This window comes from Rhizobium sp. BK060 (genome assembly GCF_014193145.1).
GTDB lineage: Bacteria > Pseudomonadota > Alphaproteobacteria > Rhizobiales > Rhizobiaceae > Rhizobium.
Window position 1 is genome coordinate 108,879 of record NZ_JACHYW010000014.1, and the last position, 53,445, is coordinate 162,323.

Below are 53,445 nucleotides of genomic sequence, written 5' to 3' on the forward strand. Positions count from 1 at the left end.
AAATCACCGTCTACGCGGGCAGCAAAGAAGCATTTTACGCGATGTGGGTGGAGTTTGGCACCGAAGCGCATACTGCCGGCGGCAAGTTCGAAGGGGCGAAAATCCCTAATCAGCCAGCGCACCCATTTTTCTTTCCGGCCTATCGATCGCTGAAGAAACGCATCCAGTCGCGCATTAAGCGGCAGACGAAAGCCGCGATGAAGTTTCAGGGGCCGCCGACCTCGGCAGACGTTTAAGTTTAGGAGCCGTGAATGGGGCCTTCGGTAGAACTTCAAAAGCTGCTCTATGACACGCTGCGAGCGACGCCAGAAATCATGGCGGTCGTCGGCGGCGTCTATGATCGGGTGCCACCTTCGCCTTATGGGACGAAGAATGCGTACATCAGTTTCGGGCCATCTGATGTGGTGGACGACAGCGCCGATTGCTCGATCAGCGGCGCGCACACTTTCCAGATCGATGTCTGGAGTAAAGAGGTTGGCCAAGTCGAAGCGAAGGCCATCGTCGATCTGGTTTTCCGGGCATTGCATGAGCAGGAACTGACGATGACGGACAACGCGCTCGCTGAGATCCGCGTCGACTTCCGTCGCGTCTTCACAGATCGGGACGGGCTGACGACACACGGCGTGGTGAGCGTCACGGCCAGCATTGAAGAGCCTGAAGAATGAGCGGTGAGATCATGGCCTGGATGATTGTTCATCTCGAAGTCAATTGGAGCCGGCCTCGTTCGAAGTTCAGCTTCAACGCTAAGCCTAAGAAAGAGCCGCAGAGCTTTCCGCATGACTTTGTCGACTACGCCGTCTCGATCTGTCGAGCGACGAAGGTGAAGCCGCCGAACCGGCGATCAACCATATCCCGCCAACCATAGCCGCTCGTCAGCGGCATTTTCACGGAGCATCCCATGACGCGCGCCACTACTGCGAACTTTCATCAGCTTGTCCTTGAGGTCGAAACGGCCTCAGGCAGCGGTGTTTATTCCCGCCTCTGCGGCCTTACCTCTCGCGGCATCAATCGCCAGAGCAACATGTCGACGTCCGAAGTTCCGGACTGCGACGACGAATCCCTGCCGGCCGCCGTAGAGCGCGCTGTCCAGTCGCAGGAAGTCACGATTTCCGGCTCAGGTGTCTGGGCTGCTCAGGCGCACGAAACCATGCTCGACTGGTGGTATTCCGGCGCGACGAAAAGTGTTCGCGTTCAGCACGTCAATGCCGCTGTTGGCGATACCGAGTACGAAACCGGCAATGCCTACCTCGTCTCGATTAACAACCAGGCGGAACGCGGCACGAAGGTTACCGCCGAGATCGAAGTCCAGTTCGACGGCATCCCGACCCGGACGGCAAAAGCCTGATGCGTGGCGCTGAAGAGGTGACGTGGCCAGGCGGAGAGCATTCTTTCCGCCTCGGCATTGGCGAGCTGCGTGCGATCGAGCAGCGCAGCGATGCTGGCTGCGCTGTCGTCATGATGCGACTGTTGTCGTCACAGTTCAAAATTGACGACGTTATCCAGCCGATCCGGCTTGGGTTGATCGGTGGCGGGATGGATGAGCGGGCCGCTCAGAAAGTCATTGAATCGGCTCTTGATGTGGCCAGCCCCTATGCGCTGGCAGTGACTGCCGCCGATATCATGCGGCGCTTCATCATGTGGGAAATGGATGATCAGCCGGGGGAGGCAAAAGCGGGGACGGAGTAGCCGATCCGAACCCGCTTCCCAACGGACGGACCAAGTGGTCCGCCTATTATGCCACGGGCGCTGCCATCGGTTTTCCACCGCGAGATGTCGACGACATGACGTTGTGGGAGTTCGCCTGCTGTGTCGAAGGCTACCGGAAAGCAAACCAGGCCGAAGAAGATCCGGCCCCGCCCATGAGCGACGATGACTTGGTCAAGTTTGGAATCGAAGGGTTTTAAAGATGGCTGCGACAGCTGAAGATCTGGCACGCTTGCTCGTTTCGATCGAGTTTACGCAGAAGCAGAGCGAGAAGCAGCTCGCCGCCATTGCCAAGGCTGCGGAGCGCGCCGCAAAGCAGACCGAGGATCGCTTCACGCAGGCTAACGACAACGTCGGCAAAAGCTTCCAGAACGGCGGCAAGAAGGTGGAAGCGTCGATTGGCGCACAGCGCGCCGCGATTTCCAACCTTTCTTTCCAGCTCAACGATATCGCAACCTCTTTGGCGGGAGGCGCGTCGCCATTTACGGTCATGGCCCAGCAGGGCAGCCAGGTGGCGCAAGCGCTGAGCAGCACCGGGGGCGGTCTCGGAAGCGTTGTGAAGACGATCGGTGGCGCATTTGCTCAGATGGCCAATCCCGTATCACTTGCGTCGTTCGCGCTTATCGGCTTGGCAGGCGCGGCAGTGCAGTATTTTTCGACCTTGAAGGGTGATGTTCCGGACGCCGAAAAGCTTCTGAAGGCTCACGCCGAACTCATCAAGTCGTTTGACGAAGCTTGGGGCATCGCAAAGAAGGCGGTCGATGGTTACTCGGATTCTGTAAACAAGATCGAACTGCAGAAGCTTCGCGACGAATTCGGTAGCCTCCAGAAGGCTATTGAATCCGCAGGGGCCGATCTAAAGGGGCAAATCGTTAGCGGCCTGCGGGGTCTGAGCAATACTGGCGGCACCGCGGCTCTTTCAGATATGACCAACGCCATCCAACTCTTGAACAAAGAGGTCCCGGATTTCCGTGGCCTGTCACTGGAGATGGAGAAGATCGAGGGCATGAAAGGTATCCCTGAGAACATCAGGGAGCTTGCGAAACAGCTGCGCCTTTCGGCGAACGAATCCCTTCCACTCCAAGAGGCTGTGGAGGGCACGCAGAAGCGCCTGAAGGATGTCTATCTGACTGGTGAGCAGGCGAAGGCTACCTTTGCGGCTTTGACTGCCTCTGCATTGGGCCTCGGCAACCAGGGCGGTGGCGCCATTAGCTCGATTGCCGGCAAGATTAGAAGTGAACTCATCCCGGCGATGGAGCAGGCGCTTTCGCAAGTCGGGGAGTACGCCAAGAACCTGACCACCCTGCAGGACCAAATCAACAAGTCGCCGCTTGGCACGCTGTCACCGCTCTATTCAGGCGGTGGCCGTTTCATGAACTCTATGGAGGCGAGCAACTTCGATTTCAACGAGGCGCAACTCGACGAGGTAGGCAAGTCTGCCGCGGCGAAGCTGATCCGTTCTTTCGAGGGGTTCATCACCAATGCCAAGTGGGACGTAAACGCGTTCCGAGTGGGCTTCGGTAGCGATACCGCGACGCGCGCCAATGGCGTGATTGAGAAGGTCACGAAAGACACCGTCGTCACGCTGGATGAGGCGCAACGCGATCTCTCTCGGCGCATCCTTGAGTTCCAAGACGGAATTCAAAATGCGATCGGGATTGAGACGTGGAAGAGCCTGTCGGAAGGCCAAAAGGCCGCGCTAACGTCGATCGCTTACAATTACGGTTCGCTGCCGGATGCGATCGTCAAAGCCATTCAGGATGGGGGCGGCCCGGCGAAGGTTGCGCAAGCAATCGCCAACCTAACGGCAAACCCAAGCCGTCGTAAGGAAGAGGCCCAGAACTACCTGTCTGGCACTGGTATCTCGCTCTCTGATGCGGGCATTGTGTCCAGCAACAAGAAAACGCCGTCCGAACTATTTCAGGGCGACGTAGCCGAGATCCAGAAGCGTATTGACGTGATGAATGCCGCCTACGCGGCACAAGCTCGTCTCAACCCGCTTGTGAATGACTACGGCTATGCAGTCGAAAAGGCGAAGATCCAACAGCAGTTGCTGTCAGAGGCGCAAAAGGCTGGCCTGGCAGTCACGCCGGAATTGGCAGCTAGTATTGACGCTCTCGCTGAAAATTATGCCAAGGCGTCATCCGCAAGTGAGGTCATGAAGACTTCGCAGGAGCGGCTGCGCAAGTCTGCCGAAGAGTTTCGTGACCTCGGTCGCGACGTTGTCGGCGGCTTCATCTCGGATCTTCGCGAAGGCAAGTCCGCCACGGAAGCGTTGGCGAACGCTCTCGACAAGGTGACAGAGAAGCTGATCGACATGGCGCTTAACGCTGCGTTCGATGGGCTCTTCGGCGGTAATAGCGGAGGCGGCTTCCTCAGTGGTCTCTTGAGTGGCGGCAGTAGCTTCAACGCGTCGACTGCCTCACCAGGACTCTGGTCGGACGGCGGCTATACCGGTAACGGCGGCAAGTATGAGCCAGCCGGTATCGTCCACAAGGGCGAGTACGTCATGGACGCGGAGAGCACGAAGCGCATCGGCGTTAGCAACCTGCGGCGCCTACAGGGATATGCCAATGGCGGTCTCGTCGGCGCACCAAGCCTGCCGGCACTCGGCGGCAAGAGGCCAGCTGGCGGAGGTGTTGTGGTGAATATCCAGAACAACTCGTCAGCACAGATCAAGCAGCAGTCGAAGCAAACGGCCGGCGGCACGCAGATCGACGTCCTGGTTGATGAAATGGTGGCTGATAAGATGTCGACGCCTGGCTCCCGCTCGCGTGGAGCAATGCAGTCGCAATTCGGGCTGAAGGGGGGGCTGGCAAGACGATGACTGTTCCCATCTGGCCGGAAAGCTTACCGCAATACTTTACGACGACCTCCTACGACGAAGAGGGCGCAGACAATGTGCTGCGCTCTGAAACCTCCGTAGGGCCTGCAAAGACCAGGCGGCGCACTACCGCGAACGTCTGGAAACAGAGCGGCCAGATGGTGATGAGTGCAGCTCAGTTTCGCACTTTCCTATCATTCGTCGAGAACGACATTCTCGACGGCGCTAAGGCGTTCAGCTTCCCGGCGCAGCTCCTGGGTGCGAATAACCTTGTTCGGATGACTTCATCCTATAAGGCCAGCCGCGTGGGTGCCCAGTGGTATGTGTCGCTGGCGCTCGAAGTCCTTCCATGATCTGGGAGACCGTATGAGCCGCAACCTATCTCCCGGCTTCCTAGCTGGGCTCTATTCGCAGGAATCGGAAGAGGTCGTTATTTGCCTCCTGACGGTGACGCACGAAGACATTGGTGGGCCTATCTACCTGTCAAGTGATCCGACAACGCGTCTCTCTGACGATCCGCTTGTGTACGGTACGATCAGCAGAAGCAACGAATACCTTTATCTGCCCTTCGAGTTCACATTGCCTGACGACAAGAGCGACAGCCCGCCACGTGTTCAGCTCAGCATGGACAACACGGATCGCAGCCTCGTCACGCTTCTCCGAAGCATTGCTACGCCTGCAAACGTGATGGTCGAACTTATTCTAGCGTCCGACCTCAACAGCGTGGAAATCCAGATACCGGCACTTCAGCTTTCGGATGTCACCATGGATGACAGTAAGATCTCTGCGACACTGGTGGCGGACGCGCTCATCAACGAGCCGCACCCGGCCCAGCTGTTCACGCCTGGCAGTTTCCCGGGTCTGTTCTGATGGAGAAATTCATCGGTATTCCTTACGTGCCCCACGGGCGCGAATATAAAGGAGCTGACTGCTGGGGCATTCTGTTCCTCTATTACCGCGACGTGCTTGGCACTCCGGTGCCTGCCTACTCCTCGGAGATGGAGGCGCGGGAGTTCAATCGCTGCGGCATCGCGCCGCTGATCGGCGAGGAACGCGAACGGCGCTGGCATCAGGTTGAGACGCCACAGGCTGGAGATTGCGTGCTCATGCGGGCAGGGAGGCACGATAGCCACGTCGGCGTCTACCTCGGCCAAGGCCGCATGCTCCATAGCGAAGGTCCGCACCCTTCGGTCATAGACCGCATCAGCGACATGCGCTGGCGGAACCGAATTTCTGGATTTTACAGGCTCAATGAATGCTCGCAATCGTAGAAGATCGACGCGCGGAATTGTTTGCACCGGGAGATGACGTGGATGTTTACCTGCGTCGTTCTCCGCTTCGCCAGCAACGCGAGCATCTGCGGGTTCCTGCTGGTTTGTCGATCGCTGAGATCCTGGATGTCTGCGAAGTCGAGCCCAGCCGGCTCTACGTCACGATCAATGGTCATTCGATCGAGTTCCGCAACTGGGCTCGCGTCCGCGTCAAGTCCGGCGCGACAATCTCGATTGTAAAGGTCCCCGGAAAGGGCGCCCTGCGCAGCATCCTCGGCGCTGTAATCGCAATCGCCGCTGCGATCTTTGCGCCATATCTGCTTCCAGCCGCCTTAGCCGGTACAGCCGTCGGCACCGCAGTTACCGGCCTGATTGCGGCTGGGATCACCATTGCCGGCTCATTGGCAATTAATGCGCTGTTTCCGGTAGCAAAGCCGCAGCAACAAGCCGCCGACAATACCAAGACACTTTACTCGATCGGCGGTGCGCAGAATGAAGCCGCACAGTACAATGCCGTGCCTGAAATCTTCGGCACACATCGCATCTCCCCGCCCTATGCGGCCGGATCCTACACCGAAATCGTGGGCGACGATCAGTATCTTCGGATGCTGTTCTGCGCTGGCTACGGGCCGGTTTCGATCACTGATCTCAAGATCGCTGAAACTTCTATCAGCACGTATGAAGGCGCCACCTACGAGATCATCAGCAACCACCTTACGCAGTCGCCGACGCTTTACACCAAGCCGGTATACGAGGAATCGGTCAGCGTCCTTCTCGACTACGCGAGCAGCTGGGTACAGCGCACCACGGCGGAGAATGTCGATGAAATATCGGTCGATGTCAGTTTTCCAAATGGCGTCTATCGCTATCAGAAATCAAACGGAAACCGCGTCAACTACCCCGTCCTATTGGAGGCTCAATACTCCGTAGCCGGCGCCAACATATGGAACCCGTTCGGGGCGGTGGACATTAACGCCGCTTCAGCGCAGGCAATCAGGCGCTCCGTATCAAAGACCGTCCCTCGCGGCCAGTATGACATTAGGCTTCGGAAGCAGTCGCCGGACTACGTTGGCGATGACACCGTTTCGGAGACTGCATACTGGACCGCAGTTCGCGGCCGGCGAAATGAATCAGTCATCAAGTTCGATAAGCCGCTGACACTGATCGCGCTACGCATCAAGGCGACGAATGAACTTAACGGCACGGTCAACCAGCTTAACTGCATCGCGAGACCGCTGATCAGGTCTTGGAACGGCACGTCCTGGGTGGCAAATCAGGTCACCCGTAACCCGGCTGATCACTTCCGACAGGTTCTACAGGGCAACGCAAATGCTCGGCCGGCGGCTGACGCCTCGATCGATCTGGAGAGCATTCAGGACTGGCACGAGTACTGCAAGGCGCAAGGGTTCACTTTCGATCTTGTGGCGACGGATCAGGTATCTGTCTACGACCGCCTCACGCAAATTGCTGCTGCTGGCCGCGCTTCCGTATCGTTCCGCGATGGCAAGTGGGGCGTTGTATGGGACGTTGAGGGATCGGACATTGTTCAGCACTTCACGCCACGCAACTCGTCCGGTTTCTCGTCGACGCGCGCCTATGCGGACTTGCCACATGGCTTCCGTGTCAACTTCATCAATCGTGACAACAACTACCTCAACGACGAGCGTGTTGTTTACGACGATGGCTACTCCGCGGCGAATGCCACGAAGTTCGAGGGGATCGACTTCCCCGGCGTTACTGATCCGAAACTGATCTATCGCCACGGCCGATACCACATCGCGCAGCTTCGTCTTCAGCGCGAAAACTATTCGTTGACGACCGACTTTGAGCACCTGGTTTGCACCAGAGGCGACAGGGTGCGCGTCAACCATGATGTGGTGCTGTGGGGCCTCGGGGCGGCTCGTGTGAAGGCAGTGTCGGCTGGCGGGGTGACGCTCGACGACACCATGTCGATGGAGGCTGGCAAGACCTACTCGCTGCGCTTCAGGTTGGCAGATGGCTCATCGCTTGTTCGCACCGTCGACGGCATAGACGGCGAGTTCACGGACTTCACGTTCTCTGACACTGGTGCGTTGCCCTCGGTCGGAGATCTGGCCCAGTTCGGCGAGAACGGCATGGAGAGCGTCGTGTTGCGCGTCAAGAGCATCACGCCGCAGGCTGATCTGTCGGCAAAGCTTGAACTGGTTGACGATGCGCCAGCCATTCTTCAGGCGGATAAGGGAACGATTCCGGACTTCGAAACCGGCATTCCGCCGTTGGTGGACTATCGTTCGTACACTCCGACTGCGTTCTCGGCAGTCGAGGCTATATGGACAACCACGCCACCGACCTCTGTCCTTCGCCTGTCGTGGGCGGCGCCGGATATCGGCAAGGTCACTGGCTACATTGTGCAGCATGCCGTCAAAGCCACTGGCAACTGGTCGCCGTCCGTTACGGTGTCGGCTCCAGAGGCGGAACTCCGTGGGCTAGATCCTGGCGCCTATAACGTCAGAATTCGCGCGATCTTTGACAACGGCCTTCTATCCGGATGGCTGAATGAAGTCGTTAACGCGAGTATCTTCGCAACGGCTCCGGCCGACGTGACAGGCTTCGCTATCGCAGTAACTGGCGACTTGGCGACGCTGCAATGGGAACAGATTGCGGAAGAGACTGGCGTCTCGCACTACGAAATACGCTACTCGCCAGCACCATCCGCCTTCGTGACGTGGCAATCGGCAACGCTGCTGCGCTCGCCGGTTATGGGTGCGCAGGCACAGGTGCCGCCGTTGCGTGGAACCTATCTCATCAAGGCGGTGAGCTATTCCGGCCTGCAGTCGCTAAACCCGGCAATCATCGTCAATACGATCGACGGCCTGACTGCATTCAATGCTGTGGAGGCGCTGGAAGAAGAAGCGCCGTTCTCCGGCGTGAAGGACGGCACGTTCTTTGATGGTGCGGCGCTCCGCTTGGAGGGGGCGACGGACTTCTTCGCCTTAAGTGATGTCTTCGACCCGGCTGACTTCTTCCTGTCTTCGGATGGGTATCTGCCAGTTGGCTACTACTACTTCGCTGACATCATCGACCTGTCGGATGTGTACACGTCTCGCGTCACAGCGAAGATTGACGCACACGGTCAATGGTCTAGCGATGACTTCTTCGCCTTAAGTGATGTCTTTGGGCGCGTCGATTTCTTCGGTGACATCGGCAGCAAGTGGAACGTTGGCGTCGAGATATCGACAACCAATGATGATCCAAGTGGTTCACCGGCGTGGTCCGACTATTCAGATCTCGTAACGGGAGACGTGTCCGCTCGGGCCTATCGCTTTAGGGCGCGTCTTGAGAGCAGCCAGGCGGACATCACGCCAATCGTTGAAGGCATAGACGTCACCGTCGACATGCCGGATCGCGTTGTCGCAGGAAACGATATCGCCGTCCCAGGTGGCGGCTTGCTAGTTTCCTTCTCGCCTGCCTTCAAGCACCTGCAGGGCGTATCTATCGCCGCGCAGGGGCTCGCCACGGGTGATTACTACCTGATCACGTCCAAGGATGAGGCGGGCTTCCACATAGCATTCAAGAACTCCGCCAACGCGGACATCACCAGAACCTTCGATTATGTCGCAAAGGGATACGGGACGATTCAATGACACAAGCACCAACGTGGAGCGTTCCGCTCTCTGGTCCGGTTTCTCCGGACGTCTTCGCACAGCGCATCGATGAAAGCCTTGACGCGCTGTTGTCCGCTCACTCTGGATCTGCTCGCCCTGACTATGCGGTGGCGGGCACGATCTGGATTTCCACCGCAACGGCAGGGAAGCTCAAGAAGTACCTATTCGACGGCACGAACGATCGGCTTCTTGAGACGATCGATATTGCGACAGGTGCGATCAGCTACGAGCCCGGGACCATGACCGGTCCCGTCAACTACGCCAACTTCGCCATCACCAACCCAGCCGGAAAGTGGCTTCGCGGGTATATCTCGCCAGGCTTCAATCTGGCGAACAATGCAACCGACGCCACCAACGACATCGACTTCCCGGCCGGCGTTGTTGCCAGCGACGAAACGACGCCGATCCTTATGGATCACGCTGCTGGCACGGCTCAGCTTGATGTGGTCTACGGCACGGGCAACGGTGGACGGTTCAGCAGCGCAGCCATCTCTGATGGTTGGTGGCACTGCTTTGTCATATCAAACGGCACGACGGTATCGCGAGGCTTCTCCAAGAACCTCGATCCTACTGCGGACTCAAACTATCCGGCAGGCTATACGCACTATCGGCGAGTGGCATCATGGTCTCGTGAAAGTGGTGTGCTTGTCCAGTTGTCGCAGGTTGGTGACGTATTCCGACGCAAGACAGCAATCGTGATTGCATCCTCTGTGACGACCATCGCTGATCAGCTTGTTTCGACGGGTACGCCGCTAGGGATTGTTTGTGCGCCTCTCATCAACTGGGCTGTCATCCCGGCGGCTAACTCCGCATATCAGGGGAGTCTCGGTTCAGCTGCAGACGGCGCCTCAAACGTTGGCGTCATATTCTGCGGCTCGACCACCAGCCCTTCAAATCGCTATATCTCCAATCCTCCTCCGATGTTCTTTACCAACACATCCGGGCAGCTGTGGATGAACAGATCTGTCATTGCTGGCACGATAAACAGCAGTGACGTGTCCTGCGCCGGTTGGGTAGACACGAGGGGGCGTATCTGATGGGCACTGTCAACGCTTCAGATTATGGCTACGTCGCAGATTACGACTCATCCACAGGTATAGGAACCGACAACGGCCCAATTCTCTCCGCCATTTTGGCCGACCCTGACATTGATAGAGTAATTTGTCCCTCAGGATTAGCATTGCTGGATAATCTTGAGATCCCCATCGGCAAGACGGTTGAAGGCTCGCGACCAACGCTGCAAACCTTTCTGAATGGAACATATAAGCCAGACGGTATACAGGGAACAGTATGGTGTACTCGCGCCACTGGAAACATGGTTTCAGGAAGGCCAACGAATGAGCAGGTTCGCCTAAACCGTGGAAGCCTGCTAAAAAACCTAATGCTCTTCCACGACGGACAGCCGACGCCGGCAACAGGGTGGACGCCTATCGATACGCCTTGGGCGGTGAGAGCCGGACGGTTCGAGGATAATTCGCGCGATGTCAGGGCTGAGAATGCAAGAATGGAAGGCGTTTACGCGCTTGGATACTCGCACGGAATAGAGTTTCAGAAGGGCGGCGAGGGTGGTTATATCCGCGATTGTGCTTGGCAGGCGTTTAAGATCGGTCTTTCCCTTGACAACATCCACCACATCATTCTGCTCGATAATGTGCAGGCGTTCCCGTACTGGAGCTGCCAAGCCGATGTGAACACCTACGCTCTCAACAACTACGTTGCGTATGAGTTCGGCCGCATAGACGGGCTTCGCGTCAAGGGCGGGCTGTTTTCGATCTTTACGAACGTCGGCGTTAATTTCATCCCGTCTCGCTCGACAGACTTCCCAGGCCAGCCTGCCTACTTCTTCGACATCGACGCCATTTACTCTGATAGCTGCCTCCACGGCCTGATGGTGTCACCTTATATTTCCGGGGCGATGCTGACTGGTTCAATTGGGCAATTGATCGTCCAGCGGACTGGAAATACCACGGTTGTCGTTGATCCGGCATCAGACTATGGCGTCAGGTTGCGAGGGCGGTGTGATATTAGCGTGGAGAAGTTTGAGGGATCTGGGCCAGGGTTTGTTCGTCCAGGAGGACACATAACTGCAACCAATTCGGGATCCTATATCAATATTGACAAGGCCCGAATTTGCCAGTGGGGTAGCATACCGGCATTCAACTTTGGCGTTTCCGGTTCGAAATGTAGGATCAATTCTCCGGTGAATGTCGCTACGGCGACGACCGCATGGAGTTCCTACACAGGAACGATAGTGGCGGGTAACGTTACGATTGCGCCATAAGCAATTGCCCTGAGCGGGACGGCAATCTATAAGCGGCTCACTATAGCTAGGGGGTTGCATTGGCAGATCAGGGATCGCAGGGGCTATTTTCGCCTCTCTTACGGAAAGCTCGCACGCAAGCAGCGCAAAAGTGGTTGAATGGCAAGGTGCTGGATATCGGCTGCGGCAGTGGTGTCCTCGCGTCGTTCGTCGCCCCAGAGAAATATGTCGGGTTTGACAGGGACGAAGGCAGCATCGAGTCGGCGCGCCAGTCTCATCCGAAGCACCGTTTCATGAAGGAATTTCCCGATGGCGAGAGCTTCGATACTATCGTTGCATTGGCCCTTATTGAGCACCTTCCAAATCCAAAAGAAGAGCTTGCGCGGTGGGCGTCCGCTCTCGTGCAGGGCGGGAAGATCGTTGTCACCACGCCTCACAAGGCGTTTCGCACAGTTCACGATATCGGCGCCAAAATCGGGATATTCAGTGCTGATGCGGCTGACGAGCATGAAGAGATGTTCGACCGCTCAAGCCTCGTTGCGCTGGCCGAGAGTGTCGGGCTGAAAGTGGCCGTTTACGAGCGGTTTCTTTTCGGCGCCAATCAGTTGTGCGTCATTTCAAAGTAGACGATGCGTCGGGTATTTAAAGCGGCGGGGGCTGCAGTTGCCATCGCGTCGGTTGCATTCGTCGTCCGTTCGATCTGGCGTTCGTACTCCACCCTTCCGGAGGCCATGTTCTCTGGCAGTTTCATCGCTCTGCTTGTTGTCCTGGCGGCTGGCTATGCTGGCGTGAACCAGCTTCTCGGGTCTGCGTGGTATTCGCTGCTATCGGGGTTCGATCGTGGCGAACTCGGTCTTTCGGGCGCGTTGGCAATATTTAACAGAACGCAGATCTACAAATACCTTCCCGGCAACGTGTTCCATATGGTCGGGCGATACAGCATGGCCAAGAAGGAAGGCGTTAGTCATGGCGCGCTTTCGGTGGCCCAATTCGGCGAACTGGCGCTGGTTTGCATCGCCGCTGTTCTGGTGGCTGGTGTCTCGTCGCTGGATATCCTGACATCTGCCGCACAAAGATACGGTTTCTACCGGCCTATTTACGCAGTAGCTTTCATTTTGGCGATGGGGTTAGCCTCGCTCGTGGCGGTCAAGGTCGCCCCACGACGGTTGTTCCGTGGTGAGGTGGTGCGGTCTTCAGCGCTCGCACTGTCGCTCTATCTGCTGTTCGTGCTCGGCAATAGCCTGATGGCGGTAGCTGTCGCTCTATGGATAGGGGCTGGTGACGCAACCGTGGTGCAGATCATTGCTGTTGCTTCTACGGCTTGGTTGTTCGGCTTCATCGTCCCCGGCGCCCCTGGCGGGCTAGGGGCGCGGGAGGCGGTCACGATCGCGGGGTTGACGGCGCTAGGCGTTCCTGTGGCAAACGCCACGGCCATAGCAATAAGCCATCGGCTCGTGACGCTGGCTGGCGACAGTATAGCGGCGCTTTCCGCTTTTGTCGTTCGGGTAACTAGAAGGTAACTTACTGCTTTTGGTTCGGCGGTCGAGGCATGTCGAGATCTGCCACGGCCTCGGCGTATGGGCCTGTTTCCAGCAGCAATGCGGACTGCTCAATAACCGACGCCAAGGTCTCGTCGCGTTCCCAACCTGCAGCCGTTGCGGCCTCTAGAACCGCCAGCAGCGCTGGAACGATAGCTTCGGCGCAGTCTTCATCGCGAGCGATGTCCTTAACGTCGACGTTCGGCGGTCTGATGTCCATTTCTATCTCCTTGAGCTCTTGGAAATGACCAAATTCCTAATGTGATACGATGTCTGTAAATAGGCGCTCTGCGACGTAGTAGCTGCCGTCGACGCTCAAGTGGTCGGAGTCTGCATATAGCAGCTTACCAGATTGGAGCACACTGCAGATGTCGTTCTTGCATAGGATCGGCAATGGATCGATGATCTTTGCTTCGGCTATCGCAGACACGCGCTTGCGATAGGCAGCCTGCCGCTCCAACACCGCGCTCAACGGTGCGTCACAAGCGGCGCTCTTGTTCCTGCGTAGATAAAGCACATTCCCGACGCAGTCTTGAGGGTTAACGTCCATCTCTGGATTCTCTAGGAAGTAAGAGACTGACTTCCCATGCTGCCGAAGGGAGGCGATCGTCTTTTGCAAACCGTCAATGAAGACATTTGCTGGGTCTTCTACCCCTTCATTGCCGCTAGATGGAAGAGCTGGAAGGTGGAGCTGAGTTTGAAATCGGCCGAATCCATGCCCGGTCATATACAGGGTGCCTCGAGTGGAAATGATCACGGTCTTTATATCAGGGCGGGATGTGAGGTAATTGATGACATTGGCCGAACGCTTCCCGCAAAGCTCGACATTCGCAGCGTTGATGCCGGATTTCACATCAACCAGAGACGGGCATGCGCTATTCGCGAGCAGAAGCGTGTTCTTGCCTGCTCTGGAAGCTAGTGCCGAAATACCGGGGAAGAGTGTATGGGCGTGTGAATCACCCATGATGGCAACGGTCTCATTACCTCCAGCATTAGCAAATCGGCAGTAGGCGTAGTCGCCTGGCTTAGCGCCAACAAGCTGTTCGCATTCCTTGTCTATCGCAGGCGTACGAACACTTTGGGCCTGCATCTCTGACATGGAGCCTACGCGTGCTGGGAACCCGCCCATGTGATGAATTGCAAGTCCCAAGATCGAAAGAAAAGCGACTGCAGTCGACAGAGTTACCACCTTTGACGCTTCGCTCCTGACACGGCCGAAACGGATCGGCTTCTCTATAAGGAGGTATGTCAGTATGGCCATGGCGAAACTGGCAACAATCGCGAGTACAATGTGCAGTCGAGAAAGGTCATTTGCCAATACGATTTTTGAGAAAACGATGATCGGCCAGTGCCACAAATACAGCGGGTAGCTGATCAGTCCGACCGCAACCACAAAGCGAATTGAAAGCACATAGCGGGCGACCCAAGAAGTTGGACCGGAAGCGATTATAAGCGCAGTTCCTGCCGTTGGGAGAAGGGCAATGGCGCCAGGGAAGTCCATGTTTCCGTCAAAACGAAAAACCGCAACCACAAGCAGAAGAGAGCCCACGGTCGCTGCGATGTTGATCGTGATTTGCCGCTTCAGGGCTGTGATCTGACGAGATCTATAAATCGGCAGGCACTGGGCGAGCAACGCGCCGACAATCAGCTCCCAAACTCTGCTAATCGGCGAATAGAACGCAGCGGTCTTGTCGATCGGCGTAAGGTAAACACACCAGGCGAGCGATCCGAGCAAAATGGCAGTGGTAAGTATCAAAGACCGCTTACCCAGTTTCCAGCTGGCCATGAGGACGAGAGGCCAGAAGATATAAAACTGCTCCTCGATCCCTAGCGACCATAGGTGCAGAAGGGGTTTGAAGGACGATGCCGTATCGAAATAGCCAGCGTCTCGCCAGAGCGCCAAATTCGAGATGAACGCCCCCCCTGAGAAGATGTACCGCCCGAGAGCGCTATACTCGTCAGGGAAGAGAATGAACCAACCAAGTACCGCACTCGAGAACAGTACCAGAAAGAGAGCGGGGAAAATGCGTTTCACGCGGCGAGCGTAGAAGCTGGTAAGGCTGAAATCTTTTGTCTGTAAGGCGGAGATGATGATGCCGGTGATGAGATAGCCGGATATCACAAAGAAGACATCGACCCCAACGAATCCCCCAGGCAGTTTGCCGGGAAATGCATGGAACAAAACAACTGAGGAAACCGCAACGGCACGAAGCCCGTCGATGTATGCCTGATACTCCGAGGCCCGATGCTTTGTGGCCCCGCTAGCCCGTTGGGCGCTGCTTGTTGTTTGTCCGTCCATACTCTGACCTTCTCGAAGGCTACATATGAAGTTCCCTGACATTTTTCGGAAGCCGACGCTAGTCGAGCCCTCGACTTGGGCCGGAGTATCCAAACCATAATAGCGACAAGTCCACAGGTCGCAGGTCTCTGTGGCTCGCTTCAGCGGGCTTTTCTTTACTCACAATCTGGAGCTTTCCATGCGCACAAGCGTAGCAGGACGAGCCGCGATCAAGCGGCGCGAAGGTGAACGGCTGACCGCCTACCGAGATTCTGTCAACGTTCTTACGATCGGCGTAGGGCACACGACCGCCGCCGGACCGCCTACCGTGACGGCCGGCATGAAGATCACCGCCCAGCAGTCCGACGAGATCCTTGCTCGTGACCTAGCTGACGTCGAGAACGACCTGACCGCCGCCGTGAAGGTGCCGATCAATCAGAACCAGTTCGATGCTCTGGCTTCTCTGCACTTTAACATCGGGCCGGGTTCGTTCCGCAGCTCCACGCTGTTGAGGAAGCTGAACGCGAAAGACTACGCCGGAGCGGCCGATCAGTTTCTCGTATGGAACAAGGGCACGATCGACGGGAAGAAGGTTGCTATCGACGGCCTTACGATCCGTCGCAAGGAGGAGCGCGCACAGTTCCTCTCGACGACGGTTGCATCCGCTCCTGAGCCCGCGCCAGTCCCGAAACCCATCGCCACGATCGACGAGCCACAGGCGCCGCTCGATCACGTCCCGGTAACGCCTGCACCTTCAGGCAACTGGCTCGCAGTTCTCACCAAGGCAATCGCTGCCATCTTCACGAGGAAAGAAGCATGAACATGGCCTATGGAAGAATCGCCCTTCGCTATATCGCTGGGTATCTCGTGCTCAAGAGCATCCTGCCGCAAGATATTGCGGACATGGTTGCGCAAGACCCGGATATTGCCGCCGTCATTGGTGCGGCAATCGCAGCCGGTGTCGAGGGGCTATACGCGTTGGCAAAACGCAGAGGCTGGGCAACGTGATCTGGCCGCTCATCCTCGGCTTCTTCAAAGGGCCACTCGGGCGCATTCTGGACACCATCGACAAGCGTGTTGATGCCACCACCGAGCGCGAGAGGATCAAGACCGAGGCGGTGCAGACCTATGTCAACGCACAGGCCCAGGTGCTCACCGGTCGCGGTTGGTGGTTCCCGATCCTCTTCCTTGCCCCGGCGGGCTTCTGGTTCGGCGCAGTGTGCGTCTACAGCGTGCTTTGGTGCCGAGGCTGCGCCTACCCGCAGGTATGGACGATTGCCGCTCTGCCGCCTCCCTTGTCCGATTGGATGGGGGCTATCGTTGGCTCTCTCTTCATAGGGAAAGCAGGCGAGCAAATCCTCGCCAAGTGGCGAAGCAAGTAATTCTCGAAACAGTGCATTCAATGCGCATTTAAGGGGCGGGGACTTGGCACCAACGGAAGACGGGGCGATGCATCGCGAGATCGGCATGCTGACGGCGAAAGTCGATATGATCCTTGAGGGCGTTAGGAGATCGGAGGAGAAATCTGACGCGAGCCGTGCTTCGATGCACCGGCGAATGGACGAGATCGTTGATCGGGTCAGCAAAGTAGAGCTCACGACTTCCGCCGTTCAAGAAGACGTTACGGAAATGAGGCCGGTAACCGACGACGTCAAGCGGTGGAAGCTGATGGGCATTGGCGCGCTCGGCGTCATCGGCGTTGGCGGTATGGTGCTTGGAGTCACCTTTGCAGACGTCATCCGCAGGATCATTATGGCTGTGTTCGGCCGCTGATCGGACGGAATGCATTTTGGCCAAGGGCCGTTTCCACGCAGCCCTTGGCCCGGATCTCTCGACCCCACGTCGTGGTCATTAAGCTTTGATCGACGCCCAGCCACGATGGCCTCGCATGCGCCGAAAATATATTCGTAAAATGTCGTATTTTTCGCTGATTAGAAAATTCTCACAAACGCATATTGACTCTCCGGTTTGAATCCTCGCCTGATTCGGCCAGAGGTGAGTTATGGCTGAATACATTGGCGAGCACATCAGCATCAGAGACTGCATCGTCTGCGTCGAGAAGCGTAAAGGCGTAAATATGCGCCGGCACTCAACGCTTGCCGATCTGGCCTATAGCCTGCTCTACCGCTGGCCAGAGGATCAACGCGGCAAGGAATGGGTTGTTGCTCAAACCATGTGCCTGGAAGCGATGGAAGGCCTCAGAGATCCGGAACAGGCGAGGGCGGCGTTCGTGGCTGCGGCTATGGCTGCCGAGATGCTGATGGTCAGAGAGGAATACATCCAGGTGCGCGGAGAGAAGCGGACTAAGACCAAGCGCGGGCAACGGTCACTTGACGCCGGGGCTTAAGCCATTGGCTGCCATTAGCCGCTCATAATACTCCTCGACCCTCCGCATGGCCTCCCGGCCTTCGGCTTCATAGCCTTGATGCGGTAGGTTGCGCTCGCGCACCCGAGGGCCATGGCCACTCCAGAGCCACCGATCCTTCATAGGACCGTGCGGCTGCTTCTGGATTCTCCCGATCACAATCTCCCCGTCATACCCGGACCAGTCGTTGTTGGTCGGCACGTCGTTCGCGTCGATCTTCGTTCGGTGCCATTTGTACTTGTGTTGGTACCCGCCCATGGTGTGCAAATCCGTGAGACATCACAAAACAAAAGTATAACTAACTGAAGGACCGCTGCGATGCCTCACGCTTCCGCAAAATCATGATTTCGCTTGTTTGCCGTACTTCGGCATGGGACGCCACGAGCGCGTAACGCTATAAATCTCGGGGTTGCCTTGGCACCAGAACGCAGCAAGAACGGCCGCCTATTGAAAATTGCGCAGAACTCTGGTGGAATCACGTTGCGGTTTCAGTAATTGATTCCGCAAATGGAAAGGCCGGATAAGTGTTCCCCCACTCACCCGGCCTAAAATCAAACCTCGATGGAGAGGCATGAAGTGTTTGCTAGCAGATCTTTTAAACCCCTATTCGGGCTCTTCTGTCAAGCTGATTTCAGCCTTCGTCATCACAAACGTAAAGGCTAAAAATGGCTGACTATATTGACTGGCCCGGTCATCAGGGCACCTATCGCTACTGGTTCTTGGACTCCCCGGCAGTGCCGAGTAGCATCAAGAAAGAGGGCGGGAACTACATGTTTGCGAAGCCTACTCAGGCAGGATGGGTACCGGTTTACATCGGTGTTGCTGACGACCTGTCATCTCGCGTTCCGTATCATGACCGCTGGGCCGACGCAGTTCGTGCCGGTGCTACTCACGTTCTTGCACATGTGCAACCAAACGCTACTCACCGGGCTTCTGAGGAGCGGGATCTGATCTCTTACTGGTCTCCGCCTTTGAACACCCATCACCGTCAAGCACCCACAGTGCCCGGCGGTTTGGGTTCAGTGCGTCTAAAGTAGTCTCCCTAGTGGCGGGCATCGCTTTGCCCGCCGCTTCCCGCGGCGCCGCCGTTGTCGGGTTGTTGTTATCCACAATGATACGAAGCACGGAACATCTCCCTTTCACTGAGAGAACGATGAGCGACCTTAAAGGTTCACTCCAACTACAGCGCCTGTAATCGTGGAAGAAAATGGTTAGACAAAGCTTTCTATCGCTTTGTCTTTCGCGACTGAATGACGCGCCGCCTCAACCGATCGAAGTCCGCGACGATGTCAACAAGTTCCCGGTCATTCGGGTCTACATCGTCCACGGAGAAGGAGGCGGTCAAGCGCGCAATGATCTCGGCTGTCATTGAGCGATCGTTCGCGCGCGCGGCCGCTGCGATCCGTTCTTTGAGTTCTTCAGCAATTCGTAACCTAAAATATAAATCGTCTATCGCCATGCCCCACGGATGACACAAACGGCAATTGACCGATATGCCACCACGATGCCACCAATTGCTCTGCAATTATCGTGGGTTGAGTACTGATGGTTTGAATGCTCAGTCATGGGATAGTGCGCGGGGGCGCCTAAAAGAACGAACGTGGCCGGGATAGTTTCGCCCTGATTCGGCCTCTTCGGATGAGGACATAAGCTAAGGAAATGATGAGATGCAGAGCGATGCATACCGCGACGGCTGCGCCGGCGCGCCGGATACTCCATGTCTCGCACGACGAGGCGTCATCACGGGGATCGCCGCGTTGGCGACTGTCGGATTGGCGCGGCCGGCCAACGGGCCACATGATGAGACTGTCAGATATCTTCAGCGAGAGTTCCAAGGGGAGGCTGATCGCATGTCGGCGGCCGTCGAAGGAAAGGCCAAAGCGTTGGCCTTTGCCCGCATGGCGAAACTCGCGAATGCACTCACGGTGATACCGGCCGATGGAGAGGACGCGCGGCGGGCAAAGGCGGATGTGGCCGGCTGGTCGATCGACGACGGTGGCTGGACGATACGCTTGCCGAGCGACATTGTTTCTGCTTTGGAGGCGAACTGAAATCCTGACGCGGTTCAGCACTGTCCGCACAGCTTCCGCACAGTTTCGCGGAACAAGGCTGGAACAAACGTAGAAGGCATCGATTGGAAAAGCCCGGGTTTGCGGGCTTTCGAGAGCCCCCACGTCGTTCGGGACGTGGGGGTCGAGTGTTCGAATCACTCCACTCCGACCAGCCGAAAAGCCCGCGAAAGTGGGCCCGCGAAAGCGGGCTTTTTTCTTTTCCGCCGCCTATCGTCGTTAAGGCCGGCGGTTGTCGTCATTCTTAGCGATCTGAACGAAAGCCCGCACCTTGCGCGCCGGCGCGGCGAGATTGCACCGGTTGGGTTGAAGGTACACTCCTATACGCCGAGGATGGCATCGATCTCGGCAATCAACGCGCCATAGGTCTCGATATGCCGATAATACTCGTTGCGAATCAGCTCGGTGATATCGGAGAGCGGCCCGGCTCCCTCCGCGCGGAAGTGCTTGACGTCATTCTCGGCCATGGATTTGAGATTGTCCTCGTACTCCTTGACCCTCTGAACATAGTCTTCCCGAAGTTTTTCCAGACTCATCTCATCCCTCCTGGGGTAGCCAAGCGCCGCGGACATTCTGACGCGCGGCGGCGGCAATCTAAAGGTTGCCTAGAAGAGATGCGGCGCTTAAAGCAGATTGACAATCCCGGCCGGTGAAAAGTGAACCGATGAGCAGCTTTTATTCCAACATGGGCGGCCTGCCGCCGCAGACCGAACTCCTGTCCAGCAAGGCCGTGTTCACGACGGCCTATGCCGTCATCCCCCGCACCGTGATGACCGACATTGTCACGAGCTATCTCCCGCACTGGGAAGGTGCGCGAGCCTGGGTAATCTCCCGCCCGTTGAGCGGTTTTTCCGAGACCTTTTCGCAATACATCATGGAAGTGCAGCCCGGCGGCGGCAGTGATCGGCCGGAGCCAGAAAAGCGCGCCGAAGGCGTGCTCTTCGTCGTCGAGGGCGAGATGACCGTCGAATTCGATGGTGCCTCGCATGCCATGCGTCTAGGCTCTTTCGCCTTCCTGCCTGCCGGCTCCCGCTGGACGCTGTGGAACAAGAGCGCTGCACCCGTGAAGTTTCATTGGATCCGTAAGGCCTTCCAGGAGGTCGAAGGGCAGGAGCCGCCGCCGGCGATCTTCACGCATGAGGAGAACCATCCGCCTCAGCCGATGCCCGATACCGACGGCGCCTGGGCCACGACCCGTTTCATCGATCCGGCCGACCTGCGCTACGACATGCATGTCACCATTGTCACCTTCGAGCCCGGCGGCGTCATCCCGTTCATGGAAACGCACGTGATGGAGCACGGCCTCTATGTGCTCGAGGGCCGGGCCGTCTATCGGCTCAACAAGGATTGGGTCGAAGTGGAGGCCGGCGACTTCATGTGGCTGCGCGCCTTCTGCCCGCAGGCCTGTTACGCCGGCGGCCCCGGCCGCTTCCGCTATCTGCTCTACAAGGACGTCAACCGGCACATGCCGTTGTGGTAGGCGCAGAAAGACAAACCAGAATGAGAAACGGGGCCGATTTGGCCCCGTTTTCGTTTTGCTTAAATGTCGCTTGCCGCATTCGACCAGAGGTCGGCGGCCTGACCCGCCGTCATGCGCCGCACCTCCGCCTCGTGGCGGCGGTTGGCGAAGAGTTCGCTGGCCATGATCTGGTCGGCGAGGTCGGCCGGCAGCGACAGGATCACGCGGGCGTCGCCGCCATGAATACCGCCGAGTTCACTGCGCTTTCCGCCCACCATGCCGCCCGCCACCGTGTTGTTGGTGTCGGGGTCGATCAGGATGAACGAGCCGGATGCACGGTTCTGCTCATACGGGTCGAAGATCGCCTGTTCGTCGAAGGCGAGGCGCACCTTGCCGATGGCATTCATGTAGAGCGTATCAACGGGCGCCCAGGCACCGGTCTTCAATTCGAGCTGCGCCAACGGCTGCACCTGCACTCGCTGGCGGCGGCTGCCGCTCTTCAGCCAGTAGCGCTTGCCGGCTTCGATGCCTTCCGGCTGCAGCGCCACAATCTGTGCGTCGAAGGAAAGGCCAACCTGCGGCTGGCTGTCGATCGAGACGATCATGTCGCCGCGAGCGACGTCCACCTGCCGGTCGAGAACCAGCGTGATCGCGTCGCCCGCAACCGCGGCATTGCGCACGAGGTCGAAGGTGACGATCTTGGAGACGTTGGCCACCATGCCCGACGGCAGGATCATAACGCTATCGCCCGGCTTGACGGAACCGCCGGCAACCGTGCCCTGGTAGCCGCGAAAGCTTTCGCCCGGCCGCGACACACGCTGCACCGAGAAGCGGAAGCCTGTGGCTTGCGAGGAGCGCACGGTGGCAAGCTCGAGCGTTTCCACCAGCGTCGGGCCAGCATACCAAGGCATCGACGCTTCGCCGGAATAGACGACGTTCTCGCCCTTCAGGGCCGACATCGGGATCGCGGTGATCTGCTTGACGCCGAGCGACAGCGCGAATTCGCGGAATTCATGCGTGATCTTCTCGAAACCGGCACGGTCGTAGTTCGTCAGGTCGATCTTGTTGATCGCAAGCACGAATTGCTTGATGCCGAGCAGCGAGGCGATCGTCGCATGGCGGCGGGTCTGTTCCAGGATGCCGGCGCGGGCGTCGACCAGCAGGATGGCGAGGTCGGCGGTGGAAGCGCCGGTCGCCATGTTGCGGGTGTACTGCTCGTGGCCGGGCGTGTCGGCAACGATGAAGGAGCGCTTGTCGGTCGAGAAGTAGCGATAGGCGACATCGATGGTGATGCCCTGTTCGCGCTCGGCCTGCAGGCCGTCGAGCAGCAGCGCGAAGTCAGGTAGGCCAAGATCGTTCTGCTTGCCCGTCGAATCGCGCTGGAGCGTGGCGGCCTGGTCTTCCTTGACGGCCTTGGTATCCCAGAGCAGGCGGCCGATCAGGGTGGACTTGCCATCATCGACGCTGCCGCAGGTGATGAGGCGCAACGGTCGTGAATCGCGCATCGCCGTTGCAGGTTCTGCGGCGGGCACGGCAAGGGCGTGTGCGGCGGTTACGGCTGCGGTCATCTCAGAAATATCCTTCACGCTTCTTCTTTTCCATGGAGCCGGACTGGTCGCGGTCGATGGCACGGCCCTGTCGTTCGGAAACCGTGGCGATTTCGAGTTCGGCGATCACGTCTTCGAGCGTGGTCGCTTTCGATGGGATGGCGCCCGTCAGCGGAAAATCGCCAAGGGTGCGGAAACGGATCATGCCTTCCTGGCGCACTTCGCCGGGAAGCAGTTCCAGCCGTGGATCTTCTGCCAGGATCATCATGCCGTCGCGCTCAACATAGGGGCGCTTCTTGGCGTAGTAGAGCGGTACCAGCGGAATGTCCTCGGCCTGGATGTAGCGCCAGATATCGACCTCGGTCCAGTTCGACAGCGGGAAGACGCGAACACTTTCGCCCTTGCGGATCTGGCCGTTGTAGATGTTCCAGAGTTCCGGGCGTTGGTTGCGCGGATCCCAGCGATGATCTGGCGTACGGAACGAATAGATGCGCTCCTTGGCGCGGCTGGCTTCCTCGTCGCGGCGCGCGCCGCCAAAGGCGGCATCGAACTGGCCGGCATCGAGAGCCTGGCGCAGCCCTTCGGTCTTCATGATGTCGGTGAAGGCTGCCGAGCCATGCGTGAACGGCGTCACGTTCTCAGACGCACCGCGCGGATTGATGTGCTCGATCAGGTCGAGGTCGTACTTCTTGGCCGTCTCGTCGCGAAAGGCGATCATCTCGCGGAATTTCCAGCCGGTGTTGACGTGCAGCAGCGGAAAGGGGACGCGACCGGGATAGAACGCCTTGCGGGCCAGATGCAGCAGGACCGATGAATCCTTGCCGATCGAGTAAAGCATGACCGGCTTCTCGAATTCGGCGGCGACCTCACGGAAAATGTGGATCGCCTCGTTTTCGAGCGCCTTCAAATGCGGGTCGAGCGGCGGCTTCGTGCTCCGGGGATTGTTGATTTCCGTATCCGGACGGCTATCGGGCATTTCTAACTCCAGACTTCGATCATTCTCGGAAGAGAGGCCTCCGGAATGAGTTGCATTTCAGACTTCGAGGAGCGCAGGCGGCAGCCGCGCTCCGATCCCGAAGTTGACGGGTTACTGTTGTGCGGCGATCGCCGTGGCCTCTTCGGCCACGTGCAGACCGCATTCACGCTTCTCGTCCTGTTCCCACCACCAGCGGCCGGCGCGTTCCGGCTCGCCGGGCTTGATCGCGCGGGTGCAGGGCTCACAGCCGATCGAGGGATAGCCGCGGGCATGCAATGGATTTACCGGCACGCCGTTATCGGCAACGTAGGCCTTGATGACGTCCAGGTCCCAGTCCGCGAGCGGGTTCACCTTCAAGAGATGACGCTCTGCGTCGTACTCGGCAAACGGTGTCTCGGCACGGTTGGCCGATTGGCCGCGGCGCAGACCGGTGATCCAGATGGTTGCCCCATCAAGTGCGCGCGCAAGCGGCTTCAGCTTGCGCACGCCACAACAGGCATGCCTGGCTTCGACACTTTCGTAGAATCCGTTGAGGCCGTATTTTGCGGCATAGGCGTCGATATCGGCCTGTTCCGGCTCGTAACGGCTGATGTGGATGTCGTACTGCTTCTCGGTCTCGTCGATCAGGGCGAGCGTTTCCGGAAACAGCCGCCCGGTCTGCAGCGTAACCACATCGATCGGCAGACGATGGTTGCCGATCTCGGCGGTGATCACCTGGTCCTCGATGCCGAGAGAGGTCGTGAAGACGACGCGGCCGCCGAGGCCGGCGACAAGCGACAGACGCCCGGCAAGGTCAAGGCTTGCAAGTTTCGCGTTCAGCGTTTCCGCTTCAGCGTTGGGATTGGCAGCAACAGTCATGGGGATCCTGTCCTTGATGTTGGCCGGAGTATCGCAGGTCGGGCTTGGATCGGACAGAAAAAGGCATTTCGAAAGCGGGCGCGATAGGAGCAAATATCTCTCCGCGGCCGCTGCAATGCGGAAAAGCAGCCGCACCGGCGATGATTTGCCGACGGTCAGCCTATTTGTCTATTGATTTAGTAGATTAACACGTTGCCTGTCAATCGGAAATGTGAATTGATGACATCAGGGGGCATTTTGCAGTAGATTTAAAGCATTGGCCAAGGGTGAAAAACAAGGCCAAAAACCTTGTCTCTCAAGGGTTTCGTAGGCTTGTTCAAATTCCGTTCATGCTGCGCATGCCATAGAGGCAGGATCGAACTTGCGGTGGGTCGATGATTCCGCCCGCCATGTGTGTGTCGACGGTCGAAAATGATTACGCAGAAGGCAAAATATGCGCTGAGGGCGCTAACGGTATTGGCTGAAGCCGATCGCGGCGAACCTGTGATGATCTCGGACATCGCAGCGCAGCAGAAGATACCGAAGAAGTTCCTCGAACAGATCCTGCTCGACCTGAAGCATCAGGGCATTGTCGCCAGCCGCCGTGGCAAGCAGGGCGGCTATCTCTTGCTCAAGCCAGCCGACATGATCACCTTCGGCGAGGTGCTGCGCATCATCGACGGCCCGATCGCGCCTCTTCCCTGCCTTTCCATCACTGCCTATCGCAAATGCGATGATTGCGACGGCGAGCAGAACTGCGAGATCCGCCACGTCTTCGCCAAGGTGGCGGATGCGACCCGCAAGGTGCTGTTCTCCACGACGATTGCCGATGCCGTCGCGCCGGCAAAGGGTGCGCAAGTCACCCGCCTGCTGGCCTAGGACACAATCTCCGCGACCACGTTGGGCCACCCAGGCCTTTGGGATAGCGCTCGACCGCACCGCTTCAAGATTCGGTGAGATAGCTTTCAATCGCCCGCCTGTGCGCCAATTCGCTCCTGTCCAGTGGTAGGGAGAAACGAACATGCACGTCATGGGCTCGAAACGAATGGCAATCGGCACAATCCTCGCGGTTGCTTTGGCGACGGGAGCTGCCGCGCACCACGGCTGGTCATGGGCCGAGGGCGAGCAGACGGAATTGCGTGGCACCATCGAAAAGGTAACGATGGGCGGCCCGCACCCGACGCTCGATGTTGCGACCGCCGCCGACGGCGTCTGGCTCGTCGAACTCGGCAATCCGCGGCAGACGGAGCGCTCGGGCTTTGTCGAGGGGGCCGCGAAGAAGGGGGATCCGGTTGTCGTTCTCGGAAACCGTTCGCTAAAGGCTGACGAAAAACGGATGAAGGCCGTACGGATCACGGTCGCCGACAAGCGCTATGACATCTATCCGGAACGGATCCAGACGAACTGAGTGATGGCGATCGAGTTCCTGGAATGGCTCGCCGCAACCCCGCTGTCATCCGGCTTGCGGCGCTCGGCGCTCGTCTATATGGCGGTCAATGCCGCCCATATCCTCTCGATCGGGCTGCTGATCGGGGCGATCCTGCCGCTTGATCTCCGGCTTGTGGGCCTCTTCGGATCGGTGCCGCTGGCGGCAATCGGCCCGTTTTTATCGCGAGCTGCGGCCATCGGACTTGCGGGAGCGGTCATCACCGGCTTTGCCCTTTTCAGCGTGAAGCCAATCGAATACGCCGGAAATCCGGCCTTTCTGGCGAAGCTGGGGCTGCTCGTTCTCGGCATTGCGAACGCTGCCCTGGTCCATACCCAGGCAGCCTGGAAGCGGGCCGTTTCGGGCACAGCGCCAACATTCGGCTTGCGCCTTCAGGCCGGCGTCTCTGCAGCCGTGTGGATATCGGCGATCCTTGCCGGCCGGTGGATCGGCTTTATCTGATGGCGGTCGGCAAACCCTACCGATCGCTCACGGCCCAGCGCGGGTTGACCCACGGCTCCTGATTGGAGCGTGGCAGTGGCTGCTTGCCGAGGATATGGTCGGCCGCCTTCTCGCCGGTCATGATCGATGGGCCATTGAGGTTGCCATAGGTGACGTGCGGGAAGATCGATGAGTCTGCGACGCGCAGCCCGTCGACGCCGATGACACGCGTCTCGGAATCGACAACCGCCATCGGGTCTGTTTTTGCGCCCATCTTGCAGGTGCCGCAGGGGTGGTAGGCGCTTTCCAGGTGCTCGCGCAGGAAGGCGTCAATCTGCTCGTCGGTCTGCACGTTCTCGCCCGGCTGGATCTCCGGTCCGCGATACTGGTCGAAAGCCCTCTGCCCGAAGATTTCACGGGTGAGCCGCACGCAGTGGCGGAACTTCTCCCAGTCCTCGGGATGGCTCATATAATTGAAGCGGATGACGGGATCGACCTTTGGGTCCGAGGACTGCAGCGTGACGTTACCGCGCGACTTCGAGAGATTGTAGCCGACATGTACCTGGAAGCCGTGGCTCTTGGCCGCCGCCTTGCCGTCGTAGCTGATCGCCACCGGCAGGAAGTGATACTGGATATCGGGCTGCTTGACACCTGGTGCTGAGCGCAGGAAGGCGCATGCCTCGAACTGGTTCGAGGTGCCGAGCCCTGATCTAGTGAACATCCACTGCGCGCCGGCAACACCCTGCCAGAACCAGGGAAGCCAGGAATAGAGGGAGACGGGCTTGGTGCTGACCTGCTGGAAGTAGAATTCCATGTGGTCCTGCAGATTGGCGCCGACGCCCGGCCGGTTCGCCTTCACCTCGATGCCCATGTCCTGCAGATGTGCGCCGGGCCCGATACCCGACAGCATAAGCAGCTTCGGCGAATTGAAGGAGGAGGCCGAAACGACGACCTCCCGGTTCGCCTTCACCACCTCGACCCTGCCGCCGCGCTCGACCTCGACGCCGGTCGCCCGGCCGTTCTCGATCACCACCTTGTGAGCGTGGCCGTAGACGACCTCCACATTCGGGCGCTTCAGTGCCGGTTTCAGATAGGCGTTGGCCGCCGACCAGCGGCGGCCGCCAAAGATCGTCTGTTCCATCAGTCCGAAACCTTCCTGCTTTGAGCCGTTGTAATCCTCCGTCGCCTCGAAACCCGCCTGCTTGCCGGCTTCGATGAAGGCGTGGAACAGCGGGTTGCGGAAGACGCCGCGCTGGACATGCAGCGGGCCATCCGTGCCGCGCCAGCCTTCCTCGCCGCCGTGGCTGTGTTCCATCCGCTTGAAGTAGGGCAACACGTCGGCATAGGCCCAGCCCTGCGCGCCGAGCTCCTCCCAGCGGTTATAGTCCTCGGCGTGGCCGCGCACATAGACCATGCCGTTGATCGAGGAGGAGCCGCCGATCACCTTGCCGCGCGGCGCGGTGATGCGCCGGTTGTTGAGATTCGGCTCGGGCTCGGAGAGGTAGCCCCAGTTGTAGCGCTTCATGCTCATCGGCCAGGCAAGGGCTGCAGGCATCTGGATGAACGGCCCGAAATCGGAGCCGCCCGCCTCGATGACGATGACGGTGTTCTTGCCGTCTTCCGAAAGCCGGTAGGCAAGCGCCGAGCCCGCCGAGCCGGAGCCGATGATGACGAAATCTGCCTGCTGCATGCTACTTCCTCTAGTGTTTTAACGTGCCGCGCCCCTCGTGGTTCGAGACGGCCCTCCGGACCTCCTCACCATGACGCGAATAGACGTCCGCGAGTGCTTCCGGTTCTCCTGCCCGCACCCTGAGGCGGGAGCGAAGCGACCCTCGAAGGGCGACGCAGGCCGCGCCGCCTCAGTAAGGCGCCTGCACCGGCCCCATGCCGACATAGACCGTCTTCAGCTCCGAATAGTGCTCTAGTGCCGCCAGCGAATTTTCGCGCCCGAAACCGGATTGCTTGGAGCCGCCGAACGGGATTTCGACAGGGCAAAGGTTGTAGGTGTTGATCCACAATGTGCCGGCCTCGAGCTGGTCGACGACGCGATGGGCGCGTGTCAGATCGGCCGTGAAGACGCCGGCGGAAAGCCCGAATTCGGTGGCGTTGCCGCGCGCGATCACCTCTGCCTCGTCGTCGAAGTCGAGAACGCACATCACCGGCCCGAAGATCTCTTCGCGGGCGATCGTCATTTCGTCAGTGACGTCGGCAAAGACCGTCGGTTGCACGTAGTAGCCTTCGCCGGAGACATTGTTCGGGATGCCACCGCCTGTGACGAGCGTCGCACCCTCCGCCTTGCCCTTCTCGATGTAGGAGAGAACCTTGTCGCGCTGTGCCCAGGATACCATCGGCCCGAGTTGCGTGGCCTCATCCATCGGGTCGCCGATCAAGATGGCCTCGGTGCGGGCTTTCAGCCGCTTCAGGAATTCCGCCTTGATCTTCCGCTGCACGAAGACGCGGGTGCCGTTCGAGCAGACCTGGCCGGTCGAATAGAAATTGCCGAGCATCGCGCCGCCGACGGCGCTGTCGATATCGGCATCGTCGAAGACGACAAGCGGCGATTTGCCGCCGAGCTCCATGGTGACGTGCTTGAGCCTGCCGGCAGCGGCGGCTGCGACCTTGCGACCGGTCGGCACCGAGCCCGTCAGCGACACCTTCGCGACATCAGGATGGTTGATCAGCAGCGGGCCGGTTTCGCGGTCGCCCTGGATGACATTGTAGAGGCCTTTCGGCAGGCCGGCCTCATACAGGATCTCTGCGATGGCAAGCGCGCCGAGCGGCGTGGTTTCCGATGGCTTGAAGACCATCGCATTGCCGGCGGCAAGCGCCGGTGCGCCCTTCCAGCAGGCAATCTGCTGCGGATAGTTCCAGGCGCCGATCCCGACACAGACGCCAAGCGGCACGCGCTTGGTGTAGGCGAAATCGCCGCCGAGCGGGATGTAGGAGCCATTGAGGCCGGCAGCCGCGATGCCACCGAAGAACTCGAAGCTGTCGGCGCCCGATGTCGGGTCGGCGATGATGGTTTCCTGGATCGGCTTGCCGGTATCGAGCGTCTCGAGCTCGGAGAGCTCGCGATTGCGCTCGCGCATGATGTCGGCGGCGCGTTTCAGGATGCGACCGCGCGCCGTCGGGCTCATCGCCGCCCATTCCGGCTGGGCGCGCTTGGCAGCCGCGATCGCCTTTTCGACGATGGCGGGTGTGGCCGCGTGCAACCGCGCGATGACCTCGCCGGTCGCCGGATAGATGCTTTCGATGACGCTGCCGGCTTCATCCTCGACATACTCGCCGTCGATGAAATGGGAGGCTTTCGGCTGGGCTTTGAGGGTCACTGGATCTGTCCTTTCGCAAGGGCGGCAAGCTGTGAATGGATGTAGTCTTCGGTAAGCGCGATCGATGCCTCGATACTGATAGGCGCAGACCTTAGACTTTGGCGGATGTAGAGCCCGTCGATCATCGCAGCCGCGCCTTCGGCGATGCGTTCTGCGGCATCTCCGGGGCAGAGTGCTTTCAGGTTGGCGAGCAGGTTCGACCGCAGGCGGCGGGCATAGATGACGAGGAAGCGCCGCGTCTCCTCGGAGCGCTGCGCCTCGGCATAGAAGGCAAGCCAGGCGGCGATCGTCGCCGGAGCAAACTGGTCGGCCTGGAAGCTGACCCGGATGACAGCGGAAAGCCTCTCGCGCGGTGCATCCGCAGCCTTCAGCGCTGTCACTGCGTCGTCGCGCAGCTGCTTTAGGAGAGAGCGGATAGTCTCGATCAGCAGTTGCTCCTTGCTGCCGAAGTAATGATGCGCGAGCGCCGGCGACACGCCGGCCTGCCGGGCAATTTCGGACATGGTGACGGTCAGCGAGCCTTGATCGCCGATCACGCGCAGCGCGGCATCGACGAGCGCCTTGCGGCGAACCGGCTCCATTCCGACTTTGGGCATTGCATCACTCCATGAAGACGGCAGTAAGTATAATTTTGATTGATTGATCAATCAATAAAAATCTGATGCAAACCCGAAAAGCCAACCCCTTCCAATTCCGTGTCTTTGCGGCATATTCTTTTACCAACCAGGAGGTGTGCCATGGCAGATACGTCTGATCGACTGAGCCTTTCATCTCTACAATCGAAATGGGGTTGGTTCGCCGCACTTGGCTTGCTGCTGATCGTCTGCGGCCTTATCGCACTGGCAAACGTCGCGCTCGCGACCGTTGTGTCCGTCTACTATGTCGGAATACTGATGCTGATTGGCGGCATCGTCTACTTGGTTCACGCGTTTCAGGTGAGAAGCTGGGACCAGGTGCTGTTTTGGGCGTTGAGCGGCGTGCTCTACGTGCTGGCCGGCGTCTTCGCCTTCGAGAATCCCCTTCTGGCATCGGCGGCGCTGACGCTGTTTCTTGCGATCGCTTTGCTGATTGCCGGCGTGTTCCGCATCTGGGTCGGCTGGCGCATGCGCCCGGTCAAGGGCTGGGGCTGGGTGCTTGCTAGCGGCATCATCACTGCACTCGCCGGCGTCGTCATCTACCTCGGTTGGCCGGTCAACAGCCTATGGATCCTTGGTCTTTTTCTCGCCTGCGATCTTCTCATCCAGGGCTGGTCCATGCTTGCTTTCGGTCTTGCGATCCGTCGCTGAGTTATGCCCGCAATTCACAGCCTGGCTTCACGGACTGTTTCTTTTTTGACAAGTATGTGAGGGAGGGCTAAAATTTGACTACCAAGAGGCAGCCGAGGCGGCGGCGCGCGTCGGTAATGCCGTGGACGGATTGGCCGTCCCCCGACCGGGGCATACGTGCCCCACGAGGTAAAGGGAGGAATCTCATGCCGATGGTCACCGTATCCATTTCACCGTTGCAGGCCGCCGACATCCGGGCCGCCGTTGACAACGGGAGTTACGCGTCGAGCAGCGAGGTCGTGCGCGAAGCCCTGCGCATGTGGGACGCCGCCCGCAAACTTGGCGGATATCACGAGGTCATGTTCGATCAGGATTGCACCTCGCGCAGTGGCAAATGTGTCGCCGACATGTTCGCTGATCACGAGGCCGAGCATCGGCGCACCGCCTGACCAAACCGTTGATCGGGGAGCAAAATTCGCTCACCCGGGCGGTCGTCTTCACAAAAGTTTCACATTCGGGAAAGGGATCGTTGATCCTTCTCCGTCAGTCTCCCTGCGAAAAACAATAAGACACAGTGGAGATTGGCATGTCTTTGGCTGCCACCGTCGATCCGGCGCTTGTTCGTCGCTACGCAAGTGATCAGATCGTAACCCTTGCGAAACTTGTTATCGAAAATGCCTTTCAGCCCATCGTCGAGGCAGGGACAGGTGTGGCATTCGGCTATGAATCGCTGATGCGCGGACAGGAGCGCATCGGCTTCAGCTCTCCGGTCGAAATTCTGGACGAGGCGCACAAGAACCACCAGCTGCTGCAGCTGGAACAGATGGTGGCAAGCCGTGCGCTTGCGAAGTTCGCCACGCTCCCGCATTTCTCGAGTTCGACGCTGTTCCTCAATCTCGATGTCCGTCTGATCCCGCATGGCGAGCGGCTGGTGGAAGGCCTGCTGCAACATCTGAAGCTTGCCAATATCCCACCCTCCTCGATCTGTTTCGAATTCTCCGAGCGCTTCGACAACACCAGCGTGCCGGAGTTTGCGGCCCTCGTATCACTGCTGCGCAAGGCCGGCTTCAAGCTGGCGATCGACGATTTCGGCGTCGGCCACGGCGAGATGAAGCTGCTCTGCGACCACCCGGTCGACTATCTGAAGATCGACCGGCATTTCATCGCCGACATCGACAGCAGCCCGCGCAAGCGTCACCTCCTGAAGAACATCGTCCATATCGCACACGTGCTTGGCACCCGCGTCATTGCCGAGGGGATCGAGACCGAGGCAGAGTTCGTCGCCTGCCGCGAATTCGGCGTCGATCTCGTCCAGGGCTGGTTCATCTCCCGTCCGACAACCCATATCACCGAGCTGCAGCCGTCGTTTCCGCACCTGCTGGACCTCGGCAAGGGCAAGCGCAGCCCGCAATCGCTCGATGAGATCCTGATCCGCAAGCAGATCGAGATGCTGCCAACGGTTTTTGAAAACGACACGATCGACAGCGTCTTCGAGCTCTTCCGCCGCAATCCACACCAGGCCTTCTTCCCGGTGCTGAACGCGAACGGCGAGCCGCGCGGCATCCTGCACGAGCGGCACCTGAAGGAATATATTTACCAGCCCTTTGGCCGCGATCTTCTGAAGAACAAGGTCTACGAGCGAACCATCTCACATTTCGTCGAAATGGCTCCGATCGTCGGTCTTGATTCCGATACCGAACAGCTGATGGCGATCTTCGCCAACATGGAAGGCACAAACTGCCTGCTGCTGACCGACAATATGCGCTATGCAGGCGTCGTATCGGCGGCCTCGCTCATCAAGGTGATGAACGAGAAGAAGCTGAAGACCGCCCAGGACCAGAACCCGCTGACCGGGCTGCCAGGCAACAGGGCGATCCGCGACTTCATGCGCGAGTCGAGCCTCGACGGCGATGAGAAACGTCACTTCTGCTACTGCGATTTCGACAACTTCAAACCGTTCAACGATGCCTATGGTTTCCACCTTGGCGACCACGCGATTTCGCTCTTTGCCGCCCTGATGCGCCGCTATTTCTTTGCTGAGCGCCACTTCCTCGGTCATGTCGGCGGCGACGATTTCTTCATCGGCGTCCGGGGTTGGACCAAGGAAGAACTGACCGAAATTCTCGATCGTCTGATCAGCGATTTCCACGACGATGTGCTCGACCTCTATTCCGATACGGATCGTGCCGCCGGCCGCATTCGGGGCCATGACCGCGCCGGCGTCGAGGCACTGTTCCCGCTGATGCGTTCCTCGATCGGCGTGCTGGAGCTGCCGGAAGGTCTCGTCATCGACGATGTCAACCGCGTTAGTGCCGCGATCGCCCATATCAAGGCCGAGGCGAAGGAAAGCGAAGAAGGGCTCGTTTTCCATCTCTTGGGCGAGACGAATTGACGCCACCCGCGCTTCCCGCCTTCTCAAGTCCGAAGAGCTGAACTATCTGACATGCTTTCGGAACGAGGAGACCGGATCATGTCCTTGCCCAAGCAGATGCGCTTCATCGACCTGCCTAGCTTCGGCGCGCCCGAGGTGATGCGGATCGCCACCGGACCCTTGCCGATAGCAGGGGAGGGCCAGCTCCTTGTTCGCACCGAAGCAATCGGCGTCAACCGGCCAGACGTCGCACAGCGCCAGGGCATTTATCCGCCGCCGAAGGATGCAAGCCCTGTTCTCGGGCTTGAGATGGCAGGCGAGATCGTTGCCGTCGGCCCGGGCGTCCGCGATTTTGCCCTCGGCGACAAGGTGTGCGGCCTGACCAACGGCGGTGCTTATGCCGATTATTGCCTGCTGCCCGCCGGCCAGGCTCTGCGCTTCCCGAAGGGCTACAATGCCGTTAAAGCTGCGGCGCTGCCGGAGAATTACTTCACGGTCTGGGCAAACATGTTCCAGATGGCCGGACTGACCGAAGGCGAAAAGGTTCTCGTGCATGGCGGCTCAAGCGGCATCGGAACGACCGCCATCCAGCTTGCGCGGGCCTTTGGCGCCGAGGTCTACGCGACGGCCGGTTCGCAGGAAAAATGCGATGCCTGCGTCAAGCTCGGCGCAAAGCGGGCAATCAACTACAAGACAGAGGACTTTGCAGAGGCCATCAAGGCCGAGACCGGCCACGGTGTCGATATCATCCTGGATATGATCGGTGCCGCCTATTTCGAACGGAACGTGGCGTCGCTCGCGAAGGACGGCTGCCTTTCGATCATCGCCTTCCTCAGCGGCGCCGTTGCGGAGAAGGTCAATCTGGCACCGATCATGGTCAAACGGCTAACGATCACCGGCTCGACGCTGCGCCCGCGCACTGCCGAGGAAAAGCGCGCGATCCGCGACGATCTCCTTTCCCAGGTCTGGCCGCTTCTCGATGAAGGCAAGCTCGCTCCGGTTATAGATACCGTCATTTCTTTCGAAGAGGTTGCCGAGGCGCATCGACTGATGGAAACGAGCGGTCACATCGGCAAGATCATGCTGCGGCTCTAGGCCGGCTGCCGGACCGGTCGGGGGGCTCTTTCGAACAGCAGAAGGCCGACCGAAGCGAGGCCGACGATGGCGGCAAACAGGGCTGTGCCTGAATAGCCCGTAAAGGCAGTGCCGGCCGCGAAGATCGATGCACTGATGCCGTTGGCGATGAACGTGTTGACCGAGACCAGCGAACTGCCGAGTCCGGGGCGATCGGCAATCAGATCCTGTAGGTAGGTGATCGGCACGCGGAGGATGGCTGCAGCGCCGCAGGCGTTGATCAGCACGAGGGCATAGATCTGCCAGGGCGCCGAGGCAAAGCTTAGCAATACCAGATACAAACAATAGATCAGCGCTCCCACGGCAAGCACGTGCACGCTGCGGAAGCGGCGTTGCAGCGCGCCCCACATCAGCATGAACGGCATTTCCAGGAAGGCGGTGAGGCCGGCCATGAAACCGACATCTACCACGGTACCGCCGGCGGCATGGGTGATGATCAACGGCGACACCACGCTGTTTAGCCGCTGCAGCCCGAGCAGCAGCGCCATGACGCCGACCCTTACCACGACATAGGGCGAAAAGACTCTGCCGAGCGAAGAGAAGAAGCCGATCTGCTGCGAAGGGGAGGCGTTGCCGACAGGCGCAGGCTTGGCGAAAAACAGGTAGAGGCAGAAGCAGGTCAGGCTTGCGAGACCCGCAATGCCATAGGCCGGTGTCATCGATTGTGAGTTGATGAGGTACAGGCCAATCAGGCCTGGTGCCAGCGCCCAGGAGCCCGAGAACAGCGCGCGAACCGTGGACGTGATCGCCGCAGCTCTTCCGCGATCCATTGTGTTCGTCGTCGCACGGATGCTGGCAAACAGGATCGAATAGGTGGAATTGCTGATGGGGATCAGCACCAGCATGCCGAAGATGAAGACGCCGGCGGTGCGGAATTCGTAGATCATTCCGAAGCCGAGCATACCGCTCACCGATAGCGCCAGCACCAGCGGGCGCCGATCGCTGAGCCTGTCGGACCAGATGCCGAGCGTCAGGCTGGTGGCGACATTGACGAGTGCGGCAAGGAAGATCAGCCCGGAATAGGCGCGGTCCGACAGGCCGAGTTCATTGATGCCGATGATCGATTGATAGGGCATCGTCGAGGCATAGGTGAAGGCGAGCGCAACCAGCGTCAGCGTTGGGACACGGATTTGGTGATCGCGGAGAATGGAAGAAAAGGCGGATGGCATGGCAGGGTTCCCGATACCCCCGATATAAACCAGTAGTGTGCTTTCGAAAAACCAGAGTTTGTGATGGCAGCGGTCAAATCACGTGATGGATGGCCTCATGCCGTGATGGCTGCCGGTCGCCAAAGGCCAACCCGCGCGATCGCCGGGATGGAAACGAGCGGTCACATCGGCAAGATCATGCTGCGTCTGTGACCGCTCGCGCGTCGCTCACCGGGCCTGCCGTTCGGTGGGCGACGAGAGGGTCAAGGATATCGTGACGGCAATCAGGCCGGGAAGCGCCATCAGCACGTAGAGCCAGTGTGCGGCCGAAATGCCGCCCGCAACACCACCGGGATCCACCAGCCCGGTGCTGTTGACAATCACGCCGGCAACGGCCGCGCCGAAGGCGCTGCCGAGCGACTGCACCGTCGAGATCGCGGCCGAGGCCTTGTCCTGTTCGGAGTTGTCGACCAAACCAAGGATCTTGGTTACCAGATGAACCCAACCAAGGCCGACGCCGAAGCCCATCAAGAACATACCAACGACGGCAGGGCCAAGAGTAGCTAGGTCGCTGGACTGATTGTCCGTTGCGAGGAAGATCGTTAGCGACGCAACCGCAACCATTTCGACCACGCAGCCGACGACGATTGCGGTGCTGGCACGGCGTCCAGACAGCATTCCGCTGAAGAAGGCCGCAAAGGTCCAGCCGAGCGCCACAAGGGCGGTCAGATAGCCTGACACCAGAGGTGTTACGCCATGCAGCACCTGCAGGAAATAAGGAATATAGATGTCGCTTGTCAGCACCAGCAGCAGCACGAACATCGTCAAGTAGACGCGCGCCACCGGCTTTGCGAGCGTGACGGCTCCGGTCGGCAGGAGACGGTTTCGGCCGTGCCGCTCGACGGTCAGCATCGAAACGATCGTGGCGATTGATGCGGCAATCAGCAACGCTTTGGAGCTTGTTTCGTCGATCGTTCCGGCGATGCTGACCAGCAGAACGGCGGCAAGCAGCAAGACAATTTGGAGGATTGGCGTCTTGCTATGGGCGCGATCGTCTTCGGCGCGCGGCAGCAGCCAGGGCGCAAGTGCCGCCATCAGCACACAGAGCGGAACCAATAGCATGAAGGCTTGGCGCCACGCGCTGCCTTCGGAGAAGACTCCGCCGAGGCTGGGGCCGAGCAATGTCGAGACACCCCAAATGGCTGCATAGAGCGTTGACGCCTTCTGCCACAGCGGTTCGGGGTAGGCGAAGCGAATGAAGGCATAGGCAAGCCCGGCAAGAATGCCGGCGCCGAACCCCTGTACCGTGCGTCCGGCCAGGACCAACGGCATCGCCGGGGCAAGCGCGCAGATCAGGCTGCCGGCCCCGAATATCAGCGCGCCGGCGACGTAGACACTACGCAGCCCGATGCCGCGCGGGCGCATCGCCACGAAGATCGACCCAAGGACCGCCGCGGCAACGAAAAGCGTTGTCATCCATGACAGCAGTTCGAGCCCACGGATGTCGCGCACGATCGATGGTGCGATGGTCGCAGTGATGTAAGTTTCAACGGCATAGAGGGTGACACCGCCGCCCAGCATCAGCGTCGCGGGCAGGAGCGGTGCGGAAAACAGATGGAAGACGGAGGGCTTGTCTGCGGAAATCTCTTCAATGCCGGTCATATCTAATGCCTTGTGTGCTTCCCGGGGTATGCAGTATTTTTTGCAAGTTATGATTTGGAAAAATACACGGCCATGCTATTAAAGCAAGCGTTAACTTGGAAAAATAAATGAGACAATCCCCGGTCAATCGAATCCTGCTGCTGATCAAGACCGAAGGACCCCAGCTTGCCGCCGCACTTGCGGCAAGGCTCGGCATTTCCTCGGAAGCTGTCCGTCAGCAATTAACGAAGATGGCGGAGGAGGGGCTTGTCGAAGCCGTGAGCGACGCCACGACAGGCAGGGGAAGACCGCGGCAGCTGTGGAGCCTCACGCCTGCGGGCAACCAAACCTTTCCCGATGGTCACGCGGAACTCACCGCCACGATCCTGAGCACGCTGGTCGCACAGCTGGGGGCATCGGCGCTGGATGCCGTCATTTCCGCCCGGGAAGCAGACACCCTCATGCGCTATCGCCAAGAAGTGGACGCGGCGGACGTTCAATCCCGTGTGCAGCAGCTAGCGGCCGTACGCACCAGTGAAGGATACATGGCCGACAGTTGGCAGGAGGCCGACGGCTCGCTCCTGCTCGTCGAGAACCATTGCCCGATCTGTGCTGCGGCAACCGTCTGTGCGGGCTTCTGCCGCTCGGAGCTGGAGACCTTTCGAGCCGTTCTCGGTGCCAAAGTCGAGCGCCAGGAGCATATTTTGCTTGGCGCCCGCCGCTGCGCTTATCGCATCACCCCGCTTTGACCTACATCGGCGCAAGACGGGCACGGTGAAAGGCAATTGCTTTATCCTCGCGACTCGCTATGCGTGACGCATCTGCGTACACGATCAGGACCATGCCATGACCAATCCCGTCACCGTCGAAGTCACCAGAGGCTCACTCGTCGAAAGCCGGCATCGCGGCGCGGTCGTCGCCGTCGATGGTGATGGAAAGGTCGTGTTCTCGATCGGCGACGTCGATGCAGCAACCTTTCCGCGCTCGGCCTGCAAGGCGATGCAGGCGCTACCGCTGATGGAAAGCGGCGCGGCGGATGCCTATGGCTTCAGCGACAAGGAATTGGCGCTCGCCTGCTCCTCGCACAATGGCGAAGACGAGCATGTGGCGCTCGCTGCTGCCATGCTCGCGCGTGCCGGACGCGATGTCGAAGCGCTTGAATGCGGCGCGCATTGGTCCTCGAGCCAGAAGGTGCTGATCCACCAGGCGCGCACAATGGACAAGCCGACGGCGTTGCACAACAACTGCTCGGGCAAGCATGCCGGCTTCGTCTGCGCCTGCTGCCATCAGGGCGTCGATCCGAAGGGATATGTCGGCTACGACCATCCGCTGCAGGCCGAAATCCGCGGCATCATGGAAAGCCTGACGGGCGCGGTGCTCGGCCATGACAATTGCGGCACGGACGGCTGCTCCATCCCGACCTATGCGGTTCCCTTGCGCGGCTTGGCGCATGGTTTTGCCAAGATGGCGACCGGCAACGGACTCGAGCCCCTTCGCGCCAAGGCTTCCCGGCGGCTCTTGGATGCCTGCATGGCCGAGCCCTTCTATGTGGCCGGAACTGGGCGCGCTTGCACAGAGCTGATGGAGGTGGCACCCCACCGCATCTTCGCCAAAACCGGTGCCGAAGGTGTCTTCTGCGCGGCCATTCCCGAGCAGGGAATTGCGATCGCCGTCAAATGCGACGACGGCCATTCGCGTGCCTCCGAGGCGATGATTGCCGCCGCGCTCAGCCGCTTCTTCGGCACGGACGACCCGATTCGCGCGAACTTGGCCGCCATGGCCACCGTGCAGATGCACAATTGGAACGGTATTCATGTCGGCGACATTCGCGCGACGGCTGCGCTGACTGCATAAGTCGTTCCGGAACGAAACAGTCGCGCCGCAGCAGCAGAAATTGCTAATGTATGTGAAACTACAGCCCACGAGAACGGATGCGGTTTTCGAAGGCTGAGTTACCCTTTGCCCACTACATCGAACGCCATGAGGGCAGGATATGTTTGCGGGCCGCTATCTTTGGTGGATGTTGATCGCCATAGCGATCTTTCTCTTCTTCACCATGTGTTTCGATTACGTGACCTGGCTGACGGTCGTTTCGTCGGGTTGCGCCCGGATCGCCGGCTCCTGCGGACCGATCATCGTCACCATGACCGGTTCCATGAAACCGTCGGGCGTCTACCTCGCGGGCGGCATCATCCTCGTCGTTACCCTTGCCCGCATCCATTATCTTTCGATGAGCTGGGTCTGGGGCGCTATCGTCGCCATCTGGTTCGTCGCATCGGCGCCGTTTCCATTGCTGCTCGCCAATGGTTGGACCGGCCAGTTGAAGCCGGAGACCGTGCTTGAGGGGCTGCCGGTGGCGTTCCTGTTCTTTGTGGCTTTCTGCGCCTATATCGGCTGGTCATTTGAAGAGAGTGGCGCACGGCCACTTGGTGTGTGGCGCGCTCTGCGAGCGGCCATTTCGGTCGCTGCTCTCTATGGCGCGCTGTTGGCGCTGTCGGAGGCGCCGGCCTTTGCGACCATTCCGGGTCGTCTCATCGGGGAGCTGCGGCTTTCGACGTCGATCGCTGCGTTGCAGCCCGGATTGCACGATGTCATGACCCTCGGGATGGCCCGCGACACCTTCGCGTATATTGTCCTGGCAATCTTTGTCGCCGGTCTCGCCGTGAGCCTGCTACCGCAGAACCCCCGCGAACTAAAGGCGCGCTTCGTGCAGCCGTTCATGCTTCGAGGATCTCGGCAGTGAGGTTGCGATAGGGCTCGATGGCAGCCGCGGCAAGGCCTGCCGCCACGATCAGTCCCGATACGCCTGAGATCGGCAGGACTTTGCAGGGCGAGACGTGGTCGAACTTCTCTTCCGTCAGCGGCACATAGGTCTCGGCGGCGCAGGACGCAATGTGCCGCTTGATGGCCGCCTCCTCGAAATCGCCCGTCGACAGGCCATGCACGGGATGGGCAGCCGTCACTCCGAGAAAGAAGATGTCCGGCCGAAGCTGCGAAATCGCAGCCATGGCGACGGATCCGACCGCGACCATCGAGTGCTTGTAGAGCTTACCGCCGATGAGGATCACGCTGGCCGTCGGGTGATGTTCCAGCTCCGCGGCAATCGTCGGGCTGTGTGTCGCGACTGAGAACGCAAAGTCGCGCGGCAGTTGCCGGGCGATCTCCGCCGTTGTCGTGCCGCCATCCAGAAAAATCAGCTGGCCCGGCCGCGCAAGTGAGGCAGCTTTCTTCCCGAGCCGCGCCTTGGTCTCAGACGAAACGCCTTTTCGCGTCGAGAAGTCGGGCAACTCGGGCGCAACAGGCATTGCCCCACCGTGTACCCGCTTCAGCAATCCTTCTGCCGCCATCTCCCGGAGGTCACGACGGATCGTGTCCTCCGACAGCGACAGGTCCTTGGCGATTTGCTTGGCGATTACCTGGCCATCTCGCCGAAGGATGTCGAGGATCAACGATTTGCGCTGGCTCGTGAGCATGGTTCGATCCGATGTTTGCATGAAGTATCATGATGATGCACGAAATGATTCGACAATCAAGAAATTTCGTGCAGTTATTTGACTTCTCGTGCATGAAGCCGGGAGAAATGGAGTTTGATTATGTTAATTTTGATTGCCGGGCCCTACAGATCCGGAACGGGGGACGATCCCGCAAAAATGGCAGCGAATTTGAAGAGGCTGGAGCAGCCCTCGCATCGGCTGTTCAAGGCGGGCCACGTGCCGATGATTGGAGAGTGGGTGGCTTTGCCGGTGTGGAACGCCGCCGGCGGAAAGGCTGTCGGCGATGATCTCTACGAAGAGATATTCCACCCCGTTGCCGGCCGGCTGCTGCAGCTTTGCGACGGTGTGCTTCGGCTCGAGGGGGAATCGAAAGGCGCCGACAACGACGTGCGGATCGCGCGTGAACGCGGCATTCCCGTCTGGCATCGGGTCGAGGATGTTCCGGGCTGTGCCTGAAGTAGCTTTATTTTGAGAGGCCGGCTTGCCGGCCTCGATCTGTGCGTTTGCGGATCGTCGCGCTATAAAGTCAGCATCGAAGGGAGTCGATCATGCTGACATTGTATTTCGCGCCCCACACCTGTGCGCTCGCAAGCCTCATCGCACTGGAAGAGTCTGGGTTGCCGTTCAAGACGAAGAAGCTGAACTTCGCCGATGCGGAGCAGCGTTCGCCTGAGTATCTCGAAATCAACCCGAAGGGCCGGGTTCCCGCGCTTGTGACGGAACGCGGCGTCCTAACCGAAACGCCGGCAATCCTGGCCTACATCGCGCAGCTCGCACCGGCGGCGCAGCTGGCGCCGCTCGATCCTTTCGAGTTCGCCCGGATGCAGGCATTCAACAATTATCTTTGTTCGACGGTGCATGTGAACCACGCACACGGTCGTCGCGGCAGCCGTTGGGCGGATGATCCGGCCGCGCACGGGGCGATGAAGGCGAAGGTGCCGCAGACCATGGCCGAGTGCTTTGAACTCATCGATGCGCAGATGCTGGAGGGCCCGTGGGTAATGGGCGAGTACTACTCGGTCGCCGATCCCTATCTCTTCGTCATGACCGGCTGGCTGCGTCCCGACGGCGTCGATCCGGCCCGCTTCAGGAGAGCGACGGCGCACTATGCCCAGATGATGGAGCGCCCGGCCGTGCAGCGGGCATTGGAGCGCGAGCAGGCCTAAACAGGCGTAGCCCGCTCGCCGAGCATATCAGGGGATCAGGGCGACAAGTCGCTAGGGCGGTGCGCTCAGCCCTGAAAACTCGCGGCAAGCCGCTTTGGTGCACGGAACCGCCAGGCGCCGATCAGCCGTTCCTTCAGTTCGGCGTCGCTGATCATGGCGGCGCGCAAGGGCATATATGGCCAGCCGATATAGTGGGGTGTCTGATAGTAGATCTCGGGCGCCATCTCGATCAGCCGTTCCTTGTCGTCGATCGAGATGGAAAGCACGATGGTCTCATTGTTCTTGACCGCCACGAAGGACTTGCCGCCCACTTTCAGCGCTGGATTGCCATAGGACGTGCCCTCCTCGAGTTCAGGCAGATTGGCTTCCACGGAGAGGCGCTTGAGACGCGCAAAGATCGTGTCGACGCTGTCGGTCATTGGGCTCGCTCGAATTGAAGCTCGCACAGACTAGCAGATTTCTCACTCTTAAGCGCACCTTGCAGGCTGCGGCCGCTCGGGCTTCGGCGTGCGTGGCTCCGGACCGAGCGGCAGATCGGCGAGCGCAGTCGGTGACATCCGCGCCAGATCCGGGTGGTTCAACGGATCCTGTTTGATATCCGCGTTGTAGGGCGGCTCTATGGTTTCGACGCTCAAGAAAAACTTCAGGATTTGCATGGCATACCTCGCTTCCTTCTTGGGTGGCGAACGGAGCATTTGCTTAATACCGCCGGATTATCGCGGCCGGTGAGACACGTTTCAATTGAGATTACCAATCTGTCAGTATAGAAAAACTATATGAGAAACCTGAACTCGGTTCATCTGAACGGATTGCGTGCGCTCGAAGCAGTCGGACGGCTCGGCTCCCTGCAGGCCGCGGCCGAGGAACTGGGCGTCTCGATCGGTGCGGTCAGCCAGCAGGTCATCAAGGCCGAGGCACAGCTCGATCAGGTGATTTTCGAACGCACGCCGAAAGGCATGGTCGCGACGGAGGCAGGCGCGCGCCTGCTGACCGGCTTGACGGAGGGCTTCAACGCCCTGTCACAGGCGGTGGCGACGACACAGCGGCACGACGACAGCATCCTGACGATCTCGGTGGCACCCGTCTTTGCCGCACGCTGGCTCGTCTATCGGCTCGATCGTTTTGCCGAGCGGCATCCCGAGATCAGCCTGCGGATGGATGCCACCACCCGGCTGGTCAATCCGGCGCTGTGCGATATCGATATCGGCATTCGTGTCGGCAACGGGCAGTGGCCCGATGTGAAGGCGGAATTGTTGCTTCAGCAGGAGGTCTTCCCGGTCTGCTCGCCTGTCATGGCGGCGCGACTGCGCGAGCCGGCCGATATCCTGTCGCTTCCGGCCGTGATCGATGGCCGCGCCATGTTCACCTGGGAGGTGTGGATGCGCGAGGCCGGCCTTTCCGGCAAGACGCTCGATACCCGCCACATCTTCAACGACGCCTCGCTCTGTCTCGATGCGGCAATCGCAGGCCAGGGCGTCATGCTCGCCTGGCAGACGCTGGCAGGCTTTGCCCTGCAGCAGCAGCAGTTGGTCGCGCCCTTCGGCATTCGCGCCCAAACCGGCTTCGGCCACTATTTCGTAACGGCCGAAGGTTCGCGCGAGCCCAGGAAGGTTAGGGATTTCAAGGCCTGGATCCGCGAGGAAATGGCAGGCACCCTGAAGCTCTTCCCCTGATCAGATCGGCTCCTCAGAACGCGTCGCCTGCATGGCAATGTAGGCTGGTCGCGACTGGCAGCGCTTGATCCAGGCGCTGATGTTGGGATGGGCGTCGAACAGCGCCTGTTCCGTCTGCGCGTAGCGAAGCACCTCGGCGATATTGAGATCGGCTGCCGTGAAGCGGTTGCCGACGACGTAGTCGTTCGTCGCCAGATGCTTCTCCAGGGTCGCAAACGACTTCTTCAGCGAGCGCACCGCTACGCCGATCGTCGCCTTGCCCTCGTCGCTGTTCTGCTTCTCGTCGTCATAGACGTAGACGATCTTCACCGTATGCGGTTCCACCTCGGTTGCCGCCCAGATGGTCCACATCGTCATCAAACCGTCTTCCTCGACGGTTTGACCAGCAATGGGGCCGCCATGCTTGCGCGCAAGGTAGAGCGTGATGGCAAGCGACTCATGCATCACAAGGTCGCCGTCCTTGATGCTGGGGATGAGCGCCATCGGATTGATCGCCAGGAAATCGGGCGATAGCGTGTTAACAGGCGCATCGGCGGCAAGTGGATTGGCAAGACGCCGGGCTTGAATGACCCGCACGGAATCGAATTCCAGCCCCAGTTCCTCGGCCATCCAGTAAACGCGCGAGGCGCGCGAGCGATAGACCCCATAGATTGTCAGCATTTCTACATCCCCGGTTCGACTGGCCACAGGGTAGGAGCCGAAGCGTCCCAACGGAAGCTGCCGAGCCTTATGAATCGATGAAAGCTTTTGATGTTTCTCAGGAGATGCGGTTGCGCTCGACCGTCAGCTGCGCAAAACGTGAGGAGCCCGTGGCCGCCAGTTCTCCTGATACCTTCTTGTCCCATTCGAAGCCGAGGACAGCGCCCCCGGGTGTCTCCTGAAACACATTGTCGGTGATGACGGCCGTTCCCGCGCCCTTCGCCACCGAGACCGCACAGCCGATCGGCGCCTTGCGGATGACGTTTCCGGTCACGACAAGATTGCGCAGATACGGTCCCCAGCCGAGTTGCATGCCCCATCGTGGAGCACCTTCGATGATGTTGCCGGAGACCAGCGTGTCCGCCTCGGCGGCAATGCCGATACCGAAGCCGACCTCATGTTCGTAAGGGCCCTTGAGTGTGAGGTTGCGCACGACGTTGCCGGTGACGCTTGCCAGCCTGCCGCCCTGGTCGAAATTAGCGATCGAGATGCCGTTTGCCGCGCCGTCCACCATGTTGTTGGAGACGATAGCGCCCTCAAATTCGAATTCGACATAGATCGCTGTCTCGCCCGAGCGCTGGCACTGGTTGCCGGTGATCTGGATGTCGGAGGCGGAATTGGCGCGGATGGCGGTAAAGGCGCAGTCGGATATGTGGTTGTTCGCCACCATGACGTTGTCGGCACGAAAGATGTTGATGCCGTTACCGTTCTGGCCGGTGCCGCCGTCATTGGCCCTGATCCGGTAGATGCGGTTGCCGTTGACGACGCTGTTGTCCGTCGCCTTCTTCCAGCGGTGCACGAGAATGCCGCCATTGCCGCAATCGAAGGCCTCGTTGCCGGTAATCGAGAGCGCATCGGATTCAACCGCGTATATGCCAGAATGGCCCGCGCCGGAGATGCGGCTACGCTCGATCCGGCCACCGCATCGCTCCAGTTGGACGGCATGTTTGCGGCTGCCGGAGATCTGGCAATTGTCGATCATCACCTCGTCGACGCCGGTAAATTGCAGCAGCGCGCCGGCATAGTCGCCGAGCCAGCGGTTCTGCCCGTCGATGACGATATTGGATAGCTCGACGCGCTTGACGTTTTCCGCGCTTAAGAGGTGGCCTTCGCCGGTATAGACGATACGCGACGCCCCGGGTACGCCTGTTATCCGCGTATTCTCCGGCAGCACGAGATTGGAAACCTTGTAGGTGCCGGGCGGCAGGAAAACCGGCACGTTTTGCACTGCGGCCTGATCAATCATCTTCTGCAGGCTGACGCTCTGGCGATCGGCCGCGCTCGGCGTCGTCTTGTATTGCACAGCATCGATCGCGCCGCGCAGACCGCCCTTGCGCGTGGTCGCAAAGCTGCGGGAGGCCATCAGTGCAAGCGCGGATGCTCCCGCAAGGCGGAGCAGATAACGGCGGGAGGTTAACGGACTTTCCTTCATTTCTACTGCTCTGCAGGAAACGTGCCAGCGCGCCTGTTTCATTTTGGTGCAGATCAACATCTCCTGTCTGCGAAGCGCGTGCCACTGGCCCTTCCATTCTTTCCCGCTATCTTTGCATGCATGAGACCAGACGCCTTGCTCTATCCCGCCCCCGAAGGGCTCTATTGTCCCGAGGGAGGATTCTATGTGGATCCCGTGCGGCCGGTCGAGCGAGCCCTGATCACCCACGGACATTCGGACCATGCGCGGCCCGGCCACACGAACGTGCTCGCCACGCGCCAGACGCTTGATATCATGCAGATCCGCTATGGTGAGGGCTTCTGCACAAATGAGCAGGCCGTCGCATTCGGAGAGGAAATCCTGATCAACGGCGTCAGGGTCAGCTTTCATCCCGCCGGCCATGTGCTCGGCTCGGCGCAGATCGCCATCGAGAAGAACGGCACGCGCATCGTCGTCTCCGGCGATTACAAACGGCGCGCGGACCCGACATGCGCAGCCTATGTACCGGTGCCCTGCGATGTCTTCATTACCGAGGCCACCTTCGGGCTGCCCGTCTTCCATCACCCGGATCCGGTCGACGAAATGGGTAAGCTCTATGCGTCGTTGCGGCAGTTTCCGGAGCGCACGCATCTGATCGGCGCCTATGCGCTTGGAAAGGCGCAGCGCGTCATCCGCCTGCTGCGCGATACAGGCTATGACCAGCCGATCTATATCCACGGCGCGATGGAAAGGCTCTGTGATTACTACGTCAGTCAGGGTATCGAACTCGGTGAACTTCGACCCGCGACCATTGAGAGCAGCGACAAGTCCGCCTTCAAGGGAGCAATCGTCGTCGGCCCGTCATCCGCCTTTGCCGATCGCTGGGCGCGACGCTTCAATGAGCCGTTGCCGGCGTTTGCCTCGGGCTGGATGATGGTGCGCCAGCGCGCCAAGCAGCAAGGTGTCGAACTGCCGCTCGTCATCTCCGATCATTGCGACTGGCCGGAACTGACCGAGACGATCAGCGATCTGCGTCCTGAGGAGGTTTGGGTGACGCACGGCCGCGAGGAGGCGCTGGTACGCTGGTGCCAGCTGCAAGGCATCAAGGCTCGACCGCTCCATCTGGTCGGCTACGAAGACGAGGCCGACTGATGAAAGCCTTCGCCGACCTGCTCGACCGCCTCGTGCTCACCCCCAGCCGCAACGGCAAGCTGAAGCTGCTTACCGATTACTTCCACAACACCCCGGACCCGGATCGCGGCTACGGTCTTGCCGCCATCGCCGGCACGCTCGAAGTGCGCAACGTCAAGCCGGCCATGCTGCGCGAATTAGTGCTGGAACGGATGGACGACGTGCTCTTCCGCTATTCCTACGACTATGTCGGCGACCTCGCGGAGACGATCTCCCTTGTCTGGGACGCCGGGAAGGACATCGAGCGGTTGGCACTTGCCCAGCCGCGGCTCGGCGATGTCGTCCGGCAGATGAACGCGCTCGGGCGCACCGAAGTCCGCAGCTTCGTGCGCGACTTGCTCGATCGGCTGGACACGTCAGGTCGCTTCGCCTTCATTAAGCTCGCGACCGGGGCTCTCCGCATCGGGGTCTCGTCCCGCCTAGCGAAACAGGCGCTCGCCGACATGGGCGGCCGCGACGTGACCGAAATCGAGACGCTCTGGCATGGCCTGCAACCACCCTACGAACCGTTGTTTCGCTGGCTGGAAGGGCAGGGCGACAAGCCAATCCTGGCAACGCCGGCGATTTTCCACTCCGTCATGCTTGCCAATCCGGTCGAGGAGGGGGATCTGGAACAACTCGATCCAGCCGAATATGCCGCGGAATGGAAGTGGGACGGCATTCGCGTGCAGCTGTCGCGTTCCGGAGATACGCGCAAGATCTATTCGCGTTCCGGCGACGATATCTCGGGCGCGTTTCCCGATATCGTCGATTCGATCAGCTTTGACGGGGTGATGGACGGCGAGCTGCTCGTTGGCGGAACCACCCGTTCGAACAGCCCGACGCGTACCTTCTCCGATCTACAGCAACGCCTGAATCGCAAGACGGTGACGACGAAGATGCTCGACGAGTATCCGGCCTTCATTCGTGCCTACGATCTGCTCTTCGATCGGGAGGAGGACGTGCGTGGCCGCTCCTATGTCGATCGCCGTGCGCGTCTTGCGGAGGTCATCGACCATGCGCCGCACGACCGCTTCGATCTGTCCCCGCTGGTCGAGTTCTCGTCGTGGGACGAACTGGATCAGCTGCGGTCCTCGCCGCCGGATCCTGTCATCGAAGGGGTGATGATCAAGCGCCGCGACAGCATTTATCAGGCGGGGCGGCTGAAGGGGCCGTGGTTCAAGTGGAAGCGCAATCCCTACAATGTTGACGCCGTGCTGATGTATGCGCAGCGCGGCCACGGCAAGCGCTCCAGCTACTATTCGGACTTCACCTTCGGTGTCTGGACAGAGACCCCGGAAGGTGAACAGTTGGTGCCGGTCGGCAAGGCCTATTTCGGCTTCACGGATGCCGAACTCGAAGTGCTGGACAAGTTCGTTCGCAACAACACGACGGAGCGCTTTGGCCCGGTGCGCGCCGTCAGGGCGGATAGGGACTTCGGCTTCGTTGTGGAGGTCGCCTTCGAAGGCATCAACCGGTCCACCCGCCACAAGTCCGGTGTTGCGATGCGCTTTCCGCGAATCTCCCGCCTGCGCCCCGACAAACCATCCTATGAGGCGGATCGTCTCCAGACACTGGTCGCCATGATCGATGCCAAGGGCGAGCAGTAGGTTTTCTTGGCGCAAAACGCCGCAGGGCCACCTTTTTCAACACAACGTGTGTTGGCGACCGGACGCTTCCGGTGCAATTCTCGAATCGCCGGGAACGATGGAAGCGTGAAATGACGTCAGACGAAGGTAATTCTTTTCTCCGCCAGCGCCGCTCGGTTCTCGCAGGCCTGGCTGGAGCTCTTCTGCTCCCGCGCATGGCAAGTGCATTCGAGGTTCCGGACGTGCCGAGGCTGATCGATCACGACTATGCCAAGGTTCGCAAGCGCTTCCATACCAAGCTGCTGCAGAAGGGGCCGGCTCCCGACAAGTACGAGCCGCTCGACGCTCCCGCGGACGGTGAGAAGATTTTCTATCGCTCCGGTTACGGCGGCGAATTGGAGCTGGTCGCCTGGGTCTCCAAATACAAGCGTGGCAGCAAGCCCAAACCGGGCGTTCTGTTCCTGCATGGGGGCAACGCCATGGGTCTTGGCCACTGGGTTCTGCTCAAGGCCTATGTCGACGCCGGATTCGTGGTGATGCTGCCGTCATTGCGCGGCGAAAACGGCCAGATGGGCAATTTCTCGGGCTTCTATGACGAGGTCGATGACGTGCTTTCGGCGGCCGATCGTCTGCAGCATCTTCCGGGCGTCGATGCCGACCGCCTGTTCGTCGCCGGCCACAGCATCGGTGGCACGCTGACCATGCTGGCAGCGATGAGCAGCCATAAGTTCCGCGCAGCTGCGCCGATCTCCGGCAATCCGGATGCCTTCCGCTTTTTCAATCGCTACCCGCAGGACATTCGTTTCGACGACGGCAACGCCCACGAATTCGAGGTCCGCAGCGCGCTCTGCTATGCCAAGAGCTTCAAATGCCCCGTTCGTATCGTGCACGGCACCGAGGAAGCGCATTTTAATGACCGCGCCGGCCTGCTTGCAAGCCGCGCCCGCTCCGGTGGTGTCCGTATCGAAACGGATACGGTGACCGGCAACCACACCTCGGCGCTGCCGGCGGAGATCGAACAGAGCATACGGTTCTTCCACGGCGTCGCGGCCTGATCGTGATGACGTCCATCGATGCGAGGCTGATCTAGTCACCAGCCTCGCGCCAGCCGCAAGTGCCATCCTTGCCGCAGCTATACGTCTCGCTGTTGTCGATGAGGGTATTTTATGATTGTTCTCAGCCGGGTGTCGCCATTTGTCGGGCTTGCGGCCGCTGCTCTTTGCCTGAGCGGTTGCAATATCCTGATCCCCGACACCGGTGCCACCGATCCGGCCCGCTTCGTGCAGGAAACGTCCCCTGTTTTCTATAACCCACCCGGTGTTGATCCCATGCGGGTCAAGCCGGTGGATACGCCGATTCCGCAGAGGCCGGGTGTGCCGCCGACGATATACAATCAGACTTATGGCATCCCAGGCGCGAATTTTAGCCGGACCTACGGCCTGCCGGTCACCAATCCGGTGAACAGCGCCATGTATGGTCAGGTGCGCGACACCGACTTCACCTTGCCGGCCATACCGATCAGCCGCATCGATCCGCAGTATCTGCGCCAGGAAGTCGATTATCCGACCAATGAGAAGCCGGGCACGATCATCGTCGATACGAAGAGCAAGCACCTCTATTTCGTTGAGCCGGGCGGCAAGGCGATGCGCTATGGCGTCGGCCTTGGCCGCGAAGGCTACGCATGGTCCGGCCGCGGCGTCATTCAATGGAAGCAGAAATGGCCACGCTGGACACCGCCGGCAGAAATGGTCTCGCGTCAGCCGGATATACGCGCCTTTTCCGCAGAAAACGGCGGCATGAACCCCGGCCTCGGAAATCCGCTCGGTGCCCGTGCCCTATACATCTTCAAGGATGGACAGGATACGCTTTACCGTATCCACGGGACGCCGGACTGGCAGTCGGTCGGAAAGGCCACGTCGTCGGGTTGCGTGCGCATGCTGAACCAGGACGTCGTCGACCTTTACAACCGTGTTCCGGCGAAGACAGAGATCGTCGTGATGTAGCGGCGCAACAGGGTTTGGGATATCGTGTGTTCGCGGGCGGACACGACTTCGTGAGGTGATGGTTTATTTAGCGCAAGCGGATAGATTTCCCGTGCGTCACCGGCGTTGAATCACCCTCCGCGAAGGGCGTTCGTCCTTCCAGCGCAACAGGAAACCAGACCCGCGTTATGAGCTTTGAAAAATCCCTTTCCCGCCGCAGCTTCCTTTCGCTTTCGGCAATGACCGCAGCTTCGGCGCTGACCGGGTGCGCATCTACGGCTGGGCCGCCTCCCGTGGCTCAGCCGGTCGTCATGCGCAATCCGATCAACATGTTCCAGGCGCCGCAGACGCCGGGTGATGCCGAGCTGGCGGTGATGTATGGTCCGATTGAGGACGGTGGCTTTCTCATTCCGGCCGTGCCTTACCAGCAGATCGATCCGCGCTTCTATCGCCAACAGGTCGTCGATCCGACCGGCCAGGCGCCCGGCACGATTGTCGTCGATACGCCCTCGCGTTTCCTCTACCTCGTCCAGCCCGGCGGCACCGCGATGCGCTACGGCGTCGGCATTGGTCGTGAAGGCTTCGCCTGGCAGGGTTCCGGCGTTATCCAGTGGCGTCAGAGATGGCCGCGCTGGAAGCCGCCGAACGAGATGGTCGCGCGTCAGCCCGAACTCGCCAAGTATTCGATCGAGAACGGCGGCATGGAGCCGGGCTTGAAGAACCCGCTCGGCGCGCGCGCGCTCTACATCTTCTCGAATGGCGAAGACACGCTCTACCGCCTGCATGGCAACCCGGAATGGCGCTCGATCGGCAAGGCCGTTTCGTCAGGCTGCGTGCGCCTGCTGAACCAGGACATCATCGACCTCTATGACCGCGTGCCGAACAAGGCGCCGGTCGTCGTTCTGCAGTGATCGATTTGCATCCTGGTGTCTCCCTTTCCCAAGGGAGACACCATCTTCCCAAGGGAGACAGTGTGGTCTTCTGGCGCGAGTTTGTCGGAGTTGAAGTCTACCGCCACGAATAGCTTTTGGACATGATCGGGTCGGGATCGGAGCCTCTCGCTGACTCATGCCAACCGGCGAACTCTTCGTGTCTGACAATGCCGATATCGGCGAGCTGCTCGTCGTCAAGCTTGTCCAACGACCGGCACGCAACGTGATCTGCAGGCGCTGCATGGCCATGCGGGACCAAATGCGCGAGCGCGTGCCATGTTCCCGAAAACGCCGCTGTCGGCGAAAAAGCGCGAACGCCATGTAGGTGCAGGAATGTCATGGTAGCCCCCCAAGCTGCAGTCGTATTGGCAAAGCCTCCCATTTACCCGTGTGGTTGTCGTGAAGACCCGCTGAAGCGCTTTTGAAATTTCTCTGAAATTCTTTGGTTTCGGTGTCGTGCTTGGATACACTTCGTTGTCGTGGTGGGAAGCGTTTGCTAAGTTGCGCGCCAACATTCGGAGCATCCAATGTCGATGTTCGAATTCGCGGGACACCAGCTCGATTTGCAACAGGGCCGGCTGCGCAAGGGCGGGCAGGATGTTCGTTTGCGCCCAAAATCCCTCCGGTTGCTGACTTATCTGCTTGAAAATTCGGGGCGCGTCGTCACCAAGGACGAATTGGTTTCAGCTGTCTGGCCAAATGTGGCTGTCACGGACGGCTCGCTCAGCCAGTGCATGACGGATATACGCAGGACGCTGGGTGAGGGCGCGGCAAAGCTCATTCGCACCATTCCATGCCGCGGTTATGCCTTGGACGAGAAGCTCGTGCTGCGCAGCGAGGCTCCGCCACCGCCCGCGGCGATCGGTCCGTCGGGGCGGCCCTCGATCGCGGTTCTTCCGTTCACGGTCGCGGTGCCCGGCGGTCGGCACACGTGGATTGCCGACGGCATTGTCGAGGACATCATCACTGCCTTGGCGAAGATTCCCAATCTCTTTGTCGCATCGAAGAACTTGAGCTTCTCCTATCGCGACAAGGTCGACCGCCTGCCGGACGTCGCGCTAGCGCTTGGTGTACACTATGTTCTCAGCGGAAGCGCTCGCGTGAGCGGCCACGAACTGCGTCTAACGACCGAGCTTGTCGATGCGCGAACCGGCGGAATCATCTGGGCGGAACGCTTTGATCGTCATTTCGGGCAGATCTTCGCGGTTCAGGACGAAATAACGACGGCCGTTGTCGAGCGGCTGAAGATCGAGCTTCTGCAGGAAAGTCGGCCCCCTGCTGCCATCGAAAACCATCGAGAATTCGACCTTCTGCGCAACCATTCCCGCCATGCTGCCCTGTGGGATCGGTAAGCTTGGGCCAATCCCGTTGCTGCCAGCGCGACCCCTATACCGCAGCCGTGAGGTTGGACCGCAGCCCCTTCAGCATCTCGCGTATTGTCTTTATTTCCTCGAGTGTGCAGCCCGCAGCCTGGCCGATCGCGCTCATGATGGTATCGATTTCGCTCCGCATGGCGCGGCCTTTCTCGGTCAGCGACACGATGACCTGCCGTTCGTCGCGGGAATCGCGGGTGCGCTTGATCAGGCCATTTTGCTCGAGGCGTTTGAGCAGCGGCGATAGCGTGCCCGAATCGAGATCGAGCTGTTCGCCGATCGCCTTGACCGGCTGCTCGGATTTTTCCCACAGCGCCAGCATTACAAGATATTGCGGGTAGGTAAGGCCGACCTTGTCGAGAATCGGCTTGTAGGCGCGGGTGAAGGCATGCGCGGTCGAATAGACCGCAAAACAGAGCTGGTTGTCGA

60 protein-coding genes (2 of these 60 running past the window's edge) are annotated in these 53,445 nt (G+C 59.7%); 40 read left to right on the forward strand and 20 right to left on the reverse strand.

The features are described from left to right. From FHT71_RS17045 to FHT71_RS17105, 13 genes are all read left to right on the forward strand, one after another. Positions 1 to 236 carry the 3' portion of an HK97-gp10 family putative phage morphogenesis protein gene (locus FHT71_RS17045; RefSeq protein ID WP_183721090.1) on the forward strand. 232 nt of this gene lie to the left of the window's left edge, so 236 of the gene's 468 nt are visible here — the last part of the coding sequence; its start codon lies beyond the left edge, outside the window; its stop codon occupies positions 234 to 236. A 15-nt stretch (positions 237 to 251) separates the two neighbouring features. Further along, positions 252 to 665 (forward strand): DUF3168 domain-containing protein, encoded by a 414-nt coding sequence (locus FHT71_RS17050; protein WP_183721093.1) that lies wholly within the window; start codon positions 252 to 254, stop codon positions 663 to 665. Positions 666 to 898: 233 nt separating this feature from the next. Beyond that, a complete protein-coding gene (locus tag FHT71_RS17055) occupies positions 899 to 1,345 on the forward strand; it encodes a phage tail tube protein (protein WP_183721096.1) in 447 nt (148 codons plus the stop codon). Next, the gene (locus tag FHT71_RS17060; protein WP_183721099.1) at positions 1,345 to 1,686 is read left to right on the forward strand and encodes a gene transfer agent family protein; all 342 of its coding nucleotides are present in this window, start codon (positions 1,345 to 1,347) and stop codon (positions 1,684 to 1,686) included. Before FHT71_RS17055 ends, FHT71_RS17060 begins: the two co-directional genes overlap by 1 nt. A gap of 220 nt (positions 1,687 to 1,906) precedes the next feature. Next, positions 1,907 to 4,531, forward strand: coding sequence for a phage tail length tape measure family protein (locus tag FHT71_RS17065; protein WP_183721102.1), 2,625 nt, complete (start codon positions 1,907 to 1,909; stop codon positions 4,529 to 4,531). Next, positions 4,528 to 4,881, forward strand: coding sequence for a hypothetical protein (locus FHT71_RS17070; protein WP_183721105.1), 354 nt, complete (start codon positions 4,528 to 4,530; stop codon positions 4,879 to 4,881). Before FHT71_RS17065 ends, FHT71_RS17070 begins: the two co-directional genes overlap by 4 nt. A gap of 13 nt (positions 4,882 to 4,894) precedes the next feature. Then, on the forward strand, positions 4,895 to 5,398 hold the full coding sequence (locus FHT71_RS17075) for a DUF1833 family protein (RefSeq protein WP_183721108.1): 504 nt from the start codon (positions 4,895 to 4,897) through the stop codon (positions 5,396 to 5,398). Beyond that, entirely contained in the window at positions 5,398 to 5,799 is a 402-nt protein-coding gene (locus tag FHT71_RS17080; protein ID WP_183721111.1) for an NlpC/P60 family protein, read from the forward strand. The genes FHT71_RS17075 and FHT71_RS17080 overlap by 1 nt, the downstream gene beginning before the upstream one ends. A gap of 38 nt (positions 5,800 to 5,837) precedes the next feature. Then, a complete protein-coding gene (locus tag FHT71_RS17085) occupies positions 5,838 to 9,422 on the forward strand; it encodes a host specificity factor TipJ family phage tail protein (protein ID WP_348649309.1) in 3,585 nt (1,194 codons plus the stop codon). Next, on the forward strand, positions 9,419 to 10,480 hold the full coding sequence (locus FHT71_RS17090; RefSeq protein WP_183721117.1) for a hypothetical protein: 1,062 nt from the start codon (positions 9,419 to 9,421) through the stop codon (positions 10,478 to 10,480). Before FHT71_RS17085 ends, FHT71_RS17090 begins: the two co-directional genes overlap by 4 nt. Beyond that, positions 10,480 to 11,724, forward strand: coding sequence for a hypothetical protein (locus FHT71_RS17095; protein ID WP_183721119.1), 1,245 nt, complete (start codon positions 10,480 to 10,482; stop codon positions 11,722 to 11,724). The genes FHT71_RS17090 and FHT71_RS17095 overlap by 1 nt, the downstream gene beginning before the upstream one ends. A gap of 59 nt (positions 11,725 to 11,783) precedes the next feature. Then, on the forward strand, positions 11,784 to 12,329 hold the full coding sequence (locus FHT71_RS17100; RefSeq protein ID WP_183721122.1) for a class I SAM-dependent methyltransferase: 546 nt from the start codon (positions 11,784 to 11,786) through the stop codon (positions 12,327 to 12,329). Between the two features lie 3 nt (positions 12,330 to 12,332). After that, positions 12,333 to 13,223 (forward strand): hypothetical protein, encoded by an 891-nt coding sequence (locus tag FHT71_RS17105; protein WP_183721125.1) that lies wholly within the window; start codon positions 12,333 to 12,335, stop codon positions 13,221 to 13,223. Between the two features lies 1 nt (position 13,224). Here FHT71_RS17105 and FHT71_RS17110 read toward each other — a convergent pair whose 3' ends face one another. Together FHT71_RS17110 and FHT71_RS17115 are read right to left on the reverse strand one after the other, a co-directional pair. Next, positions 13,225 to 13,461, reverse strand: a complete 237-nt coding sequence (locus FHT71_RS17110; protein WP_183721128.1) for a hypothetical protein — start codon at positions 13,459 to 13,461, stop codon at positions 13,225 to 13,227. Positions 13,462 to 13,497: 36 nt separating this feature from the next. After that, on the reverse strand, positions 13,498 to 15,540 hold the full coding sequence (locus FHT71_RS17115) for an acyltransferase family protein (RefSeq protein WP_183721131.1): 2,043 nt from the start codon (positions 15,538 to 15,540) through the stop codon (positions 13,498 to 13,500). A gap of 178 nt (positions 15,541 to 15,718) precedes the next feature. Here FHT71_RS17115 and FHT71_RS17120 point away from each other — a divergent pair, with 178 nt between their 5' ends. The 5 genes from FHT71_RS17120 (at position 15,719) to FHT71_RS17140 (ending at position 17,866) form a co-directional block, all read left to right on the forward strand. After that, complete coding sequence (locus FHT71_RS17120) at positions 15,719 to 16,339, forward strand: lysozyme (protein WP_183721134.1); 621 nt, start codon at positions 15,719 to 15,721, stop codon at positions 16,337 to 16,339. After that, positions 16,336 to 16,527: a hypothetical protein gene (locus FHT71_RS17125; protein WP_183721136.1), complete on the forward strand. Its 192-nt coding sequence runs from the start codon at positions 16,336 to 16,338 to the stop codon at positions 16,525 to 16,527. The genes FHT71_RS17120 and FHT71_RS17125 overlap by 4 nt, the downstream gene beginning before the upstream one ends. Continuing rightward, on the forward strand, positions 16,524 to 16,901 hold the full coding sequence (locus FHT71_RS17130) for a hypothetical protein (RefSeq protein WP_348649310.1): 378 nt from the start codon (positions 16,524 to 16,526) through the stop codon (positions 16,899 to 16,901). Before FHT71_RS17125 ends, FHT71_RS17130 begins: the two co-directional genes overlap by 4 nt. A gap of 67 nt (positions 16,902 to 16,968) precedes the next feature. Further along, positions 16,969 to 17,292, forward strand: a complete 324-nt coding sequence (locus tag FHT71_RS17135; protein ID WP_183721195.1) for a DUF1515 family protein — start codon at positions 16,969 to 16,971, stop codon at positions 17,290 to 17,292. A 229-nt stretch (positions 17,293 to 17,521) separates the two neighbouring features. Beyond that, entirely contained in the window at positions 17,522 to 17,866 is a 345-nt protein-coding gene (locus FHT71_RS17140; protein WP_183721139.1) for a DUF982 domain-containing protein, read from the forward strand. Here the strand turns inward: FHT71_RS17140 and FHT71_RS17145 are convergent. Further along, positions 17,846 to 18,142 (reverse strand): hypothetical protein, encoded by a 297-nt coding sequence (locus FHT71_RS17145; protein ID WP_183721142.1) that lies wholly within the window; start codon positions 18,140 to 18,142, stop codon positions 17,846 to 17,848. The two genes, FHT71_RS17140 and FHT71_RS17145, sit on opposite strands and share 21 nt — an antisense overlap. Before the next feature lie 967 nt (positions 18,143 to 19,109). Further along, complete coding sequence (locus FHT71_RS17150) at positions 19,110 to 19,343, reverse strand: Arc family DNA-binding protein (protein ID WP_183721144.1); 234 nt, start codon at positions 19,341 to 19,343, stop codon at positions 19,110 to 19,112. A gap of 208 nt (positions 19,344 to 19,551) precedes the next feature. Between FHT71_RS17150 and FHT71_RS17155 the strand changes: the two genes are divergently transcribed. After that, on the forward strand, positions 19,552 to 19,935 hold the full coding sequence (locus tag FHT71_RS17155) for a hypothetical protein (RefSeq protein ID WP_183721147.1): 384 nt from the start codon (positions 19,552 to 19,554) through the stop codon (positions 19,933 to 19,935). A 338-nt stretch (positions 19,936 to 20,273) separates the two neighbouring features. Here the strand turns inward: FHT71_RS17155 and FHT71_RS17160 are convergent, their stop codons facing one another. Then, entirely contained in the window at positions 20,274 to 20,489 is a 216-nt protein-coding gene (locus FHT71_RS17160) for a hypothetical protein (RefSeq protein ID WP_132588504.1), read from the reverse strand. A 128-nt stretch (positions 20,490 to 20,617) separates the two neighbouring features. Between FHT71_RS17160 and FHT71_RS17165 the strand changes: the two genes are divergently transcribed. Next, positions 20,618 to 21,433, forward strand: a complete 816-nt coding sequence (locus FHT71_RS17165) for a bifunctional allantoicase/(S)-ureidoglycine aminohydrolase (RefSeq protein ID WP_132588505.1) — start codon at positions 20,618 to 20,620, stop codon at positions 21,431 to 21,433. A 59-nt stretch (positions 21,434 to 21,492) separates the two neighbouring features. Here FHT71_RS17165 and cysN read toward each other — a convergent pair whose 3' ends face one another. From cysN to FHT71_RS17180, 3 genes are all read right to left on the reverse strand, one after another. Next, positions 21,493 to 22,980: a sulfate adenylyltransferase subunit CysN gene (gene cysN, locus FHT71_RS17170; RefSeq protein ID WP_183721150.1), complete on the reverse strand. Its 1,488-nt coding sequence runs from the start codon at positions 22,978 to 22,980 to the stop codon at positions 21,493 to 21,495. Between the two features lies 1 nt (position 22,981). Then, a complete protein-coding gene (cysD, locus tag FHT71_RS17175) occupies positions 22,982 to 23,935 on the reverse strand; it encodes a sulfate adenylyltransferase subunit CysD (protein ID WP_132588507.1) in 954 nt (317 codons plus the stop codon). A gap of 111 nt (positions 23,936 to 24,046) precedes the next feature. After that, positions 24,047 to 24,793, reverse strand: coding sequence for a phosphoadenylyl-sulfate reductase (locus FHT71_RS17180; RefSeq protein WP_132588508.1), 747 nt, complete (start codon positions 24,791 to 24,793; stop codon positions 24,047 to 24,049). Between the two features lie 411 nt (positions 24,794 to 25,204). Here FHT71_RS17180 and FHT71_RS17185 point away from each other — a divergent pair, with 411 nt between their 5' ends. From FHT71_RS17185 to FHT71_RS17195, 3 genes are all read left to right on the forward strand, one after another. Beyond that, positions 25,205 to 25,651 (forward strand): Rrf2 family transcriptional regulator, encoded by a 447-nt coding sequence (locus FHT71_RS17185; protein ID WP_132588509.1) that lies wholly within the window; start codon positions 25,205 to 25,207, stop codon positions 25,649 to 25,651. A 142-nt stretch (positions 25,652 to 25,793) separates the two neighbouring features. After that, positions 25,794 to 26,180, forward strand: coding sequence for a DUF6152 family protein (locus tag FHT71_RS17190; RefSeq protein WP_132588510.1), 387 nt, complete (start codon positions 25,794 to 25,796; stop codon positions 26,178 to 26,180). Positions 26,181 to 26,183: 3 nt separating this feature from the next. Further along, positions 26,184 to 26,660 (forward strand): DUF6644 family protein, encoded by a 477-nt coding sequence (locus FHT71_RS17195; RefSeq protein WP_132588511.1) that lies wholly within the window; start codon positions 26,184 to 26,186, stop codon positions 26,658 to 26,660. A 16-nt stretch (positions 26,661 to 26,676) separates the two neighbouring features. Here the strand turns inward: FHT71_RS17195 and betA are convergent, their stop codons facing one another. The 3 genes from betA to betI all read right to left on the reverse strand — a co-directional run bounded on the left by betA (position 26,677) and on the right by betI (position 30,564). After that, positions 26,677 to 28,329 carry a choline dehydrogenase gene (gene betA / locus FHT71_RS17200; protein ID WP_132588512.1) on the reverse strand — a complete coding sequence of 551 codons (1,653 nt, stop codon included), beginning with the start codon at positions 28,327 to 28,329 and terminating at the stop codon, positions 26,677 to 26,679. Between the two features lie 169 nt (positions 28,330 to 28,498). Then, the gene (gene betB / locus FHT71_RS17205) at positions 28,499 to 29,968 is read right to left on the reverse strand and encodes a betaine-aldehyde dehydrogenase (protein ID WP_183721153.1); all 1,470 of its coding nucleotides are present in this window, start codon (positions 29,966 to 29,968) and stop codon (positions 28,499 to 28,501) included. Then, on the reverse strand, positions 29,965 to 30,564 hold the full coding sequence (betI, locus tag FHT71_RS17210) for a transcriptional regulator BetI (RefSeq protein WP_132588514.1): 600 nt from the start codon (positions 30,562 to 30,564) through the stop codon (positions 29,965 to 29,967). Before betI ends, betB begins: the two co-directional genes overlap by 4 nt. Before the next feature lie 141 nt (positions 30,565 to 30,705). On the opposite strand from betI, the gene FHT71_RS17215 reads away from it, so the two are divergent. The 4 genes from FHT71_RS17215 (at position 30,706) to FHT71_RS17230 (ending at position 34,699) form a co-directional block, all read left to right on the forward strand. After that, on the forward strand, positions 30,706 to 31,254 hold the full coding sequence (locus FHT71_RS17215) for an HdeD family acid-resistance protein (protein WP_183721156.1): 549 nt from the start codon (positions 30,706 to 30,708) through the stop codon (positions 31,252 to 31,254). A 185-nt stretch (positions 31,255 to 31,439) separates the two neighbouring features. After that, entirely contained in the window at positions 31,440 to 31,682 is a 243-nt protein-coding gene (locus FHT71_RS17220) for a type II toxin-antitoxin system ParD family antitoxin (RefSeq protein ID WP_007791620.1), read from the forward strand. Positions 31,683 to 31,819: 137 nt separating this feature from the next. Beyond that, complete coding sequence (locus FHT71_RS17225; RefSeq protein ID WP_183721158.1) at positions 31,820 to 33,625, forward strand: GGDEF domain-containing protein; 1,806 nt, start codon at positions 31,820 to 31,822, stop codon at positions 33,623 to 33,625. Positions 33,626 to 33,703: 78 nt separating this feature from the next. Beyond that, entirely contained in the window at positions 33,704 to 34,699 is a 996-nt protein-coding gene (locus tag FHT71_RS17230) for an NAD(P)H-quinone oxidoreductase (RefSeq protein WP_183721161.1), read from the forward strand. On the opposite strand, the gene FHT71_RS17235 is transcribed toward FHT71_RS17230, so the two are convergent. Beyond that, on the reverse strand, positions 34,696 to 35,907 hold the full coding sequence (locus FHT71_RS17235) for an MFS transporter (protein WP_183721165.1): 1,212 nt from the start codon (positions 35,905 to 35,907) through the stop codon (positions 34,696 to 34,698). The genes FHT71_RS17230 and FHT71_RS17235 overlap by 4 nt on opposite strands. Before the next feature lie 63 nt (positions 35,908 to 35,970). On the opposite strand from FHT71_RS17235, the gene FHT71_RS32165 reads away from it, so the two are divergent. Further along, on the forward strand, positions 35,971 to 36,099 hold the full coding sequence (locus FHT71_RS32165; protein WP_281040942.1) for a hypothetical protein: 129 nt from the start codon (positions 35,971 to 35,973) through the stop codon (positions 36,097 to 36,099). Positions 36,100 to 36,114: 15 nt separating this feature from the next. On the opposite strand, the gene FHT71_RS17240 is transcribed toward FHT71_RS32165, so the two are convergent. Then, positions 36,115 to 37,548, reverse strand: a complete 1,434-nt coding sequence (locus FHT71_RS17240; RefSeq protein ID WP_183721168.1) for an MFS transporter — start codon at positions 37,546 to 37,548, stop codon at positions 36,115 to 36,117. A 107-nt stretch (positions 37,549 to 37,655) separates the two neighbouring features. Here FHT71_RS17240 and FHT71_RS17245 point away from each other — a divergent pair, with 107 nt between their 5' ends. The 3 genes from FHT71_RS17245 to FHT71_RS17255 all read left to right on the forward strand — a co-directional run bounded on the left by FHT71_RS17245 (position 37,656) and on the right by FHT71_RS17255 (position 40,270). Continuing rightward, the gene (locus tag FHT71_RS17245) at positions 37,656 to 38,276 is read left to right on the forward strand and encodes a MarR family transcriptional regulator (protein WP_132588519.1); all 621 of its coding nucleotides are present in this window, start codon (positions 37,656 to 37,658) and stop codon (positions 38,274 to 38,276) included. A gap of 97 nt (positions 38,277 to 38,373) precedes the next feature. Continuing rightward, positions 38,374 to 39,381: an asparaginase gene (locus FHT71_RS17250; protein ID WP_183721171.1), complete on the forward strand. Its 1,008-nt coding sequence runs from the start codon at positions 38,374 to 38,376 to the stop codon at positions 39,379 to 39,381. Positions 39,382 to 39,520: 139 nt separating this feature from the next. Then, a complete protein-coding gene (locus FHT71_RS17255) occupies positions 39,521 to 40,270 on the forward strand; it encodes a hypothetical protein (RefSeq protein ID WP_007791603.1) in 750 nt (249 codons plus the stop codon). On the opposite strand, the gene FHT71_RS17260 is transcribed toward FHT71_RS17255, so the two are convergent. Further along, positions 40,245 to 41,000: a DeoR/GlpR family DNA-binding transcription regulator gene (locus FHT71_RS17260; protein ID WP_132588521.1), complete on the reverse strand. Its 756-nt coding sequence runs from the start codon at positions 40,998 to 41,000 to the stop codon at positions 40,245 to 40,247. The genes FHT71_RS17255 and FHT71_RS17260 overlap by 26 nt on opposite strands. Before the next feature lie 120 nt (positions 41,001 to 41,120). On the opposite strand from FHT71_RS17260, the gene FHT71_RS17265 reads away from it, so the two are divergent. Next, positions 41,121 to 41,477: a hypothetical protein gene (locus tag FHT71_RS17265; protein WP_007791601.1), complete on the forward strand. Its 357-nt coding sequence runs from the start codon at positions 41,121 to 41,123 to the stop codon at positions 41,475 to 41,477. A 92-nt stretch (positions 41,478 to 41,569) separates the two neighbouring features. Further along, positions 41,570 to 42,187, forward strand: coding sequence for a glutathione S-transferase (locus FHT71_RS17270; RefSeq protein WP_007791599.1), 618 nt, complete (start codon positions 41,570 to 41,572; stop codon positions 42,185 to 42,187). 65 nt (positions 42,188 to 42,252) lie between these two features. Here FHT71_RS17270 and FHT71_RS17275 read toward each other — a convergent pair whose 3' ends face one another. Together FHT71_RS17275 and FHT71_RS17280 are read right to left on the reverse strand one after the other, a co-directional pair. Next, positions 42,253 to 42,606, reverse strand: a complete 354-nt coding sequence (locus FHT71_RS17275; protein WP_007791598.1) for an MmcQ/YjbR family DNA-binding protein — start codon at positions 42,604 to 42,606, stop codon at positions 42,253 to 42,255. 48 nt (positions 42,607 to 42,654) lie between these two features. Beyond that, positions 42,655 to 42,843 carry a hypothetical protein gene (locus tag FHT71_RS17280; RefSeq protein ID WP_132588522.1) on the reverse strand — a complete coding sequence of 63 codons (189 nt, stop codon included), beginning with the start codon at positions 42,841 to 42,843 and terminating at the stop codon, positions 42,655 to 42,657. Between the two features lie 120 nt (positions 42,844 to 42,963). On the opposite strand from FHT71_RS17280, the gene FHT71_RS17285 reads away from it, so the two are divergent. Then, the gene (locus FHT71_RS17285) at positions 42,964 to 43,860 is read left to right on the forward strand and encodes a LysR substrate-binding domain-containing protein (RefSeq protein ID WP_007791595.1); all 897 of its coding nucleotides are present in this window, start codon (positions 42,964 to 42,966) and stop codon (positions 43,858 to 43,860) included. Here the strand turns inward: FHT71_RS17285 and FHT71_RS17290 are convergent, their stop codons facing one another. Both FHT71_RS17290 and FHT71_RS17295 read right to left on the reverse strand, forming a co-directional pair. After that, entirely contained in the window at positions 43,861 to 44,520 is a 660-nt protein-coding gene (locus FHT71_RS17290; RefSeq protein ID WP_007791592.1) for a glutathione S-transferase family protein, read from the reverse strand. It lies immediately after the preceding gene. A gap of 97 nt (positions 44,521 to 44,617) precedes the next feature. Further along, on the reverse strand, positions 44,618 to 45,991 hold the full coding sequence (locus FHT71_RS17295) for a TIGR03808 family TAT-translocated repetitive protein (protein WP_132588523.1): 1,374 nt from the start codon (positions 45,989 to 45,991) through the stop codon (positions 44,618 to 44,620). 120 nt (positions 45,992 to 46,111) lie between these two features. Between FHT71_RS17295 and FHT71_RS17300 the strand changes: the two genes are divergently transcribed. The 5 genes from FHT71_RS17300 to FHT71_RS17320 all read left to right on the forward strand — a co-directional run bounded on the left by FHT71_RS17300 (position 46,112) and on the right by FHT71_RS17320 (position 51,622). Further along, on the forward strand, positions 46,112 to 47,122 hold the full coding sequence (locus FHT71_RS17300) for a ligase-associated DNA damage response exonuclease (RefSeq protein ID WP_132588524.1): 1,011 nt from the start codon (positions 46,112 to 46,114) through the stop codon (positions 47,120 to 47,122). Next, on the forward strand, positions 47,122 to 48,750 hold the full coding sequence (locus FHT71_RS17305; RefSeq protein WP_007791585.1) for a cisplatin damage response ATP-dependent DNA ligase: 1,629 nt from the start codon (positions 47,122 to 47,124) through the stop codon (positions 48,748 to 48,750). The genes FHT71_RS17300 and FHT71_RS17305 overlap by 1 nt, the downstream gene beginning before the upstream one ends. A gap of 110 nt (positions 48,751 to 48,860) precedes the next feature. Then, the gene (locus tag FHT71_RS17310) at positions 48,861 to 49,784 is read left to right on the forward strand and encodes an alpha/beta fold hydrolase (RefSeq protein ID WP_132588525.1); all 924 of its coding nucleotides are present in this window, start codon (positions 48,861 to 48,863) and stop codon (positions 49,782 to 49,784) included. Between the two features lie 111 nt (positions 49,785 to 49,895). After that, positions 49,896 to 50,732 carry a L,D-transpeptidase gene (locus FHT71_RS17315; protein WP_132588526.1) on the forward strand — a complete coding sequence of 279 codons (837 nt, stop codon included), beginning with the start codon at positions 49,896 to 49,898 and terminating at the stop codon, positions 50,730 to 50,732. Between the two features lie 167 nt (positions 50,733 to 50,899). Continuing rightward, complete coding sequence (locus FHT71_RS17320; RefSeq protein ID WP_007791575.1) at positions 50,900 to 51,622, forward strand: L,D-transpeptidase; 723 nt, start codon at positions 50,900 to 50,902, stop codon at positions 51,620 to 51,622. Between the two features lie 97 nt (positions 51,623 to 51,719). On the opposite strand, the gene FHT71_RS17325 is transcribed toward FHT71_RS17320, so the two are convergent. Continuing rightward, positions 51,720 to 51,983, reverse strand: a complete 264-nt coding sequence (locus FHT71_RS17325) for a DUF1127 domain-containing protein (RefSeq protein WP_007791572.1) — start codon at positions 51,981 to 51,983, stop codon at positions 51,720 to 51,722. 187 nt (positions 51,984 to 52,170) lie between these two features. On the opposite strand from FHT71_RS17325, the gene FHT71_RS17330 reads away from it, so the two are divergent. Beyond that, on the forward strand, positions 52,171 to 52,995 hold the full coding sequence (locus tag FHT71_RS17330; RefSeq protein WP_183721174.1) for a winged helix-turn-helix domain-containing protein: 825 nt from the start codon (positions 52,171 to 52,173) through the stop codon (positions 52,993 to 52,995). Between the two features lie 34 nt (positions 52,996 to 53,029). Here the strand turns inward: FHT71_RS17330 and FHT71_RS17335 are convergent, their stop codons facing one another. After that, positions 53,030 to 53,445, reverse strand: the 3' portion of a protein-coding gene (locus tag FHT71_RS17335; protein ID WP_007791567.1) for a MarR family transcriptional regulator. 52 nt of this gene lie beyond the right edge of the window; the window shows 416 of its 468 coding nt (coding positions 53-468); its start codon lies beyond the right edge, outside the window; it ends in the stop codon at positions 53,030 to 53,032.

What these genes read in the sequence shown, in the direction of transcription:
- FHT71_RS17300 (WP_132588524.1), top strand. Translation starts at nt 46,112, where the DNA reads ATGAGACCAGACGCCTTGCTCTATCCCGCCCCCGAAGGGCTCTATTGT.
- FHT71_RS17240 (WP_183721168.1), bottom strand. Translation starts at nt 37,548, where the DNA reads ATGACCGGCATTGAAGAGATTTCCGCAGACAAGCCCTCCGTCTTCCAT.
- FHT71_RS17285 (WP_007791595.1), top strand. Translation starts at nt 42,964, where the DNA reads ATGAGAAACCTGAACTCGGTTCATCTGAACGGATTGCGTGCGCTCGAA.
- FHT71_RS17275 (WP_007791598.1), bottom strand. Translation starts at nt 42,606, where the DNA reads ATGACCGACAGCGTCGACACGATCTTTGCGCGTCTCAAGCGCCTCTCC.
- FHT71_RS17250 (WP_183721171.1), top strand. Translation starts at nt 38,374, where the DNA reads ATGACCAATCCCGTCACCGTCGAAGTCACCAGAGGCTCACTCGTCGAA.
- FHT71_RS17105 (WP_183721125.1), top strand. Translation starts at nt 12,333, where the DNA reads ATGCGTCGGGTATTTAAAGCGGCGGGGGCTGCAGTTGCCATCGCGTCG.
- FHT71_RS17115 (WP_183721131.1), bottom strand. Translation starts at nt 15,540, where the DNA reads ATGGACGGACAAACAACAAGCAGCGCCCAACGGGCTAGCGGGGCCACA.
- FHT71_RS17055 (WP_183721096.1), top strand. Translation starts at nt 899, where the DNA reads ATGACGCGCGCCACTACTGCGAACTTTCATCAGCTTGTCCTTGAGGTC.
- FHT71_RS17305 (WP_007791585.1), top strand. Translation starts at nt 47,122, where the DNA reads ATGAAAGCCTTCGCCGACCTGCTCGACCGCCTCGTGCTCACCCCCAGC.
- FHT71_RS17140 (WP_183721139.1), top strand. Translation starts at nt 17,522, where the DNA reads ATGGCTGAATACATTGGCGAGCACATCAGCATCAGAGACTGCATCGTC.
- FHT71_RS17295 (WP_132588523.1), bottom strand. Translation starts at nt 45,991, where the DNA reads ATGAAGGAAAGTCCGTTAACCTCCCGCCGTTATCTGCTCCGCCTTGCG.
- FHT71_RS17080 (WP_183721111.1), top strand. Translation starts at nt 5,398, where the DNA reads ATGGAGAAATTCATCGGTATTCCTTACGTGCCCCACGGGCGCGAATAT.
- FHT71_RS17215 (WP_183721156.1), top strand. Translation starts at nt 30,706, where the DNA reads ATGGCAGATACGTCTGATCGACTGAGCCTTTCATCTCTACAATCGAAA.
- FHT71_RS17165 (WP_132588505.1), top strand. Translation starts at nt 20,618, where the DNA reads ATGAGCAGCTTTTATTCCAACATGGGCGGCCTGCCGCCGCAGACCGAA.
- FHT71_RS17185 (WP_132588509.1), top strand. Translation starts at nt 25,205, where the DNA reads ATGATTACGCAGAAGGCAAAATATGCGCTGAGGGCGCTAACGGTATTG.
- FHT71_RS17320 (WP_007791575.1), top strand. Translation starts at nt 50,900, where the DNA reads ATGAGCTTTGAAAAATCCCTTTCCCGCCGCAGCTTCCTTTCGCTTTCG.
- betA (WP_132588512.1), bottom strand. Translation starts at nt 28,329, where the DNA reads ATGCAGCAGGCAGATTTCGTCATCATCGGCTCCGGCTCGGCGGGCTCG.
- FHT71_RS17315 (WP_132588526.1), top strand. Translation starts at nt 49,896, where the DNA reads ATGATTGTTCTCAGCCGGGTGTCGCCATTTGTCGGGCTTGCGGCCGCT.
- FHT71_RS17190 (WP_132588510.1), top strand. Translation starts at nt 25,794, where the DNA reads ATGCACGTCATGGGCTCGAAACGAATGGCAATCGGCACAATCCTCGCG.
- FHT71_RS17255 (WP_007791603.1), top strand. Translation starts at nt 39,521, where the DNA reads ATGTTTGCGGGCCGCTATCTTTGGTGGATGTTGATCGCCATAGCGATC.
- FHT71_RS17095 (WP_183721119.1), top strand. Translation starts at nt 10,480, where the DNA reads ATGGGCACTGTCAACGCTTCAGATTATGGCTACGTCGCAGATTACGAC.
- FHT71_RS17160 (WP_132588504.1), bottom strand. Translation starts at nt 20,489, where the DNA reads ATGAGTCTGGAAAAACTTCGGGAAGACTATGTTCAGAGGGTCAAGGAG.
- FHT71_RS17330 (WP_183721174.1), top strand. Translation starts at nt 52,171, where the DNA reads ATGTCGATGTTCGAATTCGCGGGACACCAGCTCGATTTGCAACAGGGC.
- FHT71_RS17195 (WP_132588511.1), top strand. Translation starts at nt 26,184, where the DNA reads ATGGCGATCGAGTTCCTGGAATGGCTCGCCGCAACCCCGCTGTCATCC.
- FHT71_RS17290 (WP_007791592.1), bottom strand. Translation starts at nt 44,520, where the DNA reads ATGCTGACAATCTATGGGGTCTATCGCTCGCGCGCCTCGCGCGTTTAC.
- betI (WP_132588514.1), bottom strand. Translation starts at nt 30,564, where the DNA reads ATGCCCAAAGTCGGAATGGAGCCGGTTCGCCGCAAGGCGCTCGTCGAT.
- FHT71_RS17270 (WP_007791599.1), top strand. Translation starts at nt 41,570, where the DNA reads ATGCTGACATTGTATTTCGCGCCCCACACCTGTGCGCTCGCAAGCCTC.
- FHT71_RS17265 (WP_007791601.1), top strand. Translation starts at nt 41,121, where the DNA reads ATGTTAATTTTGATTGCCGGGCCCTACAGATCCGGAACGGGGGACGAT.
- FHT71_RS17145 (WP_183721142.1), bottom strand. Translation starts at nt 18,142, where the DNA reads ATGGGCGGGTACCAACACAAGTACAAATGGCACCGAACGAAGATCGAC.
- FHT71_RS32165 (WP_281040942.1), top strand. Translation starts at nt 35,971, where the DNA reads ATGGCAGCGGTCAAATCACGTGATGGATGGCCTCATGCCGTGATGGCT.
- FHT71_RS17110 (WP_183721128.1), bottom strand. Translation starts at nt 13,461, where the DNA reads ATGGACATCAGACCGCCGAACGTCGACGTTAAGGACATCGCTCGCGAT.
- cysN (WP_183721150.1), bottom strand. Translation starts at nt 22,980, where the DNA reads ATGACCGCAGCCGTAACCGCCGCACACGCCCTTGCCGTGCCCGCCGCA.
- FHT71_RS17135 (WP_183721195.1), top strand. Translation starts at nt 16,969, where the DNA reads ATGCATCGCGAGATCGGCATGCTGACGGCGAAAGTCGATATGATCCTT.
- FHT71_RS17220 (WP_007791620.1), top strand. Translation starts at nt 31,440, where the DNA reads ATGCCGATGGTCACCGTATCCATTTCACCGTTGCAGGCCGCCGACATC.
- FHT71_RS17065 (WP_183721102.1), top strand. Translation starts at nt 1,907, where the DNA reads ATGGCTGCGACAGCTGAAGATCTGGCACGCTTGCTCGTTTCGATCGAG.
- FHT71_RS17180 (WP_132588508.1), bottom strand. Translation starts at nt 24,793, where the DNA reads ATGACTGTTGCTGCCAATCCCAACGCTGAAGCGGAAACGCTGAACGCG.
- FHT71_RS17050 (WP_183721093.1), top strand. Translation starts at nt 252, where the DNA reads ATGGGGCCTTCGGTAGAACTTCAAAAGCTGCTCTATGACACGCTGCGA.
- FHT71_RS17225 (WP_183721158.1), top strand. Translation starts at nt 31,820, where the DNA reads ATGTCTTTGGCTGCCACCGTCGATCCGGCGCTTGTTCGTCGCTACGCA.
- FHT71_RS17155 (WP_183721147.1), top strand. Translation starts at nt 19,552, where the DNA reads ATGCAGAGCGATGCATACCGCGACGGCTGCGCCGGCGCGCCGGATACT.
- FHT71_RS17310 (WP_132588525.1), top strand. Translation starts at nt 48,861, where the DNA reads ATGACGTCAGACGAAGGTAATTCTTTTCTCCGCCAGCGCCGCTCGGTT.
- FHT71_RS17060 (WP_183721099.1), top strand. Translation starts at nt 1,345, where the DNA reads ATGCGTGGCGCTGAAGAGGTGACGTGGCCAGGCGGAGAGCATTCTTTC.
- FHT71_RS17150 (WP_183721144.1), bottom strand. Translation starts at nt 19,343, where the DNA reads ATGGCGATAGACGATTTATATTTTAGGTTACGAATTGCTGAAGAACTC.
- FHT71_RS17230 (WP_183721161.1), top strand. Translation starts at nt 33,704, where the DNA reads ATGTCCTTGCCCAAGCAGATGCGCTTCATCGACCTGCCTAGCTTCGGC.
- FHT71_RS17280 (WP_132588522.1), bottom strand. Translation starts at nt 42,843, where the DNA reads ATGCAAATCCTGAAGTTTTTCTTGAGCGTCGAAACCATAGAGCCGCCC.
- cysD (WP_132588507.1), bottom strand. Translation starts at nt 23,935, where the DNA reads ATGCCCGATAGCCGTCCGGATACGGAAATCAACAATCCCCGGAGCACG.
- FHT71_RS17260 (WP_132588521.1), bottom strand. Translation starts at nt 41,000, where the DNA reads ATGCTCACGAGCCAGCGCAAATCGTTGATCCTCGACATCCTTCGGCGA.
- FHT71_RS17245 (WP_132588519.1), top strand. Translation starts at nt 37,656, where the DNA reads ATGAGACAATCCCCGGTCAATCGAATCCTGCTGCTGATCAAGACCGAA.
- FHT71_RS17235 (WP_183721165.1), bottom strand. Translation starts at nt 35,907, where the DNA reads ATGCCATCCGCCTTTTCTTCCATTCTCCGCGATCACCAAATCCGTGTC.
- FHT71_RS17125 (WP_183721136.1), top strand. Translation starts at nt 16,336, where the DNA reads ATGAACATGGCCTATGGAAGAATCGCCCTTCGCTATATCGCTGGGTAT.
- FHT71_RS17075 (WP_183721108.1), top strand. Translation starts at nt 4,895, where the DNA reads ATGAGCCGCAACCTATCTCCCGGCTTCCTAGCTGGGCTCTATTCGCAG.
- FHT71_RS17090 (WP_183721117.1), top strand. Translation starts at nt 9,419, where the DNA reads ATGACACAAGCACCAACGTGGAGCGTTCCGCTCTCTGGTCCGGTTTCT.
- FHT71_RS17070 (WP_183721105.1), top strand. Translation starts at nt 4,528, where the DNA reads ATGACTGTTCCCATCTGGCCGGAAAGCTTACCGCAATACTTTACGACG.
- FHT71_RS17325 (WP_007791572.1), bottom strand. Translation starts at nt 51,983, where the DNA reads ATGACATTCCTGCACCTACATGGCGTTCGCGCTTTTTCGCCGACAGCG.
- FHT71_RS17120 (WP_183721134.1), top strand. Translation starts at nt 15,719, where the DNA reads ATGCGCACAAGCGTAGCAGGACGAGCCGCGATCAAGCGGCGCGAAGGT.